We start from the raw sequence: 54,627 nt of genomic DNA, 5'->3' as shown, positions 1-54,627 counted from the left end.
CCAAAGCCTTCTTCACCACTGACGTGGGTCAGCACCAGATGTGGGCTGCGCAGTTCCTGCACACCCTCCCCCGCCGTTGGATCAGCTCCGCGGGCCTCGGGACCATGGGTTTCGGCATGCCGGCGGCCATGGGCGTTCAGTGCGCCTTCCCCGAAGAACCGGTGATCTGCGTGGCCGGCGACGCGAGCATCCTGATGAACATCCAGGAGCTCGGCACCCTCAGCCAGTACCACCTCCCCGTGAAGGTGGTGGTGCTCAACAACGGCTGGCAGGGGATGGTGCGCCAGTGGCAGGAGAGCTTCTACGGCGAGCGCTACAGCGCCTCAGAGATGACCGGCGGCATGCCGAACTTCCCCGCTGTAGCGGAAGCCTTTGGCGTCAAAGGAGTTCAGATCCAGGGACGGGAGGAACTGCGCTCCAAACTTGCCGAAGCCCTGGCCCACCCCGGTCCGGCCTTCATTGAGGTGAAGGTGCGCCGCAACGAGAACTGCTATCCGATGGTGCCCCCCGGTGCCAGCAACGCCCAGATGGTGGGCCTCCCCTCCCATCCGGAACTGGCGATCGACACCAATCGCGAGTGCCACAGCTGCCACCACAGCACCTCCAGCTCCAGCCTGTACTGCCCCAACTGCGGCGCCAAGCTGTGAGGCTGGGGCTGATCCGCCGCTGGCTCTGTGCTGCAGCGGCTGCATGCCTGCTGCTCTGGCCGGGACAGGTCTTGGCGGCCGAGGTGCTGCAGGTGCGGAGCGGCACTCTGCTGCAGATCGGTGACCGCAACCGCACCTACAGCGTGCAACTGGCCTGCGTCGTGGTGGACCCAGACGATGACGCTGCCGCCGTGGACTGGATTCGTAAGCAACTGCCCCGGCGCAGCAAGGTGAACCTGCGCCCGACCGGCAGTGCCGATGGGGTCCTCATCGCCCGCATCAATCACCTCGATGGGCAAGCCAACCACGACCTGGGCGCGGAGCTGATTGCATCGGGCCTAGCGTCCTCCTCAGGATCCTGCTAACGGCCGTTGAGCATCAATCGGGCAGCCAAGGGCATTGTGCTGGTGCCCACACTCCTGTTGGGAAGTGCCTTCATCGCCACCGCGGTCTGGGGACCAGCGGCAGCCGCTGACAACAAGTCCCTCGCCCTGGGGGTCGGAGGAGTCTTGATCGCAGCGGGTTTGCTAGCCCAGCTGATGCCGGAGCCAGCTCCCGAGGCCAGGTCCGAAGACGAATCCTGAGCTTTACTTCGCCGGCTTGGTCTGCGGGGTGGATTGAGCTTTAGTGCGGCCCTCTTCCACCAGGCGGAAGTACTCCTTGGTCGGGAAGATCACAAAGCTGTCCTCCTTGGCTTTGCTGATCTGAGAGAGCACCGCGGTGAGGTCAGCAACCCTGGGCTTCAGCTTGCTGCGCTCAGCCTCAGGCACGTTGGAAAGGGCCTTCTGCAACTCGTCGTAGCTCAGGAAGAACACGCCCCGAGGGCCATCAGGGGTGTTGAGGGTTAGGAAGGGCTGGGTGAAGAACACCGCCACGTTCAGGCCTTTTTTGATCTCCTCGTCGCTCAGACCTTCTTTCTTCAGCAGGGTGTAGGCCTGCTTGATGTCGGCGTCGTTCATCACCACCGGGGCCACCAGTGGCTTGCTCTTGTCCTTCAGTTGCTTATTGAGCTCCACCACCTTCTCGTTCATCACATTGAGTGGAACGGGGGTGACGGTGGCCTTGAGGCTCGGGTTCGACTTCAGCAGCGCCTTGAGCTCGGTATTCGCCCGATCACTCTCGAGATAGAGGGGCAGGACCAACGCCTCGTCCCGGGGGATCGGCAGGGGAATGCCATTGGCATCGGTGATCACGAAGACCGGAATCACCTGCAGTTTCTTGATCGCCTCGGCTTCAGGGATCGCCAAGGCGGGAGCCGCAGCCATGGCGCCCAGGACGGCGACGGGGGCCAGCAATGAGGCCGCTTGACGGCCCATCGGCTTCAACCAAGCGGGAAAGCGCGAGAGCATGCGACCGATCAAGAAAGGTCAACCCTAGTCAGAACCCAGGAAAGACCCCCAGGGCGTAGGGCTCTCCTGGGACTGGATCAATCAGCCGGGCGGCTGAGGCCACAGCCTGCTGGGCCTCCTCCAAGTTCCCCTTTTGCCAGAGCCAGCGGTTCAGCCAGCCGCTGAAGGCCACATCCCCGCCGGTCGTGCTCGCCAGCACCGTGCGCGGAGAGAAGCGCTCCAACAGCTCAGGCAAAACGGTCTGGCCGCGGACAAAGGCGCCAGCGACCGGCAAGCCCAAATCGACCACGGGCGTGATCACCGCATCGAGTACTTCCGGGGCGAGGTCAGCGGGCAGGTAGCCATGGGGCTCGAGGTAAAGGCTCCCCTGGTGATGGCGCAGCAGGTAGCCGTTCTCAACCTGGGGCACCGGTGCGCCTGCTGTGGCTTCAATCCGAAGCTCGCCAAAGGCCGTGGTTTCACCGGGGCGCAGGCCCGTGACCTGCTCAAAGCCCATCTGCTGCACCTTCTTGGCCGCCGTCAAGGACCCCACCACGGGCAGAGAACGGGGCAGCAGCGCCAGGGTCTCGGGATGGGCGTGGTCATCCAGTCCCTGGGTGAGCAGCAGCAAATCGAGATCGGCAGGAAGCGCAAAGGAGCGGGACAACTGCCCCTGGAAAAACCAGGGCCCGGGGGGAAAGACCAACGGACCGCGGAACCAGGGGTCCACCAGCACCCGCAGTCCCGACCAGTCCAGTAACCAGCCGTTTGCCCCGAAATAGGTCGCTTCCACCGCTTCAACGCAACTGGCGGCGAGGCTAGGCAGCGCGGTGCTGGAATACAGGAACGAGGCTCAGGACAAGTGGTGCTGCGACTGAGCGAGTTGAAGCTGCCGCTGGATCACGAGGAAGCGGACCTCGCTCCAGCCATCTGCAAACGCCTCAAGCTCGATCCAGAGGCCCTGCTCGCGCATCGGGTCATCAAAGAGAGCATCGACGCCAGGCGGAAATCCGCCATCCAGATCGCCTACAGCCTGGAGCTGGAACTGCCGCCGCAGCTCGAGCTGCAACTGCTGAAACGCTTCAAGCGCGATCCCCACCTGCAACCCGCAAGCGACACCCACTACCAACCCGTGGCGCAGGCCAGCCCCGGGGATCCCCTGCCTCAGCGGCCAGTGGTTGTGGGCGCCGGACCCTGCGGCTACTTCTGTGCCCTGATCCTGGCGGAGATGGGGCTGAGACCCCTGCTGCTCGAGCGCGGCAAACCCGTGAAGGAGCGCACGGCGGACACGTTTGGCTTCTGGAAAGGCAGTGCGCCGTTCAACCCCGAATCCAACGCGCAATTTGGGGAAGGGGGTGCGGGCACCTTCTCCGATGGGAAGCTCTACAGCCAGGTGCGGGACCCGAAACACCTCGGGCGCAAGGTCCTGGAGGAACTGGTCGCAGCGGGGGCCAATCCAGAGATCCTGGTCAAGCACCACCCCCACATCGGCACCTTCAAGTTGGCCACGGTGGTTCGCGGTCTGCGCAGCAAGATCACGGCCCTCGGCGGAGAGATTCGCTTCGAAAGCCGTGTGAGCCAGCTCTGCGTTGAGCAGATCGATGGGGAGCGGCGCCTCAGCGGCGTTGCCCTAGCCAGCGGAGAGATCATCCCGGCGCAGCAGGTGGTCCTCGCGGTCGGCCACAGCGCGCGCGACACCTTCGCGATGCTTCAGGAGGAGGGCGTGACACTGGAGCGCAAACCGTTCTCGGTGGGCTTTCGCATCGAGCACCCGCAACCCCTGATCGATGCCGCCCGTTGGGGAAACTGCGCCGGCCATCCCCGCCTGGGGGCTGCGGAGTACAAGCTCGTCAAACACGTCAGCAACGGGCGCTGCGTCTACAGCTTCTGCATGTGCCCCGGTGGCCTGGTGGTGGGGGCCACCTCAGAGGTGGGACGGGTCGTCACCAACGGGATGAGTCAGCACTCACGCAATGAGCGCAACGCCAACAGCGGCATCGTCGTGAACATTGAGACAGGCGACGTCGAAAGCTATGGCGCCTACCCCGGCGACCCCCTTGCGGGGATTGCCTTCCAGCGGCACTGGGAGGCCAAAGCCTTTGAACTCGGTGGCAAGAGCTATGCCGCTCCCGGTCAGCGGCTCAAGGACTTCCTGGCCGGCGGCAGCCAGGCACCCGCCGATCTGGGGACGGTCAAGCCCTCCTACAGCCCCGGTGTGGTCCCGGCAGACCTGGGACAGGCCTTACCGGCCTTTGTGATCGAAGCCCTGCGGGAGGCCCTGCCGCAGTTCGAGCAGTCCATTCCGGGCTACGCCATGGACGATGCGCTGCTGACTGGCGTTGAAACCCGCACTTCATCCCCCGTGCGCATTCCCAGAACAAAAACCCTGGAGAGCGTCAACACCCCAGGGCTTTATCCGGCGGGAGAGGGGGCCGGCTTCGCCGGCGGAATCCTCTCCGCTGCGATGGATGGCATCCGCGTCGCGGAAGCCGTCGGCCTCACTCTTCTTCGTCAGGAGCGCCCAGGGGCACCAGACGGATCTGCTTGCGACCCAGCTTGATTTCGAACTCATCGCCGGGCTTGAGGTCCAGCAGGGCGGTGTAGGCCTTGCCCACCATCAGGTTGCCGTTGAACTGAACCTTGGTGGTGAAGCTCAGCTTGCGGCCGCCTTTACCAACCTTGGCGCTCGAGCCGCCAAAATCAACGCCCTTGGCATTCAACAGCGCTTCGTAGAAGGCCGTGAAATTCAGCCGCTCGCTGCCGTCTTTCTTGTTGGAGACATATCCGCATGCACGAACTACGTCGGATTTGCTCACGTCGCCCATTTCTTTGACCTTGGCGAGTAGATCAGCTCCAGTGAGCATGAGATTGATAGTTATGCAACTTCTGCATCATCACACCCGACGGTCAATTCAGCAAGGCTGACTTTTTTTCAAAGAGCCGGGATTACCCAGGAGTTTTTTTTCAATCAATGCCCCCCACGCTGGTCTGGTATCGCCGCGATTTGCGCACGCAGGATCACGCACCGCTGGCGAAGGCGTGCTCAAGAGGGCCCGTGATTCCAGTGTTTGTGCTGGATGACGCGTTGTTGTTTCATCCTGAGACTGCCGTCGCTCGTATTGAGTTTTTACTGCACTCTTTGCAGGCCCTCGATGCCCGATTGCGGTGGCTTGGGGGGCGATTACTTGTGCAGCGCGGCCAACCCGAAGTGGTCCTCGCCCGTCTCGCCAAGGACAGCGGCGCGCGCCATGTCCTCGCCCATACCGACAGTGAGCGCCTGGTCGGCCGGGTCCGTGATGCGCGCGTCAACCGCCACCTGCAGCAGCAAGGCATCGAGCTGGAGTGGATCGAACCAGCCGGTGCCAGCGGCAAGCTTCAGCCCTACAGCGACTGGAACCGCCAGTGGCATGGCGCCATGGCCGCGCCGCTCGTGCCGGAACCTCAGCGGGTCGTAGTACCTGAGCAGTGCCCGGATGCACCGGTCCCCAGCCTCAAGGACCTGGGGCTGATCAGCGATGGCAAACCGATTCCCAAAGCGGGTACTGATGCCGCCCTAGGGCGGTTGGATCGGTTTCTCGAGGGCTCCGATTCACGCACCTACTACTGGGAGCTGAGCTACCCCTCCGCCAAGGTCACCTCAGGCCTCAGCCCCTACCTGAAGTTCGGCGTGGTCAGCCCCAGGCAGTGCTTGCAACGACTCACCGCAGCGGGCCTACGGGCCAAGGAAAACGCCGATCGCAGCCGCCTGCGCAGCATCCAACAACTGTTCAGCCGCCTGCGCTGGGGCTGCTCCATTCACCAGCGCTTCCGCTACCTGCCCCAGCTGGAGCTGCGCTCCCTCTGGAGCGCCTTCGACCAAGAAAGCGCGCTCTCCGCCCAACAGATTGAGCTCTATGAAGCCTGGAAAGAGGGCCGCACGGGTTTTCCGATCGTCGATGCGGCGGCCAACTGCCTGCGGGGGGGCGGTGGCTGGCTGGAGCTGAACTTCCGCAGCCGAGCGATCTACGCCAGCTTTCTGAGCAACCTCTGCGGGATTGACTGGCGCTACGGAGCCCTGCATTTCATGCGGCACCTGATCGATGGGGACTGCCCGATCGATCACTACCAATGGGCCATGCAGGCCGGGGCGACCTATCGGGGCCGAAAAGCCTGGACGCCGATCTATCACCCCGGCCAGGTGGCCGTGAACCGCTGCGACCCCCATGGCCTCTTCATCCGGCGCTGGTTGCCGCAACTCGAGCGCCTCACCAATGACCAGCTCGGAGAGCCCCCCGCCTTCGCGGACTACCCCGCCCCAGTGCTCAACTACGAGGAAGCGCGGCAGGCGCGGATGGAGGCGTTGAGCAACACACGCCACGGCATCGGAGACATTCCCTCCGCCTTGGCGCGGTTGCCCGCTGACCTGACGCCCTTTGGCAGTGATCAAATCGCCGGCAGCCAGGTGCTCTGGGCCCAACCCCGGGCACCGGAGCTCTTCCCCGCGGCGGTGGACCTCGATCGACTGGACCAGGAGGGATGGCTGGCCCTGCTCAGCTGGTTCAGCCTCAGGCGCTCGGCCGAAACCGGTGAAGCCGGAGAGGGCCCCGCGCAGAGACGCAAACCCAAGCGCAGCCAAACCGACAAAGGCCAGCTCAGCCTGGAGTTCAACTAGGCAACTGTTGGGAGACGATGCCGCTCCACTGCACCGCCTTGACCTGGTCGCGGCGCCAGGAGTGAAACAGCAGCGGCTCTGATGCCGTGCACAGGGGGCAGACACTGATCTGCTCTGGGGGAACACCAAAGCGCTCGAGCAGCAAACGGGTGGCGAGTCGCAGATCGAGGCGCTGCCGCAGCGGCTCTGGATCGGCGAGCAGAGCACCGCACTCCTCCATCGTCGCCAGGGCCCCCTCGAGCGTGAGGGACGCATCCACCTGCAGCAACTGCTCAGCGATCGCTTCCGGCACGGACGGTTCCACCTGGTACTGGGGGCCGCTGATGGCTGGCCCCAACGCAATCAGCAGGTCACGGCGGCGGCAGCCGCGCTGCTCCAGCTGCCGGATCGCCTCTTGAACGATGCCCCCAGCCACACCACGCCAGCCGGCATGGCAGGCCGCCACCTGTCCGGATTCCGGATCCGCCAGCAGCACTGGAGTGCAATCGGCGCCGCAGACCCAGAGACTCTGACCACCGGCATCGCACACCAAGCCATCGGCCTGGGGCCAGGGCTCCGCGACGGCCTCACTCGCCGGCAACACCAACGCGCTGTGGACCTGCTGGGGACGGTGGACGCTGATGCCCGCGCTGACATAACCGGCCAACACATCAGGGCCTCGGCCATGCCACTGGCGGGTGAAGAAGCCATGTTCAAAGGCCTCCAGCAGATTCGACTGGAGGTAATAGCCCCCGTAGCAACCGATCCAGGTCCAGCCCTCTAGGGCGTTAAACCCTGCATCTGGGCGGTCAAAGGGGGCCTCAACGGCCTCAGCCATACAACCGTCTAGGCATCGGGGAGGTCCCGCAGGATCCAAAAACCATCAAAACCGGGTTGATCCGGGCTGGATTGAATCGCCAGGAATTGCACACCACCGACTTGACCGCGGGCGGCCAGGAATGCCGCGGCCGCAGCCTCAGCTTCGTCTGACTCCAACTGTCCCAGCAACCATCGGTCTTCTTGGCCCGCCTCCAGCACCAGTTGCTGACCGCAGACCTCGAGGCGCACCGGCTCCAATCCCGACACCCAGCCAGCGATCGCCAAGGAGCGGCTCGCGCTGAACAGGCGCAGACCGCTCACCATCAGCTCGTCATCGAGCGACTCCGGCAAGGGAACCAGACCAGCAAAGCTGGTGTCCCAGGTCATCGCCTCCCGCAGGGCACCGATTGGCAGGGAGGCCCAAGACCAGCTGTCGCCGCGGGCCGCCTCAGGCAGCGGAACTGCCACGGGCTGGATCGGCTGGGGCGGCGGAGCCAGGGGGCCCGCCATGTAGCCCTCCTCCTCGGGATAAACCGTGGCTTCACGTTCCTGGAGCCACTCGACCAGGGCATAGCAGCGGCGGCTCGGCACCAACTCAAGCCCCAGCTGCTCGGAGGCCCGCTGCACCATCGTGCGCATCGAGGAACGCCAGCAGCGGATCTTGCGTGGGGGATCAAACCCCTCAGAGTCCGCCTGCTCCAAGGCCTGCTCCAACGCGGACTTCAGCCACTGGGAGTTGACGCTGGAGGCGGGGCACTTCAGGACCCACTGGAAGGCGCGACCGGGATTCTCCGCATTGGGGGAACTGCAAATCAGCAGCTCCCAGCGCTTCTTTCCGTCCTCTTCCAGGATTGGACGGGAGTAGTAATCCAGCTCCCAATCCGCCTGCAGGCGGGCAGGACTCGCGGGCTCGGTGGCCTGAATCATCCGGCGGATTGTTCCTGCTGACGCAGCACGTTACGAGCCCTATTGGCGCGATCGGCGGCCTCCGCCATCACTTTGTCGCGCTCAATCAACAACTCACCCGGCTGCCCCTCCAGCAGAGCAGTGTTCAAGGCGATGCGACCGCGACCGGGATCCAATTCAGTAATCAGTGCTTTCACGCGATCGCCCTGGCCGAAGACCTCGCGCAGATCACGCATCTGACCACCAGTAATCACGGAGTGGTGCAGGAGTCCGCTGATGCCGCCCAGGTCCACGAAGAGGCCATAGGGCTTGATAGCCACCACCTGTCCCTCAACCAGCTGACCGACCTCGAGGTTCTGGAACAGGGCCGCCGTGGCCGCCTTCTTCTCAGAGAGCACCAGCTTGCGGGTGTCCGGATTGACCTCCAGGAAGGCCACACCGAGGGTTTTGCCCACCAGCGCCTCGTGGTTTTCACCCTCCTGCAGCTGGGAGCGGGGCACAAAACCGCGCAGACCTTCGACATCACAGGTGATGCCACCATGGTTGAAACCGTTGACCTTCACCTGGATCACCTTGCCTTCCTTCTCGAGGGCACGAACCTTCTCCCAGCTCTGGCGCAGGGCCAGGGCACGGGCGCTGATGGTGACCATGCCATCGGCGTTCTGCTCGCGGGTGACGAGCACTTCAACGGTCAACCCCTTCGGGAAGCGCTCCTTGAGGTTGGTGATCACCCCCAGAGCACACTCCTTTTTGGGCATGAAGCCAGGAGCCTTGCCGCCGATGTCGACATAGACGCCGTCGCTCTCCATGCCGATCACCGTGCCGGTGACGACTTCACCGGTGGTGCCGACGAAATCCTGCTCATCCAGGGCTGCCAGGAAGGCCTCCTCGTCAAAGTCGAAGTCATCGACCGAACGGGTGGGAGCCGCCGCCGGCTTGGACTGGGGCTGCGCCATGCGGGAGCCACCGGAGCGCCGACCCTTGTTGCGGTCGTCGGGGCCCAGCAGGTCCGCCATGGACAGCCCCTCAAAGCCGCTCATGTCGAAGAGGTCGTCGTCGCCTGATGCCGGGGAAGCCGCCGGGCGTTGGGGCGCAACCGGCGCCTCACCACGGGCCGCCCGTGCGGCGTCTTCCAACTCAGCTGCCCGCTGCGCAGCGGCTTCGGCGGCGGCACGGGCTTCAGCGGCTTCACGCTCCAGGCGCAGCTGCTCTTCCTTCTTATTGATCTGCAGAACCTGGGGCGGCTTGCGAACCGGTGGCGGCGCAGCGGCGGGACGCTGAGGCGACGGAGGCACCGGACGAGCCGAGGTGGGTTGCTGCTTGGAAAAGGGCTGGGGGGGCTGGGGAGTGCCGGAACCGGCCATGACCAAGCAAAGACGCACAGCGCCACACTGTAGGGACGACCCTCCTTGATCGAAGACGGACCCATGGGCGACGACGCATACGCCTGTCAGGGATCCCGTCGCCTCGAGCGCCTGACCTGGCCAGCCTTCCAGGCGGCCGCCCAGACCTGCGGCAGCACGGTGGTTTGGCCCTTTGGCGCCTTTGAGCAGCACGGTCCCCACCTTCCCCTGGGAACGGATGCGCTCTTCGCTGAGCAAATCCTCGACCAGGTGCTCGAGAGCCTCCCCCAGGAGGCGCCGATCTGGCGGCTGCCGCTGCAGAGCATCGGCTTTTCACCGGAGCACCTGGGCTTCCCAGGAACCCTGAGCCTCCCGGCCGAGCTCCTGATCAGCAGCATTGAAACCGTTGGCGGCCAGCTGGCGGCGGCAGGGTTCGAGCGGCTCGTGCTGTTCAACGGCCATGGCGGTCAAATCGCCCTGCTCCAGGTCGCCGCCCGACAACTGCGCGCCGCCCATCCCTCGCTTGGGGTGTTGCCCTGCTTCCTCTGGAGCGGCCCCAAGGGAATCGGAGAGCTGATCGAGGAGCCCGAGCGCAGTGACGGCCTCCACGCCGGACAGGTCGAGACGAGCTTGATGTTGCAGCTCAATCCTGAGCTCGTCGGGCCAAAGCGGGCCGAGGATGGCCTGGGGGCCCAGCAGCCGCCCCAGGGCTGGAGCCTGGAGGGGGCCGTGCCCAATGCCTGGCTGACCCAGGACCTCAGCAGCAGTGGCGTCATTGGCGATCCCAGCCAGGCCAATGGGGCCCAAGGCGAGGCGCTCCGGCACCGGTTAGTCCAGGGCTGGAGCGAGCTCTTCGGCAGTCTCCTGGGCAGCGACTGGCCCCCCAGGGAGCCCAAACCGAAGCCAGACCAGCGCTGAGGAATCGGGGTGCGCGGGCGACGGGAAGTTGGCAAAAGCTGCCAAACCCCATCTGAGGCTTGTGGAGATGGTTACAGTCAACCCCATTGCAACGTGTTCTCGGTAGCCATGGCGACCCTCGAAGCCACTGATCTGCCTACGGCGGGCGCGACTGCGCTTCCCGATTTCACCTGCGCGAACTACAAGGACGCCTACAGCCGGATCAACGCGATCGTGATCGAGGGCGAGCAAGAAGCCCACGACAACTACATGTCCATCGGCACGCTGCTGCCCGAGCAGGCAGGCGAACTGACGAAGTTGGCTCGCATGGAGCTGAAGCACATGAAGGGCTTCACCGCCTGTGCCAACAATCTGGGTGTGACCGCCGACATGGCGTTCGCCAAGGAATTCTTCGCCCCCCTGCACGGCAACTTCCAAAAAGCCCTGAAAGAGGGCAAGGTTCCGACCTGTCTGCTGATCCAGGCCCTGCTGATCGAAGCCTTCGCGATCTCGGCGTATCACATCTATATCCCGGTCGCCGATCCCTTCGCCCGCAAGATCACCGAGGGCGTGGTGAAGGACGAGTACACCCACCTCAACTACGGCGAGGTCTGGCTCAAGGCCAACCTTGAGAGCTGCCGTGAGGAGCTCGAAGAGGCCAACCGCGAGAACCTCCCCCTGATCCGCCGCATGCTTGATCAGGTGGCCGGTGACGCCGCTGTTCTGCAGATGGACAAGGAAGATCTGATCGAGGATTTCCTGATCGCCTACCAGGAAGCTCTGACCGAGATCGGTTTCACCACCCGCGAAATCGCCCGCATGGCGGCCGCCGCTCTGATCGGCTGAAGCGATCAGCCTGAACGAGTCGACGCTGCCCTTTAATCAGGTGTCTTCTCGGCCGGTGTGTAACCAGGAGAGCCCCCGCGAATGTTTGGTCTGATCGGTCACTCCAGCAGCTTTGCGCAGGCCCAGGAAAAGGCCCGCGACCTGGGGCTAGAGGAGATGGCCGAAGCGGACCTCCTCTCCTGGTGCTCGGCTCCACCTCAGCTGCTGGAGACCTTCGAGGTCACCAGCAAAACCGGGGCCACCATCCAAGGGACCTACATCGACTCCTGCTTCGTGCCGGAGATGCTGAGCCGCTTCAAGACCGCGACCCGCAAGGTTCAAAACGCCATGGAATTGGCGCAGAAGAACGGGATCAATGTCACAGCCCTGGGCGGTTTCACCTCGATCATTTTCGAGAACTACGACCTCTCGAAGTTCCAGCAGATCCGCAACACCACCCTCGAGTGGGAGCGTTTCACAACAGGCAACACCCACACGGCCTGGGTGATCTGCCAACAGGTCGAGACCAATGCCCCTCTGCTGGGCATCGACCTGAGCCAGGCCAAAGTCGCCGTGGTCGGCGCCACCGGTGACATCGGCAGCGCGGTCTGCCGCTGGCTCAGCCAAAAAACAGGCGTGGGTGAACTGCTCCTGGTCGCTCGGCAGCAGCAGCGGCTGCTGGATCTGCAGGAGTCCCTCGGCTGTGGCCGGATCCTGACCCTGGAGGAGGCACTCCCCGAAGCCGACGTGGTGGTGTGGGTGGCCAGCCTTCCCCAGACCCTGACCATCGACCACGGCAGCCTGCGCAAGCCATGTCTGATGATTGACGGCGGCTACCCCAAGAATCTCGACGCCAAGGTGGCCGGTGAAGGGGTCCATGTCCTCAAGGGCGGCATCGTCGAGTTCTGGCAGGACATCAGCTGGCAGATGATGGAAGTTGTGGAGATGGAAAACCCCAAACGCCAGTTGTTCGCTTGCTTTGCAGAGGCGATGCTGCTGGAATTCGAGGGTATCCACACCAACTTCAGCTGGGGCCGCAACCGCATCTCCATCGCCAACATGGAGCTCATTGGTGAAGCCTCCCTGCGGCACGGGTTCCGGGCCATCGGCCTGAACCAAGCCCCAGCAAGCTCCGGCAACCCCGACCTTGAACTGGCCGCTGCTTAAGGCCTCCCGGTTCAACGCTCGCCCCCCTGCCCCTTACACCCGCTGCCATGGCCCGTCGTCCCCTGCTCGACTTCGAGAAGCCCCTGGTGGAGTTGGAGGAGCAGATCGACCAAATCCGGCAGCTCGCCAAAGACTCTGAAGTCGACGTCAGCCAGCAGTTGCTCCAACTGGAGACCCTGGCGGCCCGCAGGCGGGAAGAGATCTTCAGCAACCTGAGTCCCGCCCAAAAGATTCAGGTTGCGCGCCACCCCCAACGCCCCAGCACCTTCGATTACATCCAGGTGCTGACCGATGAATTCATCGAACTGCACGGGGACCGGCGCGGCAGCGATGACCAAGCCCTCGTGGGCGGCGTCGGACGCATTGGCGATCAAGGCGTCGTCCTCTTGGGCCACCAGAAGGGACGGGACACGAAGGAAAACGTGGCTCGCAACTTCGGCATGGCCTCACCTGGGGGCTACCGCAAGGCGATGCGCCTGATGGAGCACGCCGATCGCTTCCGCCTGCCGATCCTCAGCTTCATCGACACCCCCGGCGCCTACGCCGGACTGCTGGCGGAGGAGCAGGGCCAGGGCGAGGCCATCGCCGTAAACCTGCGCGAGATGTTCAAGCTGCGCGTTCCGATCCTGGCCACGGTGATCGGTGAGGGGGGCTCAGGTGGTGCGCTAGGCATCGGAGTGGCGGACCGGCTGCTGATGTTCCAGCACAGCGTCTACACGGTGGCCAGCCCCGAGGCCTGCGCCTCCATCCTCTGGCGCGATGCGGGTAAAGCTCCGGTGGCCGCTGAGGCGTTGAAGATCACGGCGCCCGATCTGCTGAAGCTGGGGATCATCGATGAAATCATTGCCGAGCCTTCGGGCGGCAACCACTGGGCCCCGCGTCAGGCGGCAGAGAATTTGAAGGCGGCTCTTCTGCAGCAACTCGCGGGCCTGCAGGCCCTCAGCGAGGAGCAACTGGTGGATCAGCGCTACGCCAAGTTCCGCCGGATGGGTCGCTTCCTGGAATCCGGCGCCCAGGACGCAAGCCTGAGCTCGTAAGGTTTTCGTTGGTTTGATCGGGGTCCTTGCGGCCCGCCCCCGCCGTTGAGTTCCCCTGTCTCCGCTTCAGCGCCCGTTGCCCTCATCACTGGTGCCTCCAGGGGGATCGGAGCAGCCGCAGCAAGGGCTTTTTCCCAAGCAGGCTATCAGCTGCTGCTCTTGGCCCGCTCCCAAGCCGATCTTGAGCAGCTGGCCCAGGAGCTGCGCAGTGAGCGCTGCCGGGTGGAAACGATCGCTGTGGATCTCTCCGATCCACAAGCCATCGCCCCTGCCCTGGAGAACCTGCTCTCCCGGGGACTGGTTCCAACGGTGCTGATCAACAACGCCGGAGCGGCCTACACGGGGGCCCTAGCGGAGATGCCCCTGGAGCAATGGCAATGGTTGCTGCAGCTCAACCTCACCAGCGTTGTTCAAACCTGCCAGGCGGTCCTGCCGGCCCTGCGCCAGACCCAGGGTTTGATCATCAACGTCAGCAGCCATGCGGCCCGCAATGCCTTTCCGGAATGGGGGGCCTATTGCACCACCAAGGCCGCCTTGGCCTCCTTTAGTCGCTGCTTAGCGGAAGAGGAGCGCCAGCACGGAATCCGTGTATCGACGCTCACCTTGGGTGCGGTTAATACCCCCCTCTGGGACAGCGAGACCGTCCACAGTTCCTTCGACCGCCGTGCCATGCTCACCCCAGAGCGCGTGGCCGAGACACTGCTGTCTTTGGCTCAGCAACCTTCCTCCAATGTTGTGGAGGATCTAACCCTTATGCCCGCAGCGGGCGTTCTTTGAACGCATCTCGGGACCCGTTCATGACTTCAACCCTGTCCTCGAGCATTCCCGGCCAGTTGGCTCCCGTAAGCCGCCGCATCCGTGAACGCCTCGAGTCCGCCGGCGTGCCCTTCCTGGCGAACGACAACATCGCCGAACACCTCAAGGACGGCGAACTCGATCAACTGGAAATCGAGGTTGCCGGAAAGGTTCGCGAGCTGCTGCGCAGCTTGGTGATCGATATCGACAACGACCACAACACCGAGGAGACCGCCGAGCGTGTCGCACGGATGTACCTCCATGAGGTCTTCAAGGGTCGCTTCCATCCCCAGCCGAAGATCGCGAGCTTCCCCAACGTCAAAAAGCTCGACGAGATCTACACCGTGGGCCCGATCACGGTGCGCTCGGCTTGCTCCCACCACCTGGTGCCGATCCTGGGCAACTGCTGGATTGGGATCAAGCCCGGCGAACGGGTGATTGGTCTCTCCAAGTTCTCGCGCGTGGCCGACTGGGTCTTCTCCCGTCCCCACATCCAGGAAGAGGCGGTGATGATCCTGGCCGATGAGATCGAGCGTCTCTGCGAACCCCAGGGCCTGGCCATCCTGGTCAAAGCGCAGCACTACTGCATGAAGTGGCGCGGGGTGAAGGAGCCCCAAACCAGCATGGTGAACTCCGTTGTCCGCGGTGACTTCCGCCACGACTCCAGCCTCAAGGCTGAGTTCTTCGAACTGGTGAAGCAGCAGGAGTCGATGCTGGGCTAAGGCGCCAGCACCGGCCCGACGGGGGCTGAGGCGATGCGTTTGACCTGACCGTTTTGGTTGACGACCGCCACCACCATGAGGTTCTGGCCGACATCCACCGGTCCCGGGACATAGCTGGTGCCCTGGGCCGTTTCAATCAAGAGCCAGGTGCGCGCCGAGGGATCCTTCCGGTACCAGTGGTACTGGGAGTTCGCCAGGGCGGCATTGGCGTCGGCCTCGACCGTGGCCTGGAGCAGCCCACCCTGAATGGCCTGACCAGCAATCACGAGTGAACGCAGGCCATCAATCTGCTGCTCGATCGCACCCTCCAACTCCAGATCCGCAGAGATCTGATCGCGGAAGGTGCTGATCTGCTGCTGGGCACTTTCCGTGACGCCGGGGATGCACTGCAGGCTCGCGCCCACCAGGCGGCAACCGACCAGGTCCTGGGCGCGCAGTGCTGGGGACAGCGCAAGGGCCAAGCCCAGGAGCACAGGGGCAGAGCGCAGAGCAGCCATGGCAGAGGATTAGCTGCTCAAATCCTGGCGAAAGGGAGCCACGGCGGCCACCAGCTGCTGCACTTTGGCGAGATCCTTATCCCCCGGAGCCCGCTCCACCCCGCTGGAGACATCCAATCCAGAGGGGGGCCGGTGCTGCAAGGCCCGTAGGGCCGGGGCGACCCGATCGGGATTCAAGCCGCCAGCGAGCCACCAGGGCAGAGGGGAGCAAAAACCACTGAGCCAATCGATCGGGATGCGGTGGCCCGTGCCGCCGAGCTGATCGGGCACCCAGGCATCCAGCAGTAGAGCGTCGACGACCGCGCCGTAGTCGGCCGCCCGCTGCAGATCCTCGGGCTGGCGAATTCTCAGGGCCTTCCACAACAAGAGATCCGGGCCGAGGGCCTCCCGCAGTTGCCGGCAGCGCTCTGGCGTTTCTTGGCCATGGAGTTGCAGCACCTGATGGCCGCCAGCCGCACCCAACTGGGACAGTTCCGCATCACTGGGATCGGCCACCACGAGGACGCCAAGACAGCGGCTTGAGGCCTGTCGCATCGCCGCAAACAGCGCCGGCCGGGCGCCAGGGGACAACCAGCGGGGGGAGGCCTCAACACCGATCACCCCGATCGCATCGACGCCCTGGGCGGCCACGGCACTGGCCTGCTCGGGATGGCGCAGTCCACAGACCTTCAGCCATGGCTGGGGGCCAATGGGGGAAGTTGGACGCGCCGTCATGCCGTGGCCCCGGGAAGCCCAACCTTTCTAGGATCGGGGCAACGGATGAGGACGTGTGGGGGAAGGCTGGCAGCTACTGCGGATTCGGGGCATCCCCCTACGCATTCACCCCAGCTGGTTTCTGATCTTGGCCCTGGCCACGGTGGCCTTCCAACAGCAGTACAGCCAGCAATTCGCCGCGCAAACCCAAGAGGCCTGGCTCTGGCTGATTGGCCTGCTCACCGCCCTGCTGCTGTTCCTCTCAGTGCTGCTGCATGAGTTGGGGCACTCCCTGGTGGCCCTCAGTCAGGGGGTCAAGGTCCGCAGCATCACCCTGTTTCTGCTGGGCGGGGTGGCCAGTGTGGAGCGGGAGTGCCCAACCGCCATGGGCTCCTTCTGGGTTGCCGCCGCTGGCCCCCTGGTGAGCCTGGTGCTCTCCGCCCTACTGCTCCTCGGCAGCCATAGCGCCAGCCATGCCTCGCCCCTGCTGGGGGCCATGGTCAGTGAGCTGGGCGGGCTGAATCTGATCCTGGCCCTGTTCAACCTGCTGCCGGGACTCCCGCTCGATGGCGGCCTGATTCTCAAGGCCCTGGTCTGGCAGTTCACCGGAAGCCAGCGCAAGGGAATCCAGGTGGCCACCGCCAGCGGCAAGGTGCTGGCCTTCAGCGCCATTGGCCTTGGAGCCTTTCTGCTGCTGCGAGGAGCCGGGGTAGCGGGGATTTGGTTGATGCTTCTGGGCTGGTTTGGCCTTGGCGCCGCCCGCAACCAATCGCAGATGCTGGCGCTGCAGGGCGTGCTGCGCAGGCTGCAGGTCAAGGATGCGGCCCAGAGGCGCTACCGCGTGCTCGAGGCCAACACGAAACTGCGGGAACTCAGCCGCCTGCGGGTCAGCGACGAGAAGGGTCTGGCGGACTGGCTACTGGTCTGTGACCAGGGCCGCTGGAAGGGGTTCATCACCGATGCCCCCCTGCAGAGCCTGCCTGTGCAGCGCTGGGATGAGGACAGCGTTGGCGAGCATCTGCAACCCCTCGATCAACTCCCGAGCATTGGCGATGGGACTCCGCTCTGGCAGGCGATCCTGCAGCTCGACCAGCCGGAGGTGAATCGGCTGCTGGTGCTTGGTCCAGCGGGACTACCCACGGGCACCTTGGAGCGACCGGAACTGGCGGAACGGGTCCTGAATGAACTCGGCGTTCGGCTGCCTCTACCGATCCTGGAGGCCGCCCGCCGCCAAGGGGTCTATCCCCTGGGGATGATGCTGGCGCCCGTGGCACGAACCATCGAAAGCAACCCCGAGGGCTGAGGGCTTCAGCGCAGGGGAGCCGGGTCCTCCAACAGCTGGATCTGTTGCCACTCCCTGGCGCTGAGGGCCACGGTCTGGAGCGCACCGCCACACAGGTGATCCCGCGCCGCCCGCTGGAGCTGCGCCATCACGGCCGCTTGCGGTAGAGGCTCCAGGTTTGGCGCTGGAGAGTTGAAGACCTCCCGCCAGAGGTCCTGGGGTGGAGAGAGCAGGACACTGCCGTGCTGCAGCAGGCAGGCCCCACTCCAGAGCTGGGCACTACCGATCCGTTTGGCGCCATTGGCCTGCACCAGATCTGCAGCCGTGCCGTTGGCAAAACAGTTGCCCCGCTGGGCCGCCTCCGCAGCCTTCACCGAGCCGAACTCCAGGGGAACGCCCAGGGCGGCGAAGGCCACCTGCAGCCACTGACAGGCCTCGGCATAGGCCGTCAGGCGATGGGTCGTGGCCGGCCGGCAGGCCAGGGCATAGGTGAGTTCTCCGGCATGCAGAACAGCCCGACCGCCGCTGGGACGCCGCACCAAGTGCAAACGGCCCTGCTCAGCCAGGGCGATCCAGCGGGGATCGATCTGGCGTTGGTGTCTTCCCAATGAAAGGGTCGGCCGACTCCACTGGTAGAGCCGCAGCATCGGATCGCCCTGACCGGCGCACTGCTCTTGCAGCATCCAACGGTCGATCGCCATCTGCAGGCCGGCATCGGCCGTGAGTGGTGGGATCCAACGCCACCTCATGGAGCTGGCAGGATGCGGGTGAGACGTGCGGCATGCGCCATGGGCTGGGAGCTGCTGCCTCTGTTGCCTCTAGGCATCTTGGCCGGCTTGCTCTCAGGCCTGCTGGGAATTGGTGGGGGCCTGGTCTTCTCTCCCCTGCTGCTCTGGATTGGCCTGCCGCCCCATCAGGCCCTGGCCACCAGCACCCTGGCGATTGTTCCGACCACCATGGCGGGCAGCCTGACCCATTGGCGCAGCGGTCAGGTGCCCGCTCAAGCGGCCCTGGCAATCAGCGCTGGCGCCGCCTTTGGCGGGGGTCTGTTCAGCCGGGTTGGCCACAGCCTTGAGGGCTGGCAACTGCTGGCCTTGCAGGCGCTGATGTACGGGCTGCTGGCCCTGGTGATCGAGCCTCGCCGCACGGGCGGCAACAGCGCTTCAACCGTGCCGGTGCGGGGACTGATCGGCGTTGGCCTGGTGGCGGGCCTCTCCAGCGGCCTGCTGGGTGTCGGAGGCGGCCTGGTGATGGTGCCGCTGATGGTTCGCGGGCTGCGCCTTGGGGTCTACCAGGCGATCCGGCTGAGCACGATGGCGGTCTTCGCCTCTTCCTTGGTGGCCTCCTTCACCTTTTGGGGAGACGGCAGGGCCCAACTGCTGATCGGCCTGGTGCTGGGGGCGACGGCCGCCTCAGCCGCCCAGTGGTCCGCCGGGCACCTGCAGAAGGTGCCGGAACAGCGCCTGGTGGGACTGATCCGGCTGCTGTGCGTGCTGCTGGCCGTGGACGTCGGACGGCGGGCCGTTCTGCTCTGGCTCTAGCGCTCGTGGTCCTTCCAGAAGCTGCCGTCCAGCTCAAAGCCCAGCACGGCCGCCATCTGCTCCAGGTTGCCGCGACAGTTCAAGCCATACCCCCTGGACCAGTGATCCAGCAGGTAGAGGCGATGGGTCATCCAGAGCTCAAGGCTGTCTGGGGCGAAGCGAATCCCCTCGCTGCGGTTGAACTGATGGGGGAGCAGCATGGCCACGTGCCGGGTCAATTGGCCACTGCTGCGCTCCAGCAGCAGCGGTAGCCACGGGCAGAGGGCATCGGCGCGCAGGCTCCAGAGGCGCAGCTCCGTGATCTCCGAGAGCTCGCGCGGGTCCTCCGCCGAACGGGGCCAGTCGAACTGGAGCGTCAGGCTGCCGCTGGCCTGCAGCAGGTCCTTGGGGTCCAAGGCGAACCAAGGCTGCAGGGGCTCAAGGCTCTGGTCTTGAACCTGTTGCGCTGAGATCGACACCGTTCCATCAGGAGCCAGACCAGACACCAAAAGAACCCTGCAGAACTGACGATCGACCGTAGCGAGCCCATCCCCTAGGGGTGTCGAGCTGTGACAGGCCCAGGCCCAGGCCCTAGCCAGCCCCACCATCTGCGTGAGAATGGACTGGTGTTTTTCTCAACGGTCATGTCCCTCACCCAGGCTGAAATTCTGATCGCCCTGGTGGTGGCCGCCCACGCTGGCGTGCTCGCAGTGCGTCTCGCCGCCAGCCTCTACCGCGCCTGATCGCTTGGCACGGGAGAGACAACCTGCTAGAAGCGGTGCGTCTCTCCCCACTCCTCCTCACCCTTGAGCCCCTCCCGATCTGCCCAGCTATCGCAGCGGCGATCCGCAAATCGGAAACGGACTGCTCAAGAACCCAAAGCGGAACCCACTCGAGGCCGTCGCCAGCACCGCAGTGACGCCAATTTGAGCGTTGTTGAGCCGGCACCCCCGCAGCAGATCAGGCCTTCAAGTCCGAGCCAGGAGTTGCTCTACGGCTCCATCGGTCTCTCCCTGAAGATCGGCCTCTCCCTGGTGGCCGTGGTCAGCTTGATTCGACTGGCGGGGGCCTACCAGGAGCGCCTGGATCGTTACGGCGAGATCACCGCCGTTCTGGACATCCAAAAAGCCAAGCTGCTCAAAGCCCAGACCCGTTTTGATCGCCTGTTCAACGTTGGAGGCGAGCAAAAGCTGATCCAGGAGCAGGACCAGTGGATTGCCCCGAACCGCCTACGGGTGGTCTGGAAGCAACTGCGCCCGGATTCCAATCAGCAACCGTCCAACGCAATCCAGACCCCCTGAGGCCTCTCCTTCCGTAAGTTGTTGCGGGCAGTTTTTGGGTCCATGACCGCTTCAAGCAACCTCACGAACGCAGGCGGACCCGCCGGAGCGGTCCTGGTGACCGGCACCACCTCAGGGGTTGGCCTGAATGCCGTCAAGGCCCTGACCGATCGGGGATGGACGGTGGTCACGGCAAACCGGGATCCGGTGCGCGCTGGAGCCGCCGCCGATTCCCTGGGCATCCCCAGCGACAAGCTCCACCACATCCGCATGGACCTCGGGGATCTCGAGAGTGTCCGTGTCGGCGTTGAGACCCTGGTCGACTCCCTTGGCTTTGGCCTCGATGCCCTGGTCGTCAATGCGGCGGTCTACAAACCCAGGCTGAAAGAACCCGAGCGCTCTCCCCAGGGCTATGAGCTCTCCATGGCCACCAACCACCTGGGCCACTTCCTCTTGATTCAACTGCTGGTGCGGCAGCTGCAGGCCTCGCAGCATCCCTCCAAGCGCGTCGTCATCCTCGGCACCGTCACGGCCAACTCGAAAGAACTGGGCGGCAAGATCCCCATCCCCGCTCCGGCGGATCTGGGCGACCTCAGCGGCTTCAAGGCGGGCTTCAAGGCACCCATCGCCATGGCCAACGGCAAGGCCTTCAAACCTGGCAAGGCCTACAAGGACAGCAAGCTCTGCAACATGATCACCACGCAGGAGCTGCATCGCCGCCTGCACCACTCCACGGGGATCGTCTTCAGCTCGCTGTACCCCGGTTGCGTCGCGGACACCCCCCTCTTCCGCAATACCCCGCGGGCCTTCCAGAAGATCTTCCCCTGGTTCCAAAAGAACGTCACCGGTGGCTACGTCAGCCAGGCCCTCGCCGGAGAGCGGGTGGCGCAGGTGGTCGCCGATCCAGGTTTTGGCACATCCGGGGTGCATTGGAGCTGGGGTAACCGCCAGAAGCAGGGCGGCCAGCAGTTCAGCCAAGAGCTCTCCGATAAGGCCAGCAATCCCGAAACGGCACAAGGGGTTTGGGATGAATCACTCAAGTTGGTCGGCTTGCGCTAGTCCAACGGCTCAGCTGCAGTAGGGATGACAAGCCCCCATCCCTGATGTATGCCTACGGCAAGCCTTGCAGGGTTGCCGATGGGAAGGCCTGTGATTCCACTGAACCCTCAGGACGAGCCGCGCTGGTTCCTGTTGGCGATGGCCTGCCGTTGGCCCCTGGCGGTTGTGCTCGCCACCTGGTCGGCGGCCATGGCGGCAATCCAGATCTTGGGGCAACCCATACCGATTGCCGTCAAGCGCCAACAGCCCTTCCCCGTGGTCCTCAAGGGGCCCATCCAAGTCGAGAAAATCCTGACCCCAGTCCAGGTCCAAGCCAACGGCGCCCTACCGGTTGCCGTCAGTGCCAAAGCAGCCCTGCCGGTCAAGGCCAACGACTCACTCCCGGTTGACGTTGGACATATCGCCAAGCCGGTGACCGTTGAGAAAATTGTTGAACCCGTCGAGATCGTCAGCGATGAACCGCTGCTGGTCAATGGCGAAGTGGGGGTGAACCAGATCGGCGGCAATGTCACCGTCTCGATCAAGGACGCCCTCAAGGCCGTTTCACCGCTACCGCTCCCCCCCCTGCCCTGAGGCGCCGGCCATGATTCAACGCTTCCCCCTCCTCCCCTTGCTCTCGGGCAGCTTGATGCTCCTGATGGGCAGCGGCGGTATCCCCGCAGTACGGGCCGAAACAGCAACCAGCGCGGAGCAACAGGCACTGCTGGAGCGCCTGCGACAGCGACAAGCGCAAGAGCACGAACGCTGGCGTCGTTTCGGTGATGTGGAGGTGGATTGGACCAGCTGGAAGCCATTCGACAGTCACCCCTACATCTGGGTCACCCCCTGGCGACGCGCCGTCACCCGCCCCACGGCCATTGGCGGCCTGAGCTGGCCCTCCACCCCAGAGAGCAATCCCAAGAGCAACGTGCCCGATCGGGCACTCGCGGTGAACTGCCGTGATCTGACCCTCAACCGCAAGCGGGCTGGTTCCAACTGGGGGGACTGGCGCGTTCCCGGCGCTGAAACTCCGGCGGAGGAACTCCTGCTGGATGCCTGCAGCAGCCTGAGCTCTTGAACCGCACAGCCCAGTCCTGCCTGCTCGTGCTGCTGGGTTTCCTCAGCGGACTGGCCGCAGCACAACTCCTCAACCAGCAGTCCCTGCAACCGCTGCTCTGGCCCCTTGTGGTCATGGCCAGCGTGGCGCTGCTAGCTCAGGCGCTCTGGCTGATTGCCAGAAGCGGAATTCGCGTGGAGATCTTCACGCGGGCCCCCATTGATGTGGGAACCCGCGGAGGCAGCATCAAAGCCGAAGTCACCAAGGTTCGGCTCTAGGGGTTCAGTCGAACCCCAGCAGGTCAAAGATCTCGCGATCCTTGAGCGGTTCAGCCTCGAGGGGCTTCACGCTCTCCAACATCGACTGAGCGAGGCGTAGATATTCGTTCTGGACGGCCTCCACTTCAGGAGTGGATTCCATCTCGAAGATCGTGCACTTCTTCAGGCGGGAGCGGCGGATCGCATCGAGATCGGGGAAGTGGGCCATGGTCTTCATGCCCACCCGGTCGTTAAAGCGATCGATCTGGTCGGTGTCGCGGCTGCGGTTGGCCACGACCCCACCGAGGCGCACCTTGTAGTTCTTGGCCTTGGCTTGAATGGCCGCAATGATCCGATTCATCGCAAAGATCGAATCGAAGTCATTCGCAGTGACAATCAGGCAGTAGTGGGCATGCTGCAGAGGGGCCGCAAATCCACCACAAACCACGTCGCCGAGCACATCAAAGATCACCACATCGGTGTCTTCCAAGAGATGGTGCTCTTTCAGCAACTTGACCGTCTGTCCGGTGACATAGCCGCCGCAGCCGGTACCCGCCGGAGGGCCACCGGACTCCACGCATTGCACCCCATTGAAGCCATCAAAGACGAAGTCCTCTGGGCGCAACTCCTCGGTGTGAAAGTCCACCCCCTCGAGGATGTCGATCACCGTCGGGACCATTTGCTTGGTCAGGGTGAAGGTGCTGTCGTGCTTAGGGTCGCAGCCGATTTGCAGCACCCGTTTGCCGAGCTTGGAGAAGGCCGCAGAGAGGTTCGAGCTGGTAGTGCTTTTGCCAATCCCACCTTTGCCGTAGACGGCAATGACCAACGCTCCCTCCTCGATTTGCATAGAGGAATCCTGATGAACCTGAACGCTGCCCTCACCATCGGGGCGCTTGAGCGTGGTGGTCATAAAACAAGGAAAACCAGGAACACAGGAACCCTGGTTTTAAAGCTCTTCTTCCATACAAGACCTGTTCCTGCCCCTTGACCTCTAGCCCCGTGCAAAGCGAAACAGTCCAGGTCAGAAATGAGGATTTAAACACTCATTCATAGGTAGCAATACTCATCCCACTGCAGCACTCAACGGCTGTAGTGGGCTTTCGCTTCATAGAGGGCCTCGCTATCAATCACCGCCAGACCCTGATCACGGGCATAGGCCTCGGTGTTTTTGCGAACCTTGCCGCGCACAAAGAAGGGAATCTTGGCCAGTTCCGCCTCGCCATCGGCACTCCAGGACAACTGCGCCCCATCCACTGAGGGCAGCGTGACCTCCTCGGCAGGTGCCACGGGCGAGGCCGGTGCACCATCGCCCAGGTGACTGCGGTGGCCATCCACGAACTCGAAGTCGTGGCGGAACATACCTATCAGATGCTCCTCCAGCCCCATCATCAAGGGGTGCACCCAGCTGTCGAAGATGACGTTGGCCCCCTCCCAGCCCATCTGGGGGGCATAGCGGGCGGGGACGTCCTGAACGTGCAGGGGGGCACTGATCACGGCGCAGGGAATGCCCAGGCGCTTGGCACTGTGGCGCTCCATCTGGGTCCCAAGCACCAACTCCGGCGCTGCCGCAGCCATGGCCACCTCAACGGCGAGGTAGTCATCGCTGATCAGGGCCTCGAGCCCCAACTCCGCCGCCAGCGCTCGGACCTCCCGGGCCATCTCACGGCTGTAGGTGCCCAGGCCCACCACTTCAAAACCCAGTTCGCGGCTGGCGATCCTTGCCGCGGCCAGGGCGTGGGTGCCATCGGCGAACACAAAGACCCGCTTGCCCGTCAGATAAGTGGAATCCACCGAGCGGGAATACCAAGGAAGCCGCGAGCGGCGCTCGGCAGGACAGAGGCCATCGGCACCGGGCTGCAGGTCCTGGGGCAGCTCCAGGCCGAGGACGCCATGCAGTTCACGCAGGAACTCCACCGTGGCGCCAATGCCGATTGGAATCGTTTTGACCGTGGGCAAGCCGAACTGGCGCTCCAGCCAGCTGCAGACCGCTCCGGAGACCTCGGGGTAGAGGTTGAGGTTGACGTCCGCCGTCGGGAGTCGCAGCAGGTCAGCCGGCCGGGCGCCGAGGGGGGCGACAACGGCCACATCAATGCCATAACTCGCCAGCAGCTGGGTCAACTCCCGCACGTCATCGCGGCAGCGGAAACCCAAGAGGGACGGCCCCAACAGGTTCACCCGCGGCCGGCGGTTTTCAGCGCGCCAACGGGTGGGATCGAGCTTGGGCTGACCGGGCGGCGGAAGCTGCGGTTTCAGCAGACTGCGGACCAATTGGTAGAAGGTCTCAGCCGCCCCCCAGTTTTCCTTTTTGGAATAGGCCGGCAGGTCCAGATTGACCATCGGGATCCCACCCAGATCCATACCCGCCGCCAGGGCCCCTGGCTGGTCCTGGATCAGCTCCGCCGTGCAGCTCTCGCCCACGAGCAGTGCCTCAGGCTGAAAGCGCTCGACTGCATCGGCAATGGAGCGCTTCACCAGTTCGGCGGTGTCACCCCCTAGATCCCGGGCCTGGAAGGTGGTGTAGGTGACAGGGGGTCGGCGATCCCGCCGTTCAATCATCGTGAACAGCAGGTCGGCGTAGGTGTCGCCCTGCGGCGCATGCAGGACGTAGTGCACTCCCTCCATCGAGGCAGCGATGCGCATGGCCCCAACGTGCGGGGGGCCTTCGTAGGTCCAGAGCGTGAGTTCCATCGGTGGCGAATCAGGAGAACTGCAGCGCGCCGCGGCGACGCAGGGGACGGGCAAAGAGTTCAGCCAGATCTCCGGCCTGATCGATGCCATGAATCGGGCTAAAGACCAACTCGATGGACCACTTGGTGGCCATCCCCTCTGCCTCCAGGGGATTAGCCAGGCCCAAACCGCAGACCACCAGATCCGGACGCTCCTGGCGCACCCGTTGCAACTGGTTTTCGACGTGTTGCCCCTCGCTCAGTTGCGTGCCCTCGGGCAGGCGCGCGAGCTCCTCCGCCATCAACTGACGGTCGAGATAGGGGGTTCCCACCTCCACCAGCTCCATGCCGCACTCCCGCGCGAGAAAGCGCGCCAGGGCCGGCTCCAGTTGGGAATCGGGAAGCAGAAAGAGACGTTTGCCCGCCAATACCTCCCGGTGGGGAGCCAAGGATCGCCGGCCGCGCTCCACCAGGGGATCCAGCACGGCATCAATCCGCTCCTGCGCGATTCCGCAGGCCCTAGCCGCCGCGGCCATCCAGTCCCGACTGCCTTCAACGCCAAAGGGATAGGGCGCTGACACCAACGTGGCTCCGCGGTCCACCAAGGCCCGAGCCGTACCGGAGAGGTAGGGCTGCGCCAGGAGCAACTGGGTCCCCGGGCCCACGGCGGGAAGCTCAGTGGAGCGCCGCGGCGGCAGGCTCACCACCCGCTCAATGCCGAGCTTCTGGAACAGGCCCACCAAACGGTCTTCGACCGCATCCGCCAGGGTCCCGGCGATCAACAACTGGGGCTGGTCCGTTTTGGGCATCAGGGGAACCAGCGCCTGCAGGGCGCTGTCCTCCCCCTGGGTGAAGGTGGTCTCAATGCCGCTGCCGGTGTAGTTGATCACCGTCACGCGCCCGGCGTGCTGCTGATTCAGCCGCTCGGAGGCCTTGGCCAGGTCGAGCTTGATCACCTCACTGGGGCAACTCCCCACCAGGAAGAGGGTGCGGATCTCGGGGCGGCGCTCCAGGAGTTGCGCGACGAGTCGATCCAACTCTTCGTTGGCATCGGCCAAACCCGCCAGGTCCCGCTCACCAAGGATGGCGGTGCCGAAGCGGGGTTCGGCAAAAATCATCACCCCAGCTGCGCTCTGGATCAGATGGGCGCAGGTGCGGGAGCCCACCACCAGGAAAAAGGCATCCGGCATGCGCCGATGCAACCAGACGATCGAGGTCAGACCGCAAAAGACCTCCCGCTGGCCGCTTTCCTTGAGCGGTGGTGGTAAGGCCGTTGGAGCCACTGAGCTACTGACCATGACAGTCAGCCCCCTTTGGTGAGCGCTATCGCCCCGGGCTAGCTCCGGCTCAGGGGGTCAGGAAAGGTTTTGGGCACAAGCTGTCATTAACGGGGTGAGGGAAAGCGCACAAAGGCCATCCCTCAACTGGCGGGCAACGCCCGCAGAGAATCCTCAGAGCCCATGACCACCAGCAGCTCGCCCTCGGCCAGGACATGGGAGGCCGGTGGGTTCACATGCAGCTCACCCGCCGGTCCTGCCGCCAGGACGTTGACGTTGTAGTGCTTACGCAGGTTGAGATCCCGTAGGGAATGGCCGATGAAAGCTGCTGGGACCTTGATTTCTTCGATGCTGCTGCGGTCGTCCAAGCGCAACTGCTCCAGCAGGTTCGGGCGCACCAGCTCCATCCCCAGCCGCTGACCCATCATTTTTGAGGGAAAGACCACGCGGTCAGCACCGACCCGCTTGAGCATCTTCATGTGGATGTCGCTCGTGGCCCGGGCAATCACCTGCTTCACCCGGCTGCCTTCGGAGTCCTTGCAGATCAAGGTCGCGGTGACACTGGCCTCCAGCGGTTCACTCATCGCCACCACCACCGTCTCCATGTCCAGCACCCCGGCGGCCCGCAGGGCCTCTTCGTCGGTGCAGTCCACCACCCGCGCTTCGATGGCGGGATCGATCTGGCGCAGCTCATCGATGGCGCGCTGGTTGGAATCAATCGCCAACACCTCCGCTCCGGACTGAAGCAACTCCGAGCAGACCGAGGAGCCAAAACGTCCGACCCCGATGACGGCAAAACTGCCGCGGCGCACCCCGGCTTCAGCGCTCCACTGCCACCACTGATTCACAGCCACTGATTCACAGCCCGGTGCTCGTCGTCCCTGTTCTAAGTGGTGAAGCCACTAGACATACAAATCTTCCTTGGGATAACCCACCCGGCTCTGGGGGCGGGTGCCATAGAGCGCGGAGAGCAGCAACAGGATTCCCACCCGCCCCACGAACATCCCCACCATCAAGACCAGTTGGCCCCAGCGGTTGAGATGGGCCGTGACCCCCAGGTCCAGGCCAACCGTGCCAAAGGCGGACACGCAGGTGAAGAGCTTCTCCAGGAAACTGAAGGACTGCACCTGCTGCTGCCCAAGGGAATTCCCCAGGCCCAAGGTCAAGGCCATCAGCACCACAAACAGGGCCGAAGCCAAGGTGACCCCCACGGCCCGCAGCACCGTGGCATCGGGAATCTGCCGGCGGTGCAGCAGCACATGGCTGCGGCCCTGGAGGGTCGAGCGGGTGGCCCCCATCAGGATGGCGAAGGTGGTTGTTTTCACCCCGCCGCCGGTGCCGCCTGGGCTGGCGCCGATGAACATCAACAGGATGATCAGCAGCAGCCCGGCGTCGGTGATCTGGTGGGCGGAGAGGGGAATCGTGTTGAAGCCGGCGGTGCGGGTGGTGATCGACTGAAAGAGGACGATCTGCAGGTCCTCAAGCCAGCCATAGGGCTCCATCGCCGAGGCGCCGTAGCCGATGTGCTCGGTAATCAACAGACCCACCGCGCCGATGACGATCAACAGCGCCGTACTGCGAATGACCAGGCGGGTGTGCAGGCTCAGGCGACGCAGGCGACCCAACCGAAAGCGGTTGTTCCAGATGTCATTGGCCACCCGCCAACCAATGCCACCGATGACGATCATGAAGGCGATGACCCCAGTCACCACGGGGTTATCGCGATAGCTCTCCAAGCTGTTGGACCAGAGGCCAAATCCGGCGTTGTTGTAAGCGCTGATGGCATGGAACATCGCAGCCCAAAGCCGTCTGCCCGGGTCCTCGATGTCGGTAAAACCAAAGCTGTAGAGCACCACCGTGCCCAAGCCCATCACACACAGGGCCACCAGCAGGATGCTGTGGAAGGTGGGTCCGATGCCGCCAACCCCGAATTCATCAAGGGCACGGCCCTTGTCCAAACGATTGCGCAAGCCGGATCGGCCCTGCACAAACCCCTGCAGGAAGGTCGTGATCGCCATCAGTCCGAGACCACCGGTGATGATCAGGCCCGCGAGCACCACCTGGCCTGCGAAGGTCAGATCCTCTCCGATATCGATCACCGAAAGACCGGTCACAGTGATCGCAGAGGTAGCCGTGAACAGGGCCTGCCACAAACCAACGTTGGAGTTGGAGCAGAGCGGCGTCGAGAGCAGCAGGGTCGCCAGAACGATCACCAGCAGGCCCGTCACCACGGTGAACTGCGGCACCGTGAGCTGATGGCGCCAACGCTGTAGCGCCCGGACTGGATTGCTCGAAGACGGGTTCATCCCGCAAACCGTAGGTAAGGTCCGATCGATCTCGCAGCCTGCGCCAGTCGATGAATCCGATCGTTGTGCTGCTGGTGATGGCGGTGCTGATCCTGGTGGGCTCGGCTTTGGCCTCCAGTACAGAAGCCGCCATGCTGACGGTGAATCCGATTCAGGTCCACACCCTCAAGCAGCAAAAGGTGCCGGGATCACGGGCACTGGAGCGCATCAAGGCCAGGCCCGGGCGGGCCCTGGTGCTGCTGGTGGTGATCAACAACCTGTTCAACATCTCCGGTTCAATCCTGCTCGGTAGCCAGGCCAATCAGGTGTTCGGAAGCGTCGGGGGCCGCTGGGCCCTGCTGCTCTTCAACGTCGGGTTCACGGTGGCCGTGATCCTCTTCGCTGAAATCCTGCCCAAAACGATCGGCAACAGCTTCGCCATGCCGATCTCCTTGGTCTCGGCGCGCATTCTGCTGATGCTCGAGCGGCTGACTCTGCCGCTGCTGCTGGTGCTGGAGAAGCTGATGCCGGCCATCACCGCGACGAGTGAACTCACCACCAACGAACGTGAGATCCACCTGATGGCGCGCCTGGGCTCCCAGCAGGGCCAGATCGAAGCCGACGAGGCCGCGATGATCGGCAAGGTCTTTGCCCTCAACGACCTCACCGCCAGGGATCTGATGGTGTCACGGGTGGCGACCCCGTCCCTTTCAGGCGGCGCCAGCCTGGACTCGGTTCGCCAGGAGATCCTTGAGGCCGCCGATGACGCCTGGTGGGTCGTCCTGGGGGAAGAGGTGGATGAGGTGCTGGGGGTTCAAAGCCGCGAGCGAGCCATGGCTGAGCTGCTCAGCGGTGGGGGCTACCGCCTGATCAGCCAGCTCTGTGATGCGCCGCAATTCGTCCCCGAGATGATCCGCGCTGATCGGCTGCTCACCAGCTTCCGGCGCGGCGACCGCAGCTCCGTGCGGGTTGTTGTCGACGAGTTCGGGGCCTTCGTCGGCCTGGTCAGCGCCGCCGACATCCTTGGGGTGCTGGCCGGTTGGAAGCGGGTCCCCGAGGGCTAGGTATGGGCGCGGCCCTGCTGGCTGCGCTTGAGCAACCACCAATAGATCCCGCCAAACAGCGCTGCGCTAAGGGATCCCACCAGGGTGGAGCCCAGCAACAGACGGCTGGAGATCGCCAGCCCGAGCTCCCAGATGCCCCCCTGCTGAATCGCCTCAAGGGTGGGCAAGGCAGGGCCAGGACCCAGCAACCAGCAGCCAACGCTGTAGTTGAACCAGTAGAGGGGGATGTAGGTCAGGGGGTTGCTAATCCAGGTACCCGCCGCAGCCAGGATGTGGTTCCCGCGCACCAGGCTGGCCAGGGCGATGCCCAGCAAGGTCTGCAGACCGAAGATCGGGAAGCACCCCATGAACACCCCAGCCGCCAAGCCCCGGGCTTTCTGGCCGCGACTGGCCTCGTGATGCCACAGCCAGAGCAACCACTGTTTGAGGCGCTTCATCCAACCCCGAGGGCCTTGCGAGCTCACGTTCTACAGGCCGAACCAGCGGCAGACCATCCAAGGAACGGCGATGGCCATGGCAATCGTCAAGGGGAAGCCATAGCGGGAGACGTCCAAGAAGCGATAGCGACCCGGGCCATAGACCATCAGGTTGGTTTGGTAGCCAATCGGACTGAGAAAGCTCTGGCTGGCGCCGAAGAGCACCACATAAATCAAGGCCATCGGCGGTAGGCCAAGCCCCTGGGCCAACTGACCCGCGATGGGAATCAACATCGCCACCGTCGCCGCGTTGCTCATGACTTCGGTCAACGCGACGGTGAACAGGAACACCACGAGCATGGCGCCATAGACCGGCCAGCTGCTCAAGCCGAGCAACAGGGCCTGGGCCAGGGCAGAGGCCAGACCCGTTTTTTCCAGGGCAACGCTGAAGCTCGCCAGCGAGCCCAGGAGCACCAGTACATCCAGGCGCACCACCCGTTGCAGTTCACCGGCGCGCAGGCAACCGGTCACCACCATGGCCACCGTGCCCAGCAGCACGGACGCCACCAAGGGGATGATCTCAAAGCTGGGCAACAGCAGCACCAGGGCAGCAATCAGCAGCGCCACGCGCTTGCGGCTGACCGTGGGCAGGTCCTTCTCCAACTGCTCCAGGACCACCAGGTCATTACTGGCCGCCAGGCCGCGGATGGCGTCCTTGGGACCCTGCAGCAGCAGCACATCCCCCTCACGGAGTTGGGCGCGCCCGAGCCGTTCCCGCAGCACGGCATTGCCGCGCCGCAGGGCCAACACCGTGGCGTTGTAGCGCTGCCGGAAACGCAGATCGCGCAGGCAGTCACCGGCGAGGGTGGAGCCGGAGGGCAACAGCACCTCCACCATCCGCTGGCTGTTGTCCTGCTCCAGGCTGAGCGGTTGCTCCGGCGTGGGGGCCAAGACCACTGTGTGGTCCTGCTGGAGGCGCAGCAGGTCCTCGCGGCTGCAGCGCAGCAGCAGACGATCCCCGAGCATCAAGGTGCGGTCGGCCAAGGGAGGCATAAAGCGCTCCGTGCCGCGGTGCAGCTCCAGAACGTCGAGGTCAAAGCGCCGTTGCAGCCGCGTGGCGTGGAGTGACTGGCCAATGAGCTCAGAACCCAATGGAATCTTGACCTCGGTCAGGTATCCACTGCTGGAGAGGTCAGCGATCAGGTCGTCGTCATCGCGGCCCCGATCCGGCAGAAAGCGATCGGCGAGCAGCACCATCAGCGACCCGCCCAGCAGCCAGACCCCCAGACCGATCGGGGTAAAGCTGAACAAGCCAAAGCTGCCGTAGCCCAGACGGCTACTGACCTCGCTGGCCAGCAGGTTCACCGAGCTGCCCAGCAGGGTGATCGTCCCCCCGAGCACCGTGGCAAAGGACAACGGGAGCAGCACCTTCGAGGGGGAGATGCGGCGGCGTTTGCACCAGCCCTCCACCACCGGAAGCAGGCTGGCGACGATCGGGGTATTGGGGACGACCGCCGAAACGGGGCCCACCACCGCCACCATCAAGGCAATCATTCGCTTCGGGCTGCGAATGGCGTCGGAGCCGATCAAGGCGCGCAGACGATCGAGTCCCCCGCTGCGGAACAGCCCAGCGGAGATGGCGAACAGACCAGCCAGGGTGATCAGGGCAGGGCTGCCAAAACCCTCCAGGGCTTCCCGCGGCTCGATCACGTGGAAGCTGACCAGCAGGCCGGCGGCGAGCAACCCCGTGAGATCGGGCGCCAGCCAACCGGAGATGAAGAGGACCACGGAGCCCAGCAACACCACCAGCGTGATCAGGGCTCCGGGCTGCAGAGCGGCAGCAACAAGATCAGCCAAGGGAGGGGCGATCGGGTAAGGCCCTCAGCCTACAGCTCGCAAAACACGGCACACGGATCGGGAATAACAGCACAGCGAGAAAAGTTCAGCCAGAGCCGATTCTCCTAAAGGGAACTTGGCGATACCGATTCCCAAGTGCTTTACCGTGGAATCAACCCGAGCACGTCCGTTGCCCTTCAACGCCAAAACCAGATACGGGCTGCTCGCCCTGATCGAGCTCGCTGGCATCCAGGCCCAAGGAGGACGGCTACAGGTCTCGGTCATCGCGCAGCGACAGGGCATTCCCGAGCGCTACCTCGAGCAGATGATGACCAGCCTGCGCAAGGGGGGCCTGCTCAACAGCAGCCGTGGCCCCAAGGGGGGCTACCAACTGGCCCGACCCGCCGCAGACATCCGGCTGAGCGAGGCACTCGAATGCCTCGAGGGCAGGTCCGAACCGCAGCCACCGGCTCAACAGAGCCTGGAGCAGCAGGTGCTGCACTCGATTGGGACCCAACTGCAGGAACAGCGCCTGGCCCTCCTGGAGTCCACAACCCTCACGGACCTTCTCGCCCAACGGGATGCACTGCTTCAGGCGCAAGCGATGTACTTCATCTAATGGCACTCAAGTTGTTGCGGGGCGCCCGGGGAGCCCGATCAATCCAGGGCGAAAGACTCATCACCAGCAGTGGAACCACCACGAGGCCCAGCAGCAGCATCACGCCCAAAAAGTGACGGACCACCAGGGTGATGAGCGGCACCTGGACCGACTGGGGCAAGACCTGCCGGCAGTCCACGCAAACCAAGCGCGGAGGGCGCTCCTCGGTTTTGGTGAGCAAGCGCGCACCGCAGCGGGGGCAGGGCAAAAGCGGCACCCTTGGGCCCGTCCATGCTGCCAGCCAAGGCCCTGAGGCAATAAAAAAGGCCCGCCGAAGCGGGCCCATCGAGCAGAGCTCAGAGGATCACTTCGCCGAAGCGAAATCGGGGTAAGCCTCCATGCCGTGCTCACCGATGTCGAGACCTTCGATCTCTTCCTCCTCAGTGACGCGGATGCCGCCGAAGAGGCCGCCGATCACGGACCAAGCAATCCAGCAGGTGACCAGGGTCCAGATGGCGTAGGCCGCACAGCCCAGGGCCTGAATGCCGAGCTGGCTGAAGCCGCCGCCATTGAAGAGGCCAAGGCCTGCAGAACCGACGTCCATGCCATCAACGCCCCAGAGGCCGATGACGAGGGTGCCCCAGACGCCGCACACACCGTGGACGGAGAAGGCGCCGACGGGATCGTCAATGCCAGAGGCATCCAGTGCGGAGACTGCGAAGACAACGATGATGCCGCCGACGGCACCAGCGACCCAGGAGCCCACCAGGGTCATGTTGCCGCAACCGGCAGTGATGCTCACCAGACCGGCCAGGATGCCGTTGATGATCATCGTCAGGTCGGGCTTGCCAGAAGTCAGGGTGGAGACGATGGTGGCAGCGATGGCGCCACCGGCAGCCGCCAGGGTGGTGGTCACAGCCACGTAGGGCACGTACTGGTCCATCGCCAGCTCAGAGCCGGGGTTGAAGCCGTACCAGCCGATCCAGAGGATCAGGGCACCCAGGGTTGCAATCGACATGTTGTGGCCGGGGATGGCCTGGGGCTTACCGCCCACGAACTTGCCGATGCGGGGGCCAAGCAGCATGGCGCCCACCAGGCCGGCCCAAGCACCCACGGAGTGGACGATCGAGGAGCCAGCGAAATCAATGAAACCCAGCTCGCTCAGCCAGCCGCCATTCCACTGCCAGGAACCGGAGACCGGGTAGATAACAGCAGTCAGAACCAGCGCGAAGATCACGAACTCGCCGAACTTGACGCGCTCAGCCACGAGGCCAGAAACGATCGTGGCGGCGGTGCCGGCGAAGGCAGCCTGGAACAGGAAGTCAACGGTGGGAACCAAGGCTCCCTCGGTCACCATCTCAGCGGTGACGGTGGGGTCAAAGAAGAGGCCGTTGAAATAAAGCCAGCCATCCACCAGGGATCCGCCGTACATCAGCGAATAACCGATGAACCAGTAGGCGGTCACCGCGAGGGCGAACACGAACAAGTTCTTGGCAAGGATGTTGACGGCGTTCTTCTGGCGACACATCCCGGCTTCGACCATGGCGAAACCGGCGTTCATGAAGATCACCAGGATCGTGGCCACCAGGAGCCACATGTTGTTGGCCAGGAACGCTGCGTTGAGCTCGGGGAGCTCAGCGGCGCGGGCCGAAAGGTTGAACACGCCCAGGCCGAAAAGAGCCAGAGGCACACAAGCCAGCCAGGTCAGCGAACGGCCGGAGGACAGTCCTCGCACCTTGCGGAGCAGAAGCTGAGGAGCCTCCAGCAAGCTCGCTTCCTGCAGGCTCTTCGACCGAGGCCGAGAGACAGGAGAAGCAACAGTCATCAAAAAGCAGTCGCTGGGTGGATGACGGATTACCGCCATTAGGTGCCAATGTTCCGCATCACAGACCACAGTCAAGGTTGCATTCGCTACCAATTCGCAAGTCCATCAGGAATTGCGCTAAGGCAGCAGAAGGAATGTGAAGAAAAAACGTTCAACGGGCCACAGTAACTATTACAAAAAAGACAAAAAAGAGGCTTTTGTTCACTCTGAACATTCTTCATCCGCTAGAATGCTGCAGAAGGACAAAACGTTGAGTGAGCCCCCTTTGGGCCTGGCTCCACCGGAAGTAGCCCACCGCGAGGCGAAGCAACGCTCCTTCCCACGAAGCGGACAACCAGCCAACCCTTCGAGGCCCGATGACCACCATGAGCAAACTCCAGTACCGCGGCGTCACCTACGACAACGCCAACCACGAACAGCCCACCAGCGCTCCCGTTGAGCACGCCTACCGCGGCCAACATTTCGAAGCGCCCCTCCGTCACGAAGCGGCTTCAGTCGACACCACTGTCGATCTGCAGTACCGCGGGCATCACTACAACCACCGTCAGGCCGAGGCCGCTTCCCAGGTCAACCAAGGCTGATTCCGCCCCAAAACCAAGGCTTTTGGTTTTGGTTCGTATTGATACATCAGCGTCCAACGCCTCCCCCTCCAATAGGGGGAGGTTTTTTTGTGGGCCATGGACATCACCCTGACGTCCGTAGGAGAGAGCTACAACCTCAAGCACCGCACGGTGATGGGGATGCTTTGGCTGCAAACCCACTTCGCCGATGAAACCTGGGACTTGATCTGCTCAGGACAGGTCAATCTCAACCGCCAGAGCAGCGAGACCCTCTACAACGACGCCACCGCCGCAGGAGTCAGCGTGTCCATGCTCCCAAGCGTTGTCTGCTCCTAACCGGCGCTCCTGCGCTGTTGCATCCAGCGCAGTGAGGTCCAAGTCAGGAAGACCAACACCAGGGGGAGAGCTGCCACCAAGACGAACAAGCGGAATTCATCAATACCCGGAGCTGCCGTACTGCTGAGAATCTGCTCAACCAAATAGAGGCCGTAGGCGCCAAGCAAGAGCCACCCCTCAAGGCGATTGATCACGCCGCCACTCCAGAAAATCGGCAGGCAGGCCAAGGTCGTCAGCACCATCACTGGGAAATCACGGCGCAACAGTTCAGGGCTGACCAACAGTCCGTTCTGACCCGAGACCAGGGCGCACAGACCCAGGATCAAGAGCTGGTTGAGCAGGTTGCTGCCCACCACGTTGCCGATGGCAAGATCCGCCTTACCCCGGTAAGCCGCCACCAGGGACGTCACCAGTTCAGGCATCGAGGTGCCAGCCGAAACGATTGTCAGACCGATCACCGCCTCACTCACCCCGAGGGTCTGGGCCGCAGCGATGGCGCCTTTGATCAGAACCTGGGAGCCCACCACCAGCAACACCAGACCCAGGGCCAATTTGACGATGGCCACGGGTGTGGTGGAGGCCCCTTCCGCATCAATGTCATCAAGACCGTCCTCGTGGTCTTCCCGCGCCGAGCGCACCTCCCAGACCAGTGTGATCACCAGTGCCGTCAAAAGAGCCAGACCCGCAACCCAGGAGAAGCTCCCGGATGAGGCCATCGCCCAGGTGGCCATCGACACAGCGATGAGCAGCGGCACATCCCGCCGCACCAAGCGACTACGAACGCGTAGGGAGGTAATGGCCGCGCTGGCGCCCAACACCACCATCACGTTGAAGATGTTGGAGCCCAGAACGTTGCTAACGGCAATCGAGTCCCCGCCGGAATTTCCCTGCAGGGTCGAGAGCAAGCTCACAAACAGCTCAGGGGCGCTGGTGCCAAAGGCAACGACCGTCAGGCCGATGACGATCTGAGGAATGCCCAGCAGCAAAGACAGGGCTACCGCGCCGGCCACAAACAACTCGCCCCCGCCAAAGAGGAGCAAGATGCCCGCGACGATCTCCAGAAAGGTGAGGGCGTCAGGCATGGCCAGCAGCGGACTGGCCCCAATTGTGCACAGAACAGCCGAAATGTCTTCAGGCCGTTACCCCGGCACGGCCGGAGCCGCGGGCGGCGGGGCGACCGCTGGAGCAGGGGCGACGCTGGCCGGCTCAGCTTTCTCTGGAACCACCTCTTGGGGTTCTTCCACGGGGGTGGGTTCGGGGTTGGGTTCGGTCTCAGGACCGATCACGTCAATGGAGACCCGCTGGACCAAAAGGCGGTAGCGGAATTTTTGCGTCCTGTTGATGAAGTCCTGAACCGCCGCAACCTGTTTCGGGGTGGGCAGGTTGGGGCGACTCACCCGAACTGCCGCCTTGATCAAAGGGGGGTTTTGCGTCCAATCGATCTTGACGTCGGTGAGTTCCGAATCCCGCCCCAAGGTGATGGTGCGTTGGCGCAGGCTCTCGGTGATGGCCCGCTCGACCTCCTGAAGGGCCTGACGCTGTTGGGCTTGTCCCAGCAGCGTCACAAAGCCACCGGTCAGCGGAATCAGCAGCAGTCCCGTCAGGAGCAGGCTCACCAGACCCATCTGACTGCGGAAGAGCTGCTGGCGCAGGCTGGCCTGGGTGGCCACCAAGGTGAGCAATCCCCCCGAGAGAATGCCCAGCAGGTTGGCGGCAAACAGCAGGGCTGCTCCCCTGGCCGGTTCCCACTGCTGAAGCGACAGCAACAGGCCCAGGACACAGACCGGAGGCACCAAGGCCACCGCAATCGCCGTGCCTGCAACGGATGACACCGCCTCCGGCTTGAGGCGGCCGTAGGTCGCGATCGACCCCGCCACCAAAGCAATGCCCAAATCCAGCAGGTTCGGCGTGGTGCGCCCCAGGACCTCATCGCCCAGAACCGGCAGGTTGGCCACCCAACCCAGGGCCGCTGAGGTCAGCACCGTGATGCCGACGCCCACGGCCAGGGTCAGCAACGCACGGCCCACCAGGGCCAGTCGTCCCTCCAGGATCGCGAAGGAGGCACTGCGCAGGGGCAGGATCCAGGGGGCAATCAACATTGCCCCGATCACCACCGCGGCGCTGTCCGCCAACAGTCCCAGGGTGGCGATCAGGCTCGCCGCAACCGTGAGCACCACATAGGACTGATCCAGGCGGGCTTCCCGCTCAAAGCTGGCCTCCAGGAACGCCAGGGGTGTGGGCTCGCCCATGGCTCGCGCAAAGTCCTGGGCTCAGGATGACCGATTCGCTAACGCCCTGCCGGCAAAGCCCCAATCGATTCGGCTCAGACGTAGCGTTTTGGCCCCATTAACAGTGGTCATGACCCCGGCGTCGACGTCCCAACGTGCGTCAAGTTTTCGCCTGCTGAATCAGATCAGCACCAACAACATCAAAGGGGATCTCTTTGGCGGCGTCACGGCCGCTGTGATCGCCCTACCGATGGCCCTGGCCTTCGGCGTCGCCTCAGGAGCCGGGGCAGCGGCCGGCCTCTGGGGTGCGGTGCTGGTGGGCCTGTTCGCAGCCCTCTTTGGCGGAACCCCCAGCCTGATCTCCGAACCCACCGGTCCCATGACCGTGGTGATGACGGCCGTGATCGCGAGCTTGACGGCCCGCAATCCCGAGCACGGGCTCGCCATGGCCTTCACCGTTGTGATGCTGGCCGGCCTCTTCCAGATCGCCTTCGGTCTGCTGCGGCTCGGTCGCTACATCACCCAGATGCCCTACACGGTCATCTCGGGCTTCATGAGTGGGATCGGCCTGATCCTGATCATCCTGCAGCTGGGACCCTTCCTCGGTCAGGCCAGCCCGAAGGGCGGCGTCATGGGCACCCTCAACAACTTGCCCCAGCTGCTGGCCAACGCCCGGCCCACCGAGATCACCCTGGCCGTGGTGACAATGGCCATCCTCTGGTTGACCCCGGCGGCCGTCAAAAAAGTGGCCCCACCCCAGCTGATTGCCCTGGTGGTGGGGACGCTGCTCTCGATCACCGTCCTGGGCGGCGGGGGCGGCGAGGAAATTCGCCGCATCGGCGAGATCGCTTCCGGCTTCCCCGCTCTGCAGATTCCCCACTTTGAGCTGGGCGAATTGCAGTTGATGTTTGTCGACGCAGCCGTGCTGGGCATGCTGGGCTGCATCGATGCCCTGTTGACCTCGGTGGTGGCCGACAGCATCACCCGCACCGAGCACAACTCCAATAAAGAACTCATCGGTCAGGGCCTCGGCAACCTCGCCTCCGGCCTCTTCGGTGGCCTGCCCGGCGCCGGCGCCACCATGGGCACCGTGGTCAACATTCAGAGCGGCGGCCGCAGTGCCCTCTCTGGCATCAGCCGTGCCCTGATCCTGATGGTGGTGATCCTCGCCCTCACCGGCGTCGCCGCCCAGATCCCCCAGGCCGTCCTCGCCGGCATCGCCCTGAAGGTGGGTGTCGACATCGTCGACTGGGGCTTTATCAGGCGCGCTCACCGCATCTCGATCAGCGGCGCACTGATCATGTATTTGGTGATCGCCCTCACGGTCCTCGTGGATCTGATCGCCGCCGTGGGCGTGGGCGTCTTCATCGCCAACATCCTCACGATCGACAAGATGAGCGCCCTGCAGAGCAAGAGCGTCAAGTCGATCAGCACCGGTGACGGCGACCTCGAGATCAGTGATGAAGAGCGTCAACTCCTCGACGACGCCCGCGGTCAGGTCCTGCTCTTCCAACTCAACGGGGCGATGATCTTCGGCGTCGCCAAGGCGATCGGCCGCGAGCACAACGCCATTGGTGACTGCCGCGCCGTCGTCTTTGACCTAACTGAGGTCTCTCACCTCGGCGTCACGGCAGCCCTGGCGGTGGAGAACGCCGTGGAGGAAGCGATCGAGAAGGGCCGCGAGGTCTTTGTGGTCGGAGCGAGCGGAACCACCAAGCGCCGCCTCGAGAAGCTGGGGCTCTACAAGAAACTCCCCGCGGAGCGCACCGGCCTGGACCGTCGCCTGGCTCTGCAACAGGCCGTCAGCGCCATCACCTGATCCATGGCCTGGCATCCCCATCTCTGGCATCCGATCACCCAAGTGGCGCGCAGCGACGCGCCGGCTCGGGTGGTGAGAGCCCAGGGTTCCGTTCTTCAGCTCGAAGACGGCAGGGAGCTAATCGATGCCATCAGCAGTTGGTGGGTCACCCTCCATGGCCACGCCGAACCCAGCGTTGCTGAAGCCATCGGGCGGCAGGCGCAGCAGCTGGAGCAGGTGATCTTTGCCAACTTCAGCCACAGCCCTGCGGAAGAACTCGCCAGCCGCCTTAGCGCCCTGAGCGGCCTCGAGCGTTTGTTTTTCTCCGACAACGGCTCCAGTGCCGTTGAGGTCGCCTTGAAGATGGCCTGGCAGTGGTGGCGCAATCAGGGCAGTGAACGCCGCCAACTGATCGCCTTCGAGGGGGCCTATCACGGCGACACCTTTGGAGCGATGGCCGTGGGGGATCGCTCGGTCTTCACCGAAGCCTTCGAGGAGCTGCTCTTCGATGTCACCCGACTGCCCTGGCCCGCCACCCACTGGGGTGACGAGCAGGTGGAGGAGCGGGAGGAAGCCGCCCTCGCGGCCCTCAGGGAGGCGCTTCAAACACCCACCGCAGCCCTGATTGTCGAGCCCTTGATCCAGGGGGCCGCAGGGATGCGCATGGTGCGGCCGCAGTTTCTAAAAGCGGTGGCCGAACAAGTGCAAGCCAGTGGAGCCCTGCTGATTGCCGATGAAGTGATGACCGGCTTTGGCCGGACGGGAGCACTGTTCGCCTGCCAACGGGCCGGGATTCGACCGGATCTTGTGGCCCTCTCCAAAGGTCTCACCGCTGGTTTTTTACCGATGGCCGTGACCTTGGCCAGTGAACGGATCTACGCCGGCTTCATCAGCGACAGCGAACCCACGGCAACCTTCTTCCACGGCCACAGCTTCACCGCCAATCCCCTCGGTTGTGCCGCTGCTCTGGCCAGCCTCGATCTGCTGGAGGCCAACCCCGAGCGTTACCGGGACTTTGAGGCGCGCCACACCCCCCACCTGGCGGCCCTCGCCCAGCACCCGAAGGTGCTTCGGCCTCGCTGCACAGGAACCGTGGCGGCCTTCGAGCTGGACGCTGGCCAGACCAGTTATCTCAACCCGATTGGGAAAACGGTTCAGCGCCACTGCATCGATCAAGGCGTCTACCTGCGGCCGCTGGGCAACGTCGTCTATCTCTTGCCCCCGCTCTGCACCAGCACCGACCAACTGGAGCGCTGCTACGGCGCCCTGCAGTCATGCCTCGATGCCCTCTAGGCAGGCGGGAAGTAGCGAACGAGGGTAAAAACGCGGCTGTGTTGAGCATTGAGGGCCTCCCGCATGTTCAAGCCGCGCTGGTTGAGCAGCAGATGATCAAAACGGCGCCTGGGAATCGCCATGGGCATCACGATCGTGAATTGACTCCCGGGGCAGCGGGCCTCCTCCTCGGCCACGAACTGGGCAAAGGGATCGATCAAGGAGGCGAAGGGACTCTCCAGCAGGCGCAACTCAAATTGAGGCGCATCGCCCACCAGTCGATGCCAGCGCAGGCGCAAGGCCTCGAAATCGTCCTCGGGTTCACAGACCCAGACGCCGATCACGCGATCAGACACCTGGGCCGCATAGCGCAGGGCCTCCAGGGTCGGACGGCTCCAGGAGGCCAACCAAACGATGCTCTGGTTCTCCAAGGGATCGCGCCGATCTGGCCAGGGGACTGAGCAGTCCTCCCCTGGTTTCAGCTCAATCGCCTCATAGACCCGCTTGTAGCGGCGCCCAATGCCGGCCAAGCCCCAGACCAGCAGGGGGAGAAGCAGCACCACGATCCAGGCGCCCTCGTCAAATTTGCTGACGACAATCACGGCAAACACCACCCCGGTGGTGAACGCTCCGAGAGCGTTCAGCGCTAGGCGGCCGCTCCACCCCTGGCCCCGCCGCACCCACCAGTGCTTGACCAGGCCCGCCTGGGACAGGGTGAAGGCCAGGAACACCCCCAAGGCGTAGAGATTGATCGCGACATTGGTGTTGCCGCGGCAGACCACGATCACCAGGGCTGAGACCAACAGCAATAGGCCGATGCCGTTCTGGAACACCAGACGATCCCCCAACCAAGCCATCTGGCGAGGCAGGTAGCGGTCCTTGGCCAGCAGTGCCGCCAGCCGGGGGAATCCAGCGAAGGCGGTGTTTGCCGCCAAGCCCAGGATCAACAACGTGCTGATCTGCAGGAACCAATAGAGAGGATTTCCGAGACCGAACACCCGCAGACCGATCTGGGCCAGAACGGTGCGATCGGCATTGGGGGCAATCCCGTAGAGATAGGCCAAACCGCTGACGGCCAGAAACAGCAGCGCCAGCAACACACCCATCACCAGCAGCGTGGCCTGGGCCCGGCGGGCCGAGGGCTCACGGAACACCTTCACCCCGTTGGCAATCGCTTCAATGCCGGTCATCGCCGAGCAACCGGCGCTGAAGGCCCGAAGAATCAAGAACAGGCCCAAGGGCTCCAGGGCTGCGATCGCCGGCGGTGCGTCCGGGCGAAAGCCATGGGCAAACACGATGTTCTGCAGACCAAACAGGGCCAGCAGCGCCACCATCACCACAAAGGCGTAGGTCGGCACAACAAACAGGCGACCGGCCTCCTTCAGACCCCGCAAATTGGCCCAACCCACCAGCGCCAACAGCAGCAGCGAGAGGCTGGTCTCATGGGCCAGAAGCCCTGGAAGCAGAGAGCTCAGGGCCTGGGCCGCCGCCATCAAGCTGACCGCAGCGGTCAGGGTGTAATCCACCAGCAGTGCCGCCGCCGCCGCCAACCCCGCCCAGGCGCCGAGGTTCTCCCGGGCGACCACATAGGAGCCTCCCCCCTCGGGGTAGGCCTGAATCGCCTGGCGATAGGAGAGCACCACAATCGCGATCAAGCCGACGATGCAGGCCGTGATCGGCAGGGACAGACCCAGGGCACCGCTGCCGGCCAGGAGCAAGACCCCCAGGGCGGCCTCCGTCGCATAGGCCACCGAGGAGAGGGCATCCGAGGAGAGGATCGGCAGCGCAATCAGGCTCGGCAGCCGCTGCGCATCCGATTCCCTGCGCAGCAGAGGACGCCCCAAAAGACGACGGGCAAACGAAAGCAACCCTGTGGCGCGCGGCTGGCCTCACCATGCCCAGATCTGCCCTTGCTGGCAGCCCATGGGCCGTGCCATGACAAAGACACCCCATCCGGGGGAGTCCATGCGCTCGAGCCTCAACGACCTACTGGAACAACTGGTGCTGCGGGGGTGGGCCAAGCTTGACCTTCCCGCCGGGGTTCCCAAAGTCACGCCCGATTGCCCCTGGTGGAGCATCGACCTGGGCCCAGTGACGACCGTTTCACTCCACCCGTGGTCCAACGGGCTCTTGGAGTTCAGCATCTGCGTCCTGATCGATGCTGAAGAGCAAATCCAGTCCTATGAACTGGAGTGCAATGCCATGCCCGTCCCGGTGGCCTTGATCAACTGGTGGGGGGGACTGGAGATCGCCCTAGAACAGAGCGAAGCACTGAAAAACCAGCTGATCGCCGCCTGGGATCAAGAGATCAGCGCAGGCGGCGAGTTGCCCTGATCAACCGAAGCGGCGGCGGCCGTCATTGAAGCTGGAGAAGCTGGTGACCTCACCCCGGCGCGCCTCAGCGCCAGCGGTTTGAGCCAGTTTCCAGACATTGCGGCTGATGCGCCTAGCCCGCAGGCCGCCCCGCTCCACCTCGGCGCTGCCGGGACGGGCACCCATCAAATAAGTCACCTCTGCCGTCGACAGGGGCGCACCCGTTTGCAGGGCCAACTGGGTGAGCTCCAGGCGCTGGCGCAGGGAGGCGACATCACAGGCGCCACCGTCCTCGGACTCGTTCCAGACCCAGGGAAGCTCCCCTTGGGCCGCAAGCTTCTGCATCAGGCTCATGCTGACCAGAGCCAAAGCCTGGTCAGCATTGAGATCGCCGCCGTCTTGAACGGGAGCAGCGCCCTTCGCGGAGGCAGAAGGGGCAGAGCGCTTAGCAGCCACGGGAAGTCCTGCAGGGATGGCCGGACGGTACCGGCTCTCGCCCGGGGCGCAAGACCCCAGAGACCGGCGGACATCAACTGCGGCGCAACCAATCCGGGGCCTGCCCAAACCAATCACCGAGATCGCCTGGATCCTCCGGATCAGGCCGGAAGGCCGCTCCAGGGTCCACCTCGCCCAAATCCAATTCCGCCATCAAGCGATCGAGCCCCTGACTGGAGGCGGCCTGCTGGCGGCGCCGGGCCTGGCGCAACCAAGCCGCTACGGCATGGTCGCGATCGGCAAATTTTTGGAGGTAGATGCGTTCCTGCAACGACACCGCCTGGTCGGCGCCAATGCGGTGGACGATGTTCTGAAGACGGAGCCTGGTGGACGGTGTGAGCATGACCAACGCACCGCGAATGAAGCCGTGTTAGCCAGGCCTCCCAGAGCGGTTGTGGCCTTCGCCACCGTTTTGCGCCCAGGTCATCGTGCGGAAACACAGCGGTAGAGCGGTAAGATCGCCGCGCTCCTCCCGCTGACCAGCAGAGGACCTCAACGTCTGTAGGGAGCAGCCCGACCCCTTGATTGAACGCAATCCCAGGCGACGAACTGCATCGGTGCAGATCACTGGCACCGACCTGGGATTCAGCGGCAGCGGCACCTCTTTGGATGAGCTGCACCCATCGGCCGCCAGCTGTGTCATCACGACCGACAGCGAAGCGCGGCTGGTCAGCCAGGCCAGCGCAGTCGAATCCATCGAGCTGCGGACCTACGTCTTTCTCGATTCACTCCAGCCCCAACTCGCCACCTACATGGGGACGGTGAGCCAGGGCTTCCTGCCCATCCCAGGCGATGCCTGCCTCTGGCTTGAGGTTTCCCCTGGCATGGCCGTGCACCGGGTGACGGACATCGCCCTCAAAGCCAGCACGGTGCGCCTGGGCCAGATGATCGTGGAGCGGGCCTTTGGCTCCCTCGCGCTGTATCACCGCGACCAGAGCAATGTGCTCCACTCCGGCGATGTCGTCCTTGAAGCCATCGGCAGCAGCGTCGAGCAGCGCACCCGCTGCAGCGTGACCTGGACCGAGGTCATCCGGGCGATCACCCCCGACCACGCCGTGCTGATCAACCGTCAGAACCGGCGCGGCTCGATGATTCAGGCCGGCATGAGCATGTTCATCCTGGAGACCGAACCGGCCGGCTATGTCCTGCTGGCCGCCAACGAAGCGGAAAAGTCCAGCAACATCACCGTGGTCGACGTCAAGGCCGTCGGCGCCTTCGGCCGACTGACCCTGGCCGGCTGGGAAGGGGACGTCAACGAAGCCGCTGCTGCTGCGATGCGGGCCGTCGAGCAAATCAACCGGCGCTCTGCCCGCTGAGTCAGCGCAGACCGAAGATTTGCTTCAACCCAGGGGCCAAGGCACGGGCCGCTTTACCCCGGGAGCCCAGTTTGTCCTTGAGGTGTTGCCCCATCTGGGCATAGGTCAGTCCTGCTTCCCGCACCCAGAAGATCGGGTCATAGCCGCCCCCTTGCCCCTGCGGGCTACTGAGAATCTCGCCGCGGCAGATCCCCTGGGACTCGAGCACAGGATTGCCCTCGGGATCGGAGAGCACCATGGCGCTGTTAAAGCTGCCGCTGCGGTAGGGGGTCGTTCCCAGTTCCTCCAGTAGGCGTTGAATGCGCTCGGGATCGGTGGCGGCATAGCGGGCTGAATACAGCCCAGGCGCACCACCCAGGGCATCAACCTCCAAACCAGAGTCATCAGCCAGGGCCCACTGGCCCGTGAGCCGGGCCACGCTGGAGGCCTTCAGCCGAGCGTTCTCGAGATAGGTGGTACCCGTTTCTTCGATCTCGAGTCCCTCGGGCTGCTGACGCACCTCGAGCGCAACGGCATCGAGCATCGCTTGGATCTCGGCCACCTTGTAGGGGTTGCCACTAGCAATCACCAAGATCGGCTGGGGCGTGCCAGATCGCATCCAATGACACCAGGGGCCGCCATTGTGCCGCCTAAGGGGGTGAGGCAGGTTGGGTTGAACATTCCACCCCAGACAAATCCAGGGGCACCTGCCTCCCTCAAACCGTAGGGATCCCGCCCCGCTCGCGCAATGGCACTGATGCCAGATGTGTGCACCACGGAACAGTTCGAACGCGGCCACCTAGCGTCAAACGGCAGCCCCTCTCTGCAGGTTCGTCCATGGACACCAGCCTGGTCCTGCAGAACCTATTAACACCACCGGTTCTGTTCTTTTTCCTCGGTGTTTTTGCCGTGCTCTTGGGCTCGGACCTGGAGATCCCCGCACCCCTACCCAAGCTCTTTTCGCTGTATCTCTTACTGGCGATTGGCTTTAAAGGGGGCCTTGAGCTACAGCACAGCGGCATCAGCGGGCAAGTTCTGCCAACCATTGCAGCGGCGATCTTGATGTCGCTGGTCGTTCCCCTCTATTCCTTTGGGGTACTGCGCTTGAAGCTCGACCGGTTCAATGCGGCGGCCATTGCTGGGACCTACGGCTCCATTTCAGCGGTGACGTTTATTACCGCCGAAAGCTTTCTCGAAACCCAACACCTCCAGCACGACGGCTTCATGGTCGCCGCCCTGGCCTTAATGGAGTCGCCAGCCATCATTGTTGGCCTGCTCCTGGTGAAGTTGGCAGGCCCGCAGGAGAACCCCAACAGCGAAGGAATGCGCTGGGGGGCCGTCCTGCACGAATCCCTGCTGAATGGCTCGGTCTACCTGCTCGTCGGCAGCCTGCTCGTGGGTTTCCTCAGTGCAGGCCAGAGTCCGAGCAGCGTTGAAAAGATGCTGCCCTTCACCGACAAGTTGTTCTACGGCGCCCTCAGCTTTTTCCTGCTGGACATGGGGATCGTCGCCGCCCAGCGAATCCGTGATCTCCAAGCGGCAGGAAGCTTCTTGATCGGCTTCGCCCTGCTGATGCCGCTTTGCAATGCCCTGATTGGCACCTTGATTGCCCGAGGTCTGGGACTGGGGCCGGGCAATGCCCTGCTCTTTGTTGTGTTGTGTGCCAGTGCCTCCTACATCGCGGTGCCTGCGGCGATGCGCATGACCGTGCCTGAGGCCAATCCGAGCTTCTACATCTCAACGGCACTGGGGTTGACCTTCCCCTTCAACATCGTGATCGGCATCCCCCTGTACATGGCGCTGATCAATCGCCTCCTTCCCTCCGCAAGCTGACGTCATGAAACGGGTTGATGTCGTGGTGAGTGAGCGAGAGCTCGGACCCATCCTCAAAGCAATTGAGGTGGCGGGTGCAGCGGGTTACTCGGTGATGAAGCACGTCACAGGGAAAGGACCCCATGGATCCGTTTCAGAAGCGATGGACTTCAGCGGCCTTGGCGCCAATGCCCACGTCGTGACGTTTTGCGAGCCCGAGGTTGTGGAGCAACTGCGAACCAAGCTCAAACCGCTGCTCGATTACTACGGCGGAGTGGCCTACGTCTCCGAGGCAGAAATGCTCTAACTGCAGTGCTTTTGGAGACACCCAGAGGCGTCGCAACCGCCTGCTAGAGAAGCATCTCCAAAGTTTTGTGAGGCACTGATGAGCACCGCTTATCAATGACTGTGGTGACGGTAATCGCGATTCAGCGCCAAATGTCTTGACTTACGGATCGTTGCCGAAGCATGGTTGCTGGCGAACATTCCACCCCTCCTCCAGGAGCAGGTAATGGCTAACGAAACCATGGGCATCGCCCTCGGCATGATCGAGACCCGGGGTCTGGTCCCCGCGATCGAAGCCGCTGACGCCATGACCAAGGCCGCCGAAGTGCGCCTGGTCGGTCGCGAATTCGTGGGCGGCGGTTACGTCACCGTTCTGGTGCGCGGCGAAACCGGTGCTGTGAACGCTGCCGTTCGCGCTGGCGCCGATGCCTGCGAGCGCGTGGGTGATGGCCTGGTTGCCGCCCACATCATTGCTCGCCCCCACCGTGAAGTGGAGCCTGCTCTCAACAGCAGCGCTGGCTTCGTTGGTTCGAAGGACTGAGGACTGAGCTAGGCCTCTAAAGGTCACTCATCTCTCTGACTTATTTCCCTCGACCCACTCGGAGATTCTCCATGGCTAAGAAGTACGACGCTGGGGTTAAGGAGTACCGCGACACGTATTGGACTCCTGACTACGTACCCCTCGACACCGACCTGCTGGCTTGCTTCAAGTGCACCGGCCAGGAAGGCGTTCCCAAGGAAGAAGTTGCAGCTGCTGTTGCCGCTGAATCTTCTACCGGCACCTGGTCCACTGTGTGGTCCGAGCTCCTCACCGACCTCGACTTCTACAAGGGCCGTTGCTACCGCATCGAAGACGTTCCTGGCGACAAGGAATCCTTCTATGCGTTCATCGCCTACCCCCTCGATCTGTTCGAAGAGGGTTCCGTCACCAACGTTCTGACCTCCCTGGTCGGCAACGTCTTCGGTTTCAAGGCACTGCGCCACCTGCGCCTGGAAGACATCCGCTTCCCGATGGCGTTCATCAAGACCTGCATGGGTCCCCCGAACGGCATCGTGGTCGAGCGCGACCGTATGAACAAGTACGGCCGTCCTCTGCTGGGTTGCACCATCAAGCCGAAGCTCGGCCTGAGCGGTAAAAACTACGGCCGTGTCGTCTACGAATGCCTCCGCGGCGGTCTGGACTTCACCAAGGACGACGAGAACATCAACTCTCAGCCTTTCCAGCGCTGGCAGAACCGTTTCGAGTTCGTTGCCGAAGCTGTGAAGTCCGCTGAGCAGGAGACCGGCGAGCGTAAGGGTCACTACCTGAACTGCACCGCCGCCACCCCTGAGCAGATGTACGAGCGGGCCGAGTTCGCCAAGGAACTCGGGCAGCCGATCATCATGCACGACTACATCACGGGTGGCTTCACCGCCAACACCGGTCTTGCACACTGGTGCCGTAAGAACGGCATCCTGCTGCATATCCACCGCGCCATGCACGCGGTGATCGACCGTCACCCCAAGCACGGCATCCACTTCCGCGTTCTCGCCAAGTGCCTGCGTCTCTCCGGTGGTGACCAGCTGCACACCGGCACCGTGGTCGGCAAGCTCGAGGGCGACCGTCAGTCCACCCTCGGCTACATCGACCAGCTGCGCGAATCCTTCGTTCCCGAAGATCGCAGCCGCGGTAACTTCTTCGACCAGGATTGGGGCTCCATGGGCGGCGTGTTCGCCGTGGCCTCCGGCGGTATCCACGTCTGGCACATGCCTGCCCTGGTGAGCATCTTCGGCGACGACTCGGTGCTCCAGTTCGGTGGTGGTACCCACGGTCACCCCTGGGGTTCTGCTGCTGGTGCTGCCGCTAACCGCGTGGCACTGGAAGCCTGCGTCAAAGCCCGTAACGCCGGTCGCGAGATTGAGCGCGAAGGCCGCGACATCCTCATGGAAGCCGCGAAGCACAGCCCCGAGCTGGCCATCGCCCTCGAGACCTGGAAGGAAATCAAGTTCGAGTTCGACACCGTCGACAAGCTCGACGTCAACTGATTTCGAAGCGATTGGGAATCGGAGTCAACATCCGTTGGCTCCATCCCATTCAGTGATCGGAACAGGACATCGAACCAAATCAAGGTTCATTCATTCCATCCATCTCAAGGAACCCCATGCCTTTCAAGAGCACCGTGGGTGACTACCAAACAGTCGCCACCCTGGAGACCTTCGGCTTCCTCCCGCCGATGACCCAGGACGAGATCTACGACCAGATCGCGTACATCATTGCCCAGGGTTGGAGCCCGCTCGTTGAGCACGTCCACCCCAGCCGCTCCATGGCCACCTACTGGTCCTACTGGAAGCTGCCCTTCTTCGGTGAGAAGGATCTGAGCGTCATCGTGAACGAGCTCGAAGCTTGCCACCGCGCTTACCCCGACCACCACGTGCGTCTCGTGGGCTACGACGCCTACACCCAAAGCCAAGGCGCTTGCTTCGTGGTGTTCGAAGGCCGCTGATTAGCTGCCTTCTAAAAGTTGTGGTCTCGATTCACCTCGAGACCACTCCTTCTTTTACTCATTAACTATCTGACTGCGATTTTTCGCATTCAGATTTCAAGCATTCCGATGCCGTGTTGACGCAAATCAACGGCTTCGTTAATGCCATCCAGTCATTCCATACACCGGGCGGACATGGCCACTAAATCGAGTCGCGAAGCAGCCCTTGAGCGCCGCAAGGCCCTCACCGACGGCGGCAAGAAAGCCACCGGTCGCTACGGCAGCGGTGGCGGTCGCGTCCGCAGTGTCGCGGATGCCCGTCCGACCCGGACCAACGCCGCTCCAAGTTCCACACCGCGTCCCGCCGCAGCCGAGGCTCCCGCAGCCGCTCCGGCGCCTACCCGTCAGCTGTCCGCCCCCAGCAGCCACCGTTCCTCCGCTGGCAAGCGCGTTTCGAACCCCAGCCGCGATCTGGTGCTGTCCCGTCGCGAGGCCATGACCCGCGGCGGCAAGCGTGCCGACACCTCGAAGGACCGCACCCGCACCGACGTCGCCAAGGAAGCCCCGATGGCCGCATCGGCACCGGCTGCTGAGCACAAGTGCAAGTGCCAAGAGACGACCAGCGATACCTCCTCTTCCCGTTCCGCCAGCCTCTCCCTCAGCACTGAGCGTCCCTCCAGCTCCTCCCGTGCTGCCGCAGCCAATCGCCCCGCAGCCCGCAAGGGCACGGCTGTCCACAACGCCAGCCGGGCACTTGTCCTGGCGCGCCGAGAAGCCCTGAGCAAGCGCGGCAAGTCCGCGAGCACGGCGGCCAAGTCCGGTGCAGCTGCTGTGGCCCGTCAGATCAACCCCGACCTCAGTGCCCGTGAGCTGGCGCAAAAGGTGCGTGAGCTCAAGAGCAAAACCGGTTCTGCGGGTACGGCTCGCAACAGCGGAACCCGCCCCAGTGGGCCCAATCGCCATGGCGCCAAGCAAGCCGCAGCCGCGGATGCCGCCTGGAAGGTGGGTGTGAGCGAGACCCTCTCTGGTCAGACCGTCACCGGCACCCAGGCCAACCGCTCGGCGAAAACCACCGGTAACGAAGCGGCCACCTGCCGTTCGATCACCGGGACCGAGTACCTCGGCGCCGAAGTCTTCCAGACCTTCTGCGGCGGTCAACCCGCTGGCAGCAATCAACCCGCCAAGGTGCGCGTCACCGCCACCAGCCATGGCAACCGTGTCACTGGCAATGAGGTCGGCCGCAGCGAAAAAGTGACCGGCGATGAGCCCGGCACCTGCAAGAGCGTTACAGGCACCGAGTACATCTCGGCCAACCAGTCCGCGTCCTACTGCGGTGGCGTTGACCCCTCGGTCCGCAAGGTGGGCCGCAGCCAGACCCTGGGCGGCCAAGCCGTCAGCGGCGTCATGGTGGGCCGCAGCGAGCGCGTCACTGGCGATGAGGCTGGTTCAGGCCGCCATCTGACCGGCGATCAATACCTCGGTTCCGACGCCAGTGTTCCTGGCCGTGCCGCGACCAAGGTCAGCAGCCAAAACACCCTGCGTGGCACCGGCGTGACCGGGACCTCCGTGGGCCGCAGCGAGCGGGTCACCGGCGATGAGGCCGGCAGCTGCCGCAACGTGACTGGCGATGAATACATCGGTAGTCAGCAGTTTGACGGCTTCTGTGGCACTCGCCCTGCGCCCGAAGCCGCCAAGGTGGGCTTCAGCATCACCAACCGCAACCAGGTCGTCAGCGGCAGCCGCACCGGTCGTTCCGAAAAGGTCACCGGTGATGAACCCGGTAGCTGCAAAGTCGTCACCGGCACCCCCTACGCCGGGCTCGAGCAGGCTGGTGATTTCTGCAACACCGCTGCCGTCCGTGCCGTCCGTGAGCGGACTCCCGTTCGCAACGCCAACCGCATGACCGGCATTCAGCCCGGCATTGGTGGTTCCCTGACCGGCGCCGAGCGTGGCGCCTGCGAAGACATCACCGGTACTCCCTACGTCGGCGCCGATCAACAGGCCAGCGCCTGTGGCACCGCCCCCAGCCGCGATGCTGACTTTCCCCAGGCTCTGAATGGTGCTGACTGGCAACAGTTCAGTGTTCAGTCCCCTGCCCGCGCTGCCCAACAGGAGCGCGAAAGCACAGGTCGTGTGACCGGCAGCACCTACGAGCAAGGCGGACGAATCACTGGCCCTTTCGACATGGCCAGCGGCAAGATCACCGGCACTGAGCAATTCCGCTTCGACCGTCGCGCCAACCAGCGTCTGGCCCAGGCGCAACAGCCCGCCGCCATCGCCGCTGCTGAAGAGCCCGTCTCCCGGGTCACCGGTGAGGGTTCCGGCACCAAGATCACCGGCGACGACTGGGATCGCGGAGACCGCGTCACCGGCACCGAGGGCAGATCTGCCCGTCGCCGCAACCCCACCCGCGTTGGCCCGATGAGCGGCATGCCTGGCGCCCAGAACAAGCGCAACCAGGAAGTGCCTGCTCCGAACAACAAGGTGACCGGCTCCAGCGGCAGCACCGATCAGGGTTCCCTGATCACGGTCTCCGGCGGCGCCCGGGGCTAAGGAGTACTCCGCAATGCGTCGGCGTTCCGCCACTAACGAGAGGCCGCTTGCTCCCACGGCCCCCAGCCGCCGCCAAAACGGCACTGGGGTCCAGGGGTCAGCTGGCCAAGCGGAATCCCCCGCTGAGCTCAACCCCAGCAGCGCCTTGAGCAAGGTTCTGCGTCAGCGTGAACTGGCGAACGCCTCACGCTTTGGCAGCTCCAGGGCGAGCCGCGTGCGGGGCAAGACCTCAGCCGTTGCTGAGATCAAGTCCAAGCTGAGTAATCCACGCAGGGTGCGCCCGGTGGCGACCCAAGTCGTCCTGGACCGCCGCTCAAGCGGCCCCGTCCACTCCGGCGGTCTGCATCCCCTGAGCAATGGGCAGGCCAACGCCGCACTGCGGGCCTACGAGGAGCAAACCCTCGGTTCCTTTGATCGGGTCGTGCCTGTCCTGAAGCGTCTCTCTGCGCTTCAGCACGAAAACAACTTTGTTGAGCAAGCCCAGCAACTGGCCGTCGCTGAGCTCGGCCATGAGCTGCCCCAGCCTGTCTTGGAGACCGCCTGGACCAGCCAGCTGGACATGCGCACCCTGTTCGCCTGGTGTGTGTTTGAGGCCTATGAACAGGCCAGCCTCTCCTTTTTCAACGACGACCCCCTAGCAGCGCAAGCCGGTAGCGCTGAGGCCGAAGCCTTCAACACCTTCCTGCTGGAGTGTGGCTTCCATCTGCTGGATGTCACGCCCTGTGCCGATGGTCGCCTGGCCCATGCCATTGCCTACGCCCTGAGGCTTCCCTTCAGCTCGGTCCGCCGCCGCTCCCACGCCGGAGCGATGTTCGACGTCGAAAACACCGTTGATCGCTGGGTCAAGACCGAACACCGCCGCTATCGCGAGGGGCTCCCCAATCCAGCCCACGCCGACACCCGGTACCTCAAAACCGTCGTCTACCACTTCAGCTCGAAGGACCCTTGCCATGAGGGCTGTGCTGCCCATGGCAGCGACGACACGGCAGCTGCCGCCCAGGGCCTGCAGCGCCTACAGGATTTCCAGCAGGCCGTTGAGAACAGCTTCTGCTGTGGAGCCTCGGTGGATCTGCTTTTGGTCGGGATGGACACCGACACCGACGCCATTCGGGTCCACGTCCCCAGCGCCGACGGGAAGACCAACCTCGAGAGCTGGCTGGATGCCCGCGATGTCTACGCCGCGACCCGCTCGATGCGTGCCGATCAGGCCCGGATTGAGATCGAGAACCAGGTCAAAGCCGCAGCAGCCGCAACACCGGATGAGGGCATGGTCAAGCTGATCAGCCGCCTGATCGAGAACAACCTCTCCCAGATCGACTACGTCCGCCAGTACCACGGCGGCAGCTACAGCGACTTCGGCCACGCCGAGCGCTTCATTGGTGTCGGCATCGGGTTCAAGGAGATCCACCTGCGCAACCTGACCTACTTCGCCTACATGGACACCGTTGAAGAGGGCGCCCCTGATCTCGATGTCGGGGTCAAGATCTTCAAGGGACTCAACGTCTCCCGCGGCCTACCGATTCCTGTGGTGCTGCGCTTCGACTATCACGGTGCCGTCCCCGGTGCTCGGGAGAGGGCCATCCAGCACTGCGAGCGGGTCAAGGCTGCGATCGAGGCCCGCTATAGCGAGCTCTGCGAACAAGGACTCCTTCACACCCTGCTCACCGTGAGGGATCGGGATCGGCACGTGCCGGCCGAGACCGTAAGTTCCTCAATCACGTTCAACACAGGAGGGGGGCACTGACATGTTGATCTGCAAAGTTGTGAAGCCACTGGTTTCCACCAACCGCATCGCTGACTTTCAGCACAAGCATCTTCAGGTGGTGCTCGATGGCAGCACTCAGAAGGTGGCCGTCGATGCAGTCGGTGCCATCCCCGGGGATTGGGTGATCTGCGTCGGTAGCTCCGCCGCCCGCGAAGCCGCCGGCAGCAAGTCCTACCCCAGCGATCTAACGATCGTCGGGATCATTGACCATTGGGATCCCGAGGCCGGCAAAGAAATGGCCGCGGGTAAACCCCAAGGGGACGCCAAGTAATGGAAATCATGCAGGTGATGGGATCGATGGTCTGCACCCAACGGGTGGAGGGTTTCGCGCACCAAACCCTGCGAATCCTGCGCAACAACAAAGGCAAGTTGAGCGTGGCCACCGATCCGGTGGGCGCCTCCCCCGGCAACTGGGTGTTCACGGCCAGTGGCTCCGCCGCTCGCCATGCCACCGGCAACGCCAACCTCTTCACCGATCTCACGATCGGCGGAATCATCGACCACTGGTCGCCCGACGGCTAAGGAGCCCCTGGTTCCTCCCAGCCAGCCTGGGTCCACTCCGTTATCTCCAGCGACCATCCACCGGGCTTAGCCCATCACCGTCATGGCCACACCACGTTCCCGAGCTACCAGCACTTCAGCCAGCGCTAAATCCAGCGCAGCCGCGAAGCCCGCTGCCGCCAAGCCGGCCGCCGGGACCACTCCGGTGACCGCCATCCCCGCAGCGGCTGCCAAGGCCACCACCG

At 63.9% G+C, this 54,627-nt stretch carries 61 protein-coding genes (1 of these 61 only partly in view); 36 read left to right on the top strand and 25 right to left on the bottom strand.

Annotated elements, in window-relative coordinates; genetic code table 11:
• The 3 genes in view from ilvB to CB0205_RS0108850 are tightly spaced (at most 6 nt apart) and all read left to right on the top strand, a layout consistent with a single transcriptional unit that may run on beyond the window.
• Window positions 1-647: the end of a biosynthetic-type acetolactate synthase large subunit gene (gene ilvB / locus CB0205_RS0108860; protein ID WP_029626258.1), read on the top strand. 1,207 nt of this gene lie to the left of the window's left edge; only the last 647 of its 1,854 coding nucleotides appear in the window; the start codon falls outside the window, past its left edge; the stop codon is at window positions 645-647.
• A complete protein-coding gene (locus CB0205_RS0108855) occupies window positions 644-1,012 on the top strand; it encodes a hypothetical protein (protein ID WP_010316623.1) in 369 nt (122 codons plus the stop codon). The genes ilvB and CB0205_RS0108855 overlap by 4 nt, the downstream gene beginning before the upstream one ends.
• Before the next feature lie 6 nt (window positions 1,013-1,018).
• Window positions 1,019-1,231: a GIVxVP protein gene (locus CB0205_RS0108850; RefSeq protein ID WP_010316621.1), complete on the top strand. Its 213-nt coding sequence runs from the start codon at window positions 1,019-1,021 to the stop codon at window positions 1,229-1,231.
• A gap of 3 nt (window positions 1,232-1,234) precedes the next feature.
• Here the strand turns inward: CB0205_RS0108850 and CB0205_RS0108845 are convergent, their stop codons facing one another.
• Together CB0205_RS0108845 and CB0205_RS0108840 are read right to left on the bottom strand one after the other, a co-directional pair.
• Window positions 1,235-1,996, bottom strand: a complete 762-nt coding sequence (locus tag CB0205_RS0108845) for a Tic22 family protein (RefSeq protein WP_010316620.1) — start codon at window positions 1,994-1,996, stop codon at window positions 1,235-1,237.
• 28 nt (window positions 1,997-2,024) lie between these two features.
• Window positions 2,025-2,768 carry an MBL fold metallo-hydrolase gene (locus CB0205_RS0108840; RefSeq protein WP_010316619.1) on the bottom strand — a complete coding sequence of 248 codons (744 nt, stop codon included), beginning with the start codon at window positions 2,766-2,768 and terminating at the stop codon, window positions 2,025-2,027.
• A gap of 72 nt (window positions 2,769-2,840) precedes the next feature.
• Between CB0205_RS0108840 and CB0205_RS0108835 the strand changes: the two genes are divergently transcribed.
• Window positions 2,841-4,535, top strand: a complete 1,695-nt coding sequence (locus CB0205_RS0108835; RefSeq protein ID WP_043705834.1) for an NAD(P)/FAD-dependent oxidoreductase — start codon at window positions 2,841-2,843, stop codon at window positions 4,533-4,535.
• Here the strand turns inward: CB0205_RS0108835 and CB0205_RS0108830 are convergent.
• Complete coding sequence (locus CB0205_RS0108830) at window positions 4,474-4,839, bottom strand: AbrB family transcriptional regulator (RefSeq protein ID WP_010316617.1); 366 nt, start codon at window positions 4,837-4,839, stop codon at window positions 4,474-4,476. The genes CB0205_RS0108835 and CB0205_RS0108830 overlap by 62 nt on opposite strands.
• Window positions 4,840-4,946: 107 nt before the next feature.
• Here CB0205_RS0108830 and CB0205_RS0108825 point away from each other — a divergent pair, with 107 nt between their 5' ends.
• Entirely contained in the window at window positions 4,947-6,626 is a 1,680-nt protein-coding gene (locus CB0205_RS0108825) for an FAD-binding domain-containing protein (RefSeq protein ID WP_043705824.1), read from the top strand.
• Here CB0205_RS0108825 and pgeF read toward each other — a convergent pair.
• The 3 genes from pgeF to CB0205_RS0108810 are packed head-to-tail and all read right to left on the bottom strand — an operon-like array spanning window position 6,619 to window position 9,694.
• A complete protein-coding gene (gene pgeF / locus CB0205_RS0108820; RefSeq protein WP_010316615.1) occupies window positions 6,619-7,443 on the bottom strand; it encodes a peptidoglycan editing factor PgeF in 825 nt (274 codons plus the stop codon). The genes CB0205_RS0108825 and pgeF overlap by 8 nt on opposite strands.
• 8 nt (window positions 7,444-7,451) lie before the next feature.
• Window positions 7,452-8,351: a Tab2/Atab2 family RNA-binding protein gene (locus CB0205_RS0108815; RefSeq protein ID WP_010316613.1), complete on the bottom strand. Its 900-nt coding sequence runs from the start codon at window positions 8,349-8,351 to the stop codon at window positions 7,452-7,454.
• Window positions 8,348-9,694 carry a S1 RNA-binding domain-containing protein gene (locus tag CB0205_RS0108810; RefSeq protein WP_010316612.1) on the bottom strand — a complete coding sequence of 449 codons (1,347 nt, stop codon included), beginning with the start codon at window positions 9,692-9,694 and terminating at the stop codon, window positions 8,348-8,350. The genes CB0205_RS0108815 and CB0205_RS0108810 overlap by 4 nt, the downstream gene beginning before the upstream one ends.
• A gap of 63 nt (window positions 9,695-9,757) precedes the next feature.
• Between CB0205_RS0108810 and CB0205_RS0108805 the strand changes: the two genes are divergently transcribed.
• From CB0205_RS0108805 to folE, 6 genes are all read left to right on the top strand, one after another.
• Entirely contained in the window at window positions 9,758-10,591 is an 834-nt protein-coding gene (locus CB0205_RS0108805; RefSeq protein ID WP_010316610.1) for a creatininase family protein, read from the top strand.
• Between the two features lie 108 nt (window positions 10,592-10,699).
• The gene (locus tag CB0205_RS0108800; protein ID WP_010316607.1) at window positions 10,700-11,416 is read left to right on the top strand and encodes an aldehyde oxygenase (deformylating); all 717 of its coding nucleotides are present in this window, start codon (window positions 10,700-10,702) and stop codon (window positions 11,414-11,416) included.
• Between the two features lie 81 nt (window positions 11,417-11,497).
• Window positions 11,498-12,562: a long-chain acyl-[acyl-carrier-protein] reductase gene (locus CB0205_RS0108795; protein ID WP_010316605.1), complete on the top strand. Its 1,065-nt coding sequence runs from the start codon at window positions 11,498-11,500 to the stop codon at window positions 12,560-12,562.
• A 47-nt stretch (window positions 12,563-12,609) separates the two neighbouring features.
• On the top strand, window positions 12,610-13,599 hold the full coding sequence (locus CB0205_RS0108790; protein WP_010316603.1) for an acetyl-CoA carboxylase carboxyltransferase subunit alpha: 990 nt from the start codon (window positions 12,610-12,612) through the stop codon (window positions 13,597-13,599).
• A 45-nt stretch (window positions 13,600-13,644) separates the two neighbouring features.
• Window positions 13,645-14,376, top strand: coding sequence for an SDR family oxidoreductase (locus CB0205_RS0108785; protein ID WP_050778463.1), 732 nt, complete (start codon window positions 13,645-13,647; stop codon window positions 14,374-14,376).
• A gap of 20 nt (window positions 14,377-14,396) precedes the next feature.
• Window positions 14,397-15,116: a GTP cyclohydrolase I gene (folE, locus tag CB0205_RS0108780; RefSeq protein ID WP_010316599.1), complete on the top strand. Its 720-nt coding sequence runs from the start codon at window positions 14,397-14,399 to the stop codon at window positions 15,114-15,116.
• On the opposite strand, the gene CB0205_RS0108775 is transcribed toward folE, so the two are convergent.
• Both CB0205_RS0108775 and CB0205_RS0108770 read right to left on the bottom strand, forming a co-directional pair.
• Window positions 15,113-15,613, bottom strand: a complete 501-nt coding sequence (locus CB0205_RS0108775) for a hypothetical protein (RefSeq protein ID WP_010316598.1) — start codon at window positions 15,611-15,613, stop codon at window positions 15,113-15,115. The genes folE and CB0205_RS0108775 overlap by 4 nt on opposite strands.
• Before the next feature lie 9 nt (window positions 15,614-15,622).
• Window positions 15,623-16,327, bottom strand: coding sequence for a phosphoribosylanthranilate isomerase (locus CB0205_RS0108770; RefSeq protein WP_010316596.1), 705 nt, complete (start codon window positions 16,325-16,327; stop codon window positions 15,623-15,625).
• 55 nt (window positions 16,328-16,382) lie between these two features.
• Here CB0205_RS0108770 and CB0205_RS0108765 point away from each other — a divergent pair, with 55 nt between their 5' ends.
• Window positions 16,383-17,609 carry a site-2 protease family protein gene (locus CB0205_RS0108765; protein WP_010316594.1) on the top strand — a complete coding sequence of 409 codons (1,227 nt, stop codon included), beginning with the start codon at window positions 16,383-16,385 and terminating at the stop codon, window positions 17,607-17,609.
• 5 nt (window positions 17,610-17,614) lie between these two features.
• On the opposite strand, the gene CB0205_RS0108760 is transcribed toward CB0205_RS0108765, so the two are convergent.
• Window positions 17,615-18,337, bottom strand: a complete 723-nt coding sequence (locus CB0205_RS0108760) for a lipoate--protein ligase family protein (RefSeq protein WP_010316592.1) — start codon at window positions 18,335-18,337, stop codon at window positions 17,615-17,617.
• Between the two features lie 12 nt (window positions 18,338-18,349).
• On the opposite strand from CB0205_RS0108760, the gene CB0205_RS0108755 reads away from it, so the two are divergent.
• On the top strand, window positions 18,350-19,129 hold the full coding sequence (locus tag CB0205_RS0108755) for a sulfite exporter TauE/SafE family protein (protein ID WP_232197281.1): 780 nt from the start codon (window positions 18,350-18,352) through the stop codon (window positions 19,127-19,129).
• On the opposite strand, the gene CB0205_RS0108750 is transcribed toward CB0205_RS0108755, so the two are convergent.
• Window positions 19,126-19,587 (bottom strand): CRR6 family NdhI maturation factor, encoded by a 462-nt coding sequence (locus CB0205_RS0108750; RefSeq protein ID WP_050778466.1) that lies wholly within the window; start codon window positions 19,585-19,587, stop codon window positions 19,126-19,128. The two genes, CB0205_RS0108755 and CB0205_RS0108750, sit on opposite strands and share 4 nt — an antisense overlap.
• A gap of 165 nt (window positions 19,588-19,752) precedes the next feature.
• Between CB0205_RS0108750 and psaM the strand changes: the two genes are divergently transcribed.
• The 6 genes from psaM to CB0205_RS14595 all read left to right on the top strand — a co-directional run bounded on the left by psaM (window position 19,753) and on the right by CB0205_RS14595 (window position 22,761).
• Window positions 19,753-19,851, top strand: coding sequence for a photosystem I reaction center subunit XII (psaM, locus tag CB0205_RS0108745; protein WP_010316586.1), 99 nt, complete (start codon window positions 19,753-19,755; stop codon window positions 19,849-19,851).
• A 183-nt stretch (window positions 19,852-20,034) separates the two neighbouring features.
• Window positions 20,035-20,409, top strand: a complete 375-nt coding sequence (locus tag CB0205_RS14600; protein WP_071777977.1) for a hypothetical protein — start codon at window positions 20,035-20,037, stop codon at window positions 20,407-20,409.
• Window positions 20,410-20,451: 42 nt separating this feature from the next.
• Window positions 20,452-21,447 carry a protochlorophyllide reductase gene (locus tag CB0205_RS0108735; protein WP_010316583.1) on the top strand — a complete coding sequence of 332 codons (996 nt, stop codon included), beginning with the start codon at window positions 20,452-20,454 and terminating at the stop codon, window positions 21,445-21,447.
• A gap of 78 nt (window positions 21,448-21,525) precedes the next feature.
• A complete protein-coding gene (locus CB0205_RS0108730) occupies window positions 21,526-22,020 on the top strand; it encodes a hypothetical protein (RefSeq protein ID WP_043705821.1) in 495 nt (164 codons plus the stop codon).
• Between the two features lie 10 nt (window positions 22,021-22,030).
• A complete protein-coding gene (locus tag CB0205_RS0108725; RefSeq protein WP_010316578.1) occupies window positions 22,031-22,504 on the top strand; it encodes a hypothetical protein in 474 nt (157 codons plus the stop codon).
• Window positions 22,501-22,761, top strand: a complete 261-nt coding sequence (locus CB0205_RS14595; protein WP_010316576.1) for a hypothetical protein — start codon at window positions 22,501-22,503, stop codon at window positions 22,759-22,761. The genes CB0205_RS0108725 and CB0205_RS14595 overlap by 4 nt, the downstream gene beginning before the upstream one ends.
• A 4-nt stretch (window positions 22,762-22,765) precedes the next feature.
• Here the strand turns inward: CB0205_RS14595 and bchL are convergent, their stop codons facing one another.
• The 5 genes from bchL to CB0205_RS0108695 all read right to left on the bottom strand — a co-directional run bounded on the left by bchL (window position 22,766) and on the right by CB0205_RS0108695 (window position 28,989).
• Entirely contained in the window at window positions 22,766-23,650 is an 885-nt protein-coding gene (gene bchL / locus CB0205_RS0108715; RefSeq protein WP_010316575.1) for a ferredoxin:protochlorophyllide reductase (ATP-dependent) iron-sulfur ATP-binding protein, read from the bottom strand.
• A gap of 170 nt (window positions 23,651-23,820) precedes the next feature.
• On the bottom strand, window positions 23,821-25,428 hold the full coding sequence (locus tag CB0205_RS0108710; protein WP_010316574.1) for a ferredoxin:protochlorophyllide reductase (ATP-dependent) subunit B: 1,608 nt from the start codon (window positions 25,426-25,428) through the stop codon (window positions 23,821-23,823).
• Between the two features lie 10 nt (window positions 25,429-25,438).
• A complete protein-coding gene (locus CB0205_RS0108705) occupies window positions 25,439-26,704 on the bottom strand; it encodes a ferredoxin:protochlorophyllide reductase (ATP-dependent) subunit N (protein ID WP_010316573.1) in 1,266 nt (421 codons plus the stop codon).
• Window positions 26,705-26,826: 122 nt separating this feature from the next.
• Window positions 26,827-27,531: a TrkA family potassium uptake protein gene (locus CB0205_RS0108700; protein WP_010316572.1), complete on the bottom strand. Its 705-nt coding sequence runs from the start codon at window positions 27,529-27,531 to the stop codon at window positions 26,827-26,829.
• A gap of 54 nt (window positions 27,532-27,585) precedes the next feature.
• Window positions 27,586-28,989, bottom strand: a complete 1,404-nt coding sequence (locus CB0205_RS0108695; RefSeq protein ID WP_029626252.1) for a TrkH family potassium uptake protein — start codon at window positions 28,987-28,989, stop codon at window positions 27,586-27,588.
• Between the two features lie 50 nt (window positions 28,990-29,039).
• Here CB0205_RS0108695 and CB0205_RS0108690 point away from each other — a divergent pair, with 50 nt between their 5' ends.
• A complete protein-coding gene (locus CB0205_RS0108690; protein WP_010316570.1) occupies window positions 29,040-30,032 on the top strand; it encodes a CNNM domain-containing protein in 993 nt (330 codons plus the stop codon).
• Here CB0205_RS0108690 and CB0205_RS0108685 read toward each other — a convergent pair.
• Both CB0205_RS0108685 and CB0205_RS0108680 read right to left on the bottom strand, forming a co-directional pair.
• On the bottom strand, window positions 30,029-30,469 hold the full coding sequence (locus CB0205_RS0108685) for a DUF2062 domain-containing protein (protein ID WP_010316569.1): 441 nt from the start codon (window positions 30,467-30,469) through the stop codon (window positions 30,029-30,031). The two genes, CB0205_RS0108690 and CB0205_RS0108685, sit on opposite strands and share 4 nt — an antisense overlap.
• A 30-nt stretch (window positions 30,470-30,499) precedes the next feature.
• Complete coding sequence (locus tag CB0205_RS0108680; RefSeq protein WP_010316568.1) at window positions 30,500-32,305, bottom strand: SLC13 family permease; 1,806 nt, start codon at window positions 32,303-32,305, stop codon at window positions 30,500-30,502.
• A gap of 169 nt (window positions 32,306-32,474) precedes the next feature.
• Between CB0205_RS0108680 and CB0205_RS0108675 the strand changes: the two genes are divergently transcribed.
• Complete coding sequence (locus tag CB0205_RS0108675) at window positions 32,475-32,903, top strand: Rrf2 family transcriptional regulator (RefSeq protein WP_010316566.1); 429 nt, start codon at window positions 32,475-32,477, stop codon at window positions 32,901-32,903.
• On the opposite strand, the gene CB0205_RS0108670 is transcribed toward CB0205_RS0108675, so the two are convergent.
• A complete protein-coding gene (locus CB0205_RS0108670) occupies window positions 32,896-33,159 on the bottom strand; it encodes a hypothetical protein (RefSeq protein WP_156797903.1) in 264 nt (87 codons plus the stop codon). The two genes, CB0205_RS0108675 and CB0205_RS0108670, sit on opposite strands and share 8 nt — an antisense overlap.
• Window positions 33,160-33,246: 87 nt before the next feature.
• Window positions 33,247-34,707: an ammonium transporter gene (locus tag CB0205_RS0108665; protein ID WP_029626251.1), complete on the bottom strand. Its 1,461-nt coding sequence runs from the start codon at window positions 34,705-34,707 to the stop codon at window positions 33,247-33,249.
• Between the two features lie 356 nt (window positions 34,708-35,063).
• Between CB0205_RS0108665 and CB0205_RS0108660 the strand changes: the two genes are divergently transcribed.
• Window positions 35,064-35,288 carry a DUF4278 domain-containing protein gene (locus tag CB0205_RS0108660; protein ID WP_010316561.1) on the top strand — a complete coding sequence of 75 codons (225 nt, stop codon included), beginning with the start codon at window positions 35,064-35,066 and terminating at the stop codon, window positions 35,286-35,288.
• A gap of 96 nt (window positions 35,289-35,384) precedes the next feature.
• Window positions 35,385-35,603 (top strand): hypothetical protein, encoded by a 219-nt coding sequence (locus tag CB0205_RS0108655; RefSeq protein ID WP_010316559.1) that lies wholly within the window; start codon window positions 35,385-35,387, stop codon window positions 35,601-35,603.
• Here the strand turns inward: CB0205_RS0108655 and CB0205_RS0108650 are convergent.
• Both CB0205_RS0108650 and CB0205_RS0108645 read right to left on the bottom strand, forming a co-directional pair.
• The gene (locus CB0205_RS0108650; protein WP_010316557.1) at window positions 35,600-36,685 is read right to left on the bottom strand and encodes a calcium/sodium antiporter; all 1,086 of its coding nucleotides are present in this window, start codon (window positions 36,683-36,685) and stop codon (window positions 35,600-35,602) included. The genes CB0205_RS0108655 and CB0205_RS0108650 overlap by 4 nt on opposite strands.
• Window positions 36,686-36,742: 57 nt before the next feature.
• A complete protein-coding gene (locus CB0205_RS0108645) occupies window positions 36,743-37,852 on the bottom strand; it encodes a DUF389 domain-containing protein (RefSeq protein ID WP_010316556.1) in 1,110 nt (369 codons plus the stop codon).
• 109 nt (window positions 37,853-37,961) lie between these two features.
• On the opposite strand from CB0205_RS0108645, the gene CB0205_RS0108640 reads away from it, so the two are divergent.
• Both CB0205_RS0108640 and bioA read left to right on the top strand, forming a co-directional pair.
• On the top strand, window positions 37,962-39,650 hold the full coding sequence (locus tag CB0205_RS0108640) for a SulP family inorganic anion transporter (protein ID WP_010316554.1): 1,689 nt from the start codon (window positions 37,962-37,964) through the stop codon (window positions 39,648-39,650).
• A 3-nt stretch (window positions 39,651-39,653) separates the two neighbouring features.
• The gene (gene bioA, locus CB0205_RS0108635; RefSeq protein WP_010316551.1) at window positions 39,654-40,922 is read left to right on the top strand and encodes an adenosylmethionine--8-amino-7-oxononanoate transaminase; all 1,269 of its coding nucleotides are present in this window, start codon (window positions 39,654-39,656) and stop codon (window positions 40,920-40,922) included.
• On the opposite strand, the gene CB0205_RS0108630 is transcribed toward bioA, so the two are convergent.
• Window positions 40,919-42,769, bottom strand: a complete 1,851-nt coding sequence (locus tag CB0205_RS0108630) for an APC family permease (RefSeq protein WP_029626249.1) — start codon at window positions 42,767-42,769, stop codon at window positions 40,919-40,921. The genes bioA and CB0205_RS0108630 overlap by 4 nt on opposite strands.
• Window positions 42,770-42,836: 67 nt before the next feature.
• Between CB0205_RS0108630 and CB0205_RS0108625 the strand changes: the two genes are divergently transcribed.
• Complete coding sequence (locus CB0205_RS0108625) at window positions 42,837-43,235, top strand: hypothetical protein (RefSeq protein ID WP_232197280.1); 399 nt, start codon at window positions 42,837-42,839, stop codon at window positions 43,233-43,235.
• Here CB0205_RS0108625 and CB0205_RS0108620 read toward each other — a convergent pair whose 3' ends face one another.
• Window positions 43,236-43,670: a hypothetical protein gene (locus CB0205_RS0108620; RefSeq protein WP_010316547.1), complete on the bottom strand. Its 435-nt coding sequence runs from the start codon at window positions 43,668-43,670 to the stop codon at window positions 43,236-43,238.
• 73 nt (window positions 43,671-43,743) lie between these two features.
• Window positions 43,744-44,052: a hypothetical protein gene (locus CB0205_RS0108615; RefSeq protein WP_010316546.1), complete on the bottom strand. Its 309-nt coding sequence runs from the start codon at window positions 44,050-44,052 to the stop codon at window positions 43,744-43,746.
• Between the two features lie 214 nt (window positions 44,053-44,266).
• Between CB0205_RS0108615 and CB0205_RS0108610 the strand changes: the two genes are divergently transcribed.
• Window positions 44,267-45,025, top strand: coding sequence for a BMC domain-containing protein (locus CB0205_RS0108610; protein WP_010316545.1), 759 nt, complete (start codon window positions 44,267-44,269; stop codon window positions 45,023-45,025).
• Window position 45,026: 1 nt separating this feature from the next.
• On the opposite strand, the gene rdgB is transcribed toward CB0205_RS0108610, so the two are convergent.
• Window positions 45,027-45,623 carry an RdgB/HAM1 family non-canonical purine NTP pyrophosphatase gene (gene rdgB, locus CB0205_RS0108605; protein WP_010316544.1) on the bottom strand — a complete coding sequence of 199 codons (597 nt, stop codon included), beginning with the start codon at window positions 45,621-45,623 and terminating at the stop codon, window positions 45,027-45,029.
• Between the two features lie 218 nt (window positions 45,624-45,841).
• Between rdgB and CB0205_RS0108600 the strand changes: the two genes are divergently transcribed.
• The 9 genes from CB0205_RS0108600 (at window position 45,842) to CB0205_RS0108560 (ending at window position 54,403) form a co-directional block, all read left to right on the top strand.
• Window positions 45,842-46,837 carry a sodium-dependent bicarbonate transport family permease gene (locus CB0205_RS0108600; RefSeq protein ID WP_010316543.1) on the top strand — a complete coding sequence of 332 codons (996 nt, stop codon included), beginning with the start codon at window positions 45,842-45,844 and terminating at the stop codon, window positions 46,835-46,837.
• 4 nt (window positions 46,838-46,841) lie between these two features.
• Complete coding sequence (locus tag CB0205_RS0108595; protein WP_010316542.1) at window positions 46,842-47,123, top strand: hypothetical protein; 282 nt, start codon at window positions 46,842-46,844, stop codon at window positions 47,121-47,123.
• 204 nt (window positions 47,124-47,327) lie between these two features.
• The gene (locus CB0205_RS0108590; protein WP_010306728.1) at window positions 47,328-47,642 is read left to right on the top strand and encodes a BMC domain-containing protein; all 315 of its coding nucleotides are present in this window, start codon (window positions 47,328-47,330) and stop codon (window positions 47,640-47,642) included.
• A gap of 71 nt (window positions 47,643-47,713) precedes the next feature.
• Window positions 47,714-49,126, top strand: coding sequence for a form I ribulose bisphosphate carboxylase large subunit (locus tag CB0205_RS0108585; protein ID WP_010316539.1), 1,413 nt, complete (start codon window positions 47,714-47,716; stop codon window positions 49,124-49,126).
• Between the two features lie 116 nt (window positions 49,127-49,242).
• On the top strand, window positions 49,243-49,584 hold the full coding sequence (locus tag CB0205_RS0108580) for a ribulose bisphosphate carboxylase small subunit (protein ID WP_010316537.1): 342 nt from the start codon (window positions 49,243-49,245) through the stop codon (window positions 49,582-49,584).
• A 174-nt stretch (window positions 49,585-49,758) separates the two neighbouring features.
• Window positions 49,759-52,116: a CsoS2 family carboxysome shell protein gene (locus CB0205_RS0108575; protein ID WP_010316535.1), complete on the top strand. Its 2,358-nt coding sequence runs from the start codon at window positions 49,759-49,761 to the stop codon at window positions 52,114-52,116.
• A gap of 13 nt (window positions 52,117-52,129) precedes the next feature.
• Window positions 52,130-53,860, top strand: coding sequence for a carboxysome shell carbonic anhydrase (locus tag CB0205_RS0108570; RefSeq protein ID WP_029626248.1), 1,731 nt, complete (start codon window positions 52,130-52,132; stop codon window positions 53,858-53,860).
• 1 nt (window position 53,861) lies between these two features.
• Window positions 53,862-54,152, top strand: a complete 291-nt coding sequence (locus tag CB0205_RS0108565; protein ID WP_010316532.1) for a carboxysome peptide A — start codon at window positions 53,862-53,864, stop codon at window positions 54,150-54,152.
• Window positions 54,152-54,403: a carboxysome peptide B gene (locus tag CB0205_RS0108560; RefSeq protein ID WP_010316530.1), complete on the top strand. Its 252-nt coding sequence runs from the start codon at window positions 54,152-54,154 to the stop codon at window positions 54,401-54,403. Before CB0205_RS0108565 ends, CB0205_RS0108560 begins: the two co-directional genes overlap by 1 nt.
• The last annotated feature ends 224 nt before the right edge of the window (window positions 54,404-54,627 follow it).

Source organism: Synechococcus sp. CB0205 (assembly GCF_000179255.1).
GTDB lineage: Bacteria > Cyanobacteriota > Cyanobacteriia > PCC-6307 > Cyanobiaceae > Vulcanococcus.
The sequence above is the reverse complement of the archived record's forward strand: the minus strand, read 5'-3'. Positions and strand labels throughout refer to the sequence as shown.

Coding starts and splice junctions, on each gene's coding strand:
- rdgB (WP_010316544.1), bottom strand. CDS start 45,623: ATGCGATCTGGCACGCCCCAGCCGATCTTGGTGATTGCTAGTGGCAAC.
- CB0205_RS0108560 (WP_010316530.1), top strand. CDS start 54,152: ATGGAAATCATGCAGGTGATGGGATCGATGGTCTGCACCCAACGGGTG.
- CB0205_RS0108770 (WP_010316596.1), bottom strand. CDS start 16,327: ATGACGGCGCGTCCAACTTCCCCCATTGGCCCCCAGCCATGGCTGAAG.
- CB0205_RS0108645 (WP_010316556.1), bottom strand. CDS start 37,852: ATGGGCGAGCCCACACCCCTGGCGTTCCTGGAGGCCAGCTTTGAGCGG.
- CB0205_RS0108575 (WP_010316535.1), top strand. CDS start 49,759: ATGGCCACTAAATCGAGTCGCGAAGCAGCCCTTGAGCGCCGCAAGGCC.
- CB0205_RS0108760 (WP_010316592.1), bottom strand. CDS start 18,337: ATGAGGTGGCGTTGGATCCCACCACTCACGGCCGATGCCGGCCTGCAG.
- CB0205_RS0108625 (WP_232197280.1), top strand. CDS start 42,837: ATGACAAAGACACCCCATCCGGGGGAGTCCATGCGCTCGAGCCTCAAC.
- CB0205_RS0108805 (WP_010316610.1), top strand. CDS start 9,758: ATGGGCGACGACGCATACGCCTGTCAGGGATCCCGTCGCCTCGAGCGC.
- CB0205_RS0108825 (WP_043705824.1), top strand. CDS start 4,947: ATGCCCCCCACGCTGGTCTGGTATCGCCGCGATTTGCGCACGCAGGAT.
- CB0205_RS0108570 (WP_029626248.1), top strand. CDS start 52,130: ATGCGTCGGCGTTCCGCCACTAACGAGAGGCCGCTTGCTCCCACGGCC.
- CB0205_RS0108790 (WP_010316603.1), top strand. CDS start 12,610: ATGGCCCGTCGTCCCCTGCTCGACTTCGAGAAGCCCCTGGTGGAGTTG.
- CB0205_RS0108580 (WP_010316537.1), top strand. CDS start 49,243: ATGCCTTTCAAGAGCACCGTGGGTGACTACCAAACAGTCGCCACCCTG.
- psaM (WP_010316586.1), top strand. CDS start 19,753: ATGTCCCTCACCCAGGCTGAAATTCTGATCGCCCTGGTGGTGGCCGCC.
- pgeF (WP_010316615.1), bottom strand. CDS start 7,443: ATGGCTGAGGCCGTTGAGGCCCCCTTTGACCGCCCAGATGCAGGGTTT.
- CB0205_RS0108565 (WP_010316532.1), top strand. CDS start 53,862: ATGTTGATCTGCAAAGTTGTGAAGCCACTGGTTTCCACCAACCGCATC.
- CB0205_RS0108815 (WP_010316613.1), bottom strand. CDS start 8,351: ATGATTCAGGCCACCGAGCCCGCGAGTCCTGCCCGCCTGCAGGCGGAT.
- CB0205_RS0108730 (WP_043705821.1), top strand. CDS start 21,526: ATGGGAAGGCCTGTGATTCCACTGAACCCTCAGGACGAGCCGCGCTGG.
- CB0205_RS0108705 (WP_010316573.1), bottom strand. CDS start 26,704: ATGGTCAGTAGCTCAGTGGCTCCAACGGCCTTACCACCACCGCTCAAG.
- CB0205_RS0108665 (WP_029626251.1), bottom strand. CDS start 34,707: ATGACTGTTGCTTCTCCTGTCTCTCGGCCTCGGTCGAAGAGCCTGCAG.
- CB0205_RS0108810 (WP_010316612.1), bottom strand. CDS start 9,694: ATGGCCGGTTCCGGCACTCCCCAGCCCCCCCAGCCCTTTTCCAAGCAG.
- CB0205_RS0108845 (WP_010316620.1), bottom strand. CDS start 1,996: ATGCTCTCGCGCTTTCCCGCTTGGTTGAAGCCGATGGGCCGTCAAGCG.
- CB0205_RS0108590 (WP_010306728.1), top strand. CDS start 47,328: ATGGCTAACGAAACCATGGGCATCGCCCTCGGCATGATCGAGACCCGG.
- CB0205_RS0108775 (WP_010316598.1), bottom strand. CDS start 15,613: ATGGCTGCTCTGCGCTCTGCCCCTGTGCTCCTGGGCTTGGCCCTTGCG.
- CB0205_RS0108800 (WP_010316607.1), top strand. CDS start 10,700: ATGGCGACCCTCGAAGCCACTGATCTGCCTACGGCGGGCGCGACTGCG.
- CB0205_RS0108830 (WP_010316617.1), bottom strand. CDS start 4,839: ATGCTCACTGGAGCTGATCTACTCGCCAAGGTCAAAGAAATGGGCGAC.
- bchL (WP_010316575.1), bottom strand. CDS start 23,650: ATGACCACCACGCTCAAGCGCCCCGATGGTGAGGGCAGCGTTCAGGTT.
- CB0205_RS0108595 (WP_010316542.1), top strand. CDS start 46,842: ATGAAACGGGTTGATGTCGTGGTGAGTGAGCGAGAGCTCGGACCCATC.
- CB0205_RS0108655 (WP_010316559.1), top strand. CDS start 35,385: ATGGACATCACCCTGACGTCCGTAGGAGAGAGCTACAACCTCAAGCAC.
- CB0205_RS0108755 (WP_232197281.1), top strand. CDS start 18,350: ATGCGGGTGAGACGTGCGGCATGCGCCATGGGCTGGGAGCTGCTGCCT.
- CB0205_RS0108600 (WP_010316543.1), top strand. CDS start 45,842: ATGGACACCAGCCTGGTCCTGCAGAACCTATTAACACCACCGGTTCTG.
- bioA (WP_010316551.1), top strand. CDS start 39,654: ATGGCCTGGCATCCCCATCTCTGGCATCCGATCACCCAAGTGGCGCGC.
- CB0205_RS0108650 (WP_010316557.1), bottom strand. CDS start 36,685: ATGCCTGACGCCCTCACCTTTCTGGAGATCGTCGCGGGCATCTTGCTC.
- CB0205_RS0108795 (WP_010316605.1), top strand. CDS start 11,498: ATGTTTGGTCTGATCGGTCACTCCAGCAGCTTTGCGCAGGCCCAGGAA.
- folE (WP_010316599.1), top strand. CDS start 14,397: ATGACTTCAACCCTGTCCTCGAGCATTCCCGGCCAGTTGGCTCCCGTA.
- CB0205_RS0108640 (WP_010316554.1), top strand. CDS start 37,962: ATGACCCCGGCGTCGACGTCCCAACGTGCGTCAAGTTTTCGCCTGCTG.
- CB0205_RS0108585 (WP_010316539.1), top strand. CDS start 47,714: ATGGCTAAGAAGTACGACGCTGGGGTTAAGGAGTACCGCGACACGTAT.
- CB0205_RS0108615 (WP_010316546.1), bottom strand. CDS start 44,052: ATGCTCACACCGTCCACCAGGCTCCGTCTTCAGAACATCGTCCACCGC.
- CB0205_RS0108695 (WP_029626252.1), bottom strand. CDS start 28,989: ATGAACCCGTCTTCGAGCAATCCAGTCCGGGCGCTACAGCGTTGGCGC.
- CB0205_RS0108685 (WP_010316569.1), bottom strand. CDS start 30,469: ATGAAGCGCCTCAAACAGTGGTTGCTCTGGCTGTGGCATCACGAGGCC.
- CB0205_RS0108710 (WP_010316574.1), bottom strand. CDS start 25,428: ATGGAACTCACGCTCTGGACCTACGAAGGCCCCCCGCACGTTGGGGCC.
- CB0205_RS0108725 (WP_010316578.1), top strand. CDS start 22,031: ATGATTCAACGCTTCCCCCTCCTCCCCTTGCTCTCGGGCAGCTTGATG.
- CB0205_RS0108660 (WP_010316561.1), top strand. CDS start 35,064: ATGACCACCATGAGCAAACTCCAGTACCGCGGCGTCACCTACGACAAC.
- CB0205_RS0108735 (WP_010316583.1), top strand. CDS start 20,452: ATGACCGCTTCAAGCAACCTCACGAACGCAGGCGGACCCGCCGGAGCG.
- CB0205_RS0108690 (WP_010316570.1), top strand. CDS start 29,040: ATGAATCCGATCGTTGTGCTGCTGGTGATGGCGGTGCTGATCCTGGTG.